The organism is Patescibacteria group bacterium (genome assembly GCA_023380635.1).
Taxonomy (GTDB): domain Bacteria; phylum Patescibacteriota; class Microgenomatia; order JAMCZE01; family JAMCZE01; genus JAMCRP01.
The window spans coordinates 1-57,671 of record JAMCRP010000002.1; the positions used below are offsets into that span (position 1 = coordinate 1).

The 57,671-nt window shown below is 47.6% G+C and carries 44 protein-coding genes, 7 tRNA genes and 3 rRNA genes; 42 read left to right on the forward strand and 12 right to left on the reverse strand.

Features of this window, described 5'->3' with window-relative positions; genetic code table 11:
* Positions 1 to 370 precede the first annotated feature (370 nt).
* Both M1403_03215 and M1403_03220 read left to right on the forward strand, forming a co-directional pair.
* Positions 371 to 1,866 (forward strand): 16S ribosomal RNA (locus tag M1403_03215).
* A 92-nt stretch (positions 1,867 to 1,958) separates the two neighbouring features.
* The gene (locus M1403_03220) at positions 1,959 to 2,486 is read left to right on the forward strand and encodes a hypothetical protein (protein ID MCL4398011.1); all 528 of its coding nucleotides are present in this window, start codon (positions 1,959 to 1,961) and stop codon (positions 2,484 to 2,486) included.
* A gap of 414 nt (positions 2,487 to 2,900) precedes the next feature.
* On the opposite strand, the gene M1403_03225 is transcribed toward M1403_03220, so the two are convergent.
* Positions 2,901 to 2,976: transfer RNA gene (locus tag M1403_03225), tRNA-Cys, on the reverse strand.
* Positions 2,977 to 2,989: 13 nt separating this feature from the next.
* Positions 2,990 to 3,061: transfer RNA gene (locus tag M1403_03230), tRNA-Ile, on the reverse strand.
* 216 nt (positions 3,062 to 3,277) lie between these two features.
* Between M1403_03230 and M1403_03235 the strand changes: the two genes are divergently transcribed.
* From M1403_03235 to mltG, 5 genes are all read left to right on the forward strand, one after another.
* Positions 3,278 to 3,511, forward strand: coding sequence for a hypothetical protein (locus tag M1403_03235; protein MCL4398012.1), 234 nt, complete (start codon positions 3,278 to 3,280; stop codon positions 3,509 to 3,511).
* A gap of 260 nt (positions 3,512 to 3,771) precedes the next feature.
* A tRNA-Ala gene (locus M1403_03240) sits at positions 3,772 to 3,844 on the forward strand.
* 176 nt (positions 3,845 to 4,020) lie between these two features.
* A 23S ribosomal RNA gene (locus M1403_03245) occupies positions 4,021 to 7,619 on the forward strand.
* A 66-nt stretch (positions 7,620 to 7,685) separates the two neighbouring features.
* Positions 7,686 to 7,802: ribosomal RNA gene (gene rrf / locus M1403_03250) — 5S ribosomal RNA — on the forward strand.
* A gap of 72 nt (positions 7,803 to 7,874) precedes the next feature.
* A complete protein-coding gene (gene mltG / locus M1403_03255) occupies positions 7,875 to 8,798 on the forward strand; it encodes an endolytic transglycosylase MltG (protein ID MCL4398013.1) in 924 nt (307 codons plus the stop codon).
* Positions 8,799 to 8,801: 3 nt separating this feature from the next.
* On the opposite strand, the gene M1403_03260 is transcribed toward mltG, so the two are convergent.
* On the reverse strand, positions 8,802 to 9,047 hold the full coding sequence (locus tag M1403_03260) for a hypothetical protein (protein MCL4398014.1): 246 nt from the start codon (positions 9,045 to 9,047) through the stop codon (positions 8,802 to 8,804).
* A gap of 57 nt (positions 9,048 to 9,104) precedes the next feature.
* On the opposite strand from M1403_03260, the gene M1403_03265 reads away from it, so the two are divergent.
* The 4 genes from M1403_03265 to radA all read left to right on the forward strand — a co-directional run bounded on the left by M1403_03265 (position 9,105) and on the right by radA (position 13,705).
* Positions 9,105 to 10,025, forward strand: a complete 921-nt coding sequence (locus M1403_03265) for a glycosyltransferase family 2 protein (GenBank protein MCL4398015.1) — start codon at positions 9,105 to 9,107, stop codon at positions 10,023 to 10,025.
* Positions 10,022 to 10,900: a glycosyltransferase family 2 protein gene (locus M1403_03270; protein ID MCL4398016.1), complete on the forward strand. Its 879-nt coding sequence runs from the start codon at positions 10,022 to 10,024 to the stop codon at positions 10,898 to 10,900. The genes M1403_03265 and M1403_03270 overlap by 4 nt, the downstream gene beginning before the upstream one ends.
* A 155-nt stretch (positions 10,901 to 11,055) precedes the next feature.
* The gene (locus M1403_03275; GenBank protein ID MCL4398017.1) at positions 11,056 to 12,105 is read left to right on the forward strand and encodes a S1 RNA-binding domain-containing protein; all 1,050 of its coding nucleotides are present in this window, start codon (positions 11,056 to 11,058) and stop codon (positions 12,103 to 12,105) included.
* 310 nt (positions 12,106 to 12,415) lie between these two features.
* Positions 12,416 to 13,705 (forward strand): DNA repair protein RadA, encoded by a 1,290-nt coding sequence (radA, locus tag M1403_03280; protein MCL4398018.1) that lies wholly within the window; start codon positions 12,416 to 12,418, stop codon positions 13,703 to 13,705.
* Here the strand turns inward: radA and M1403_03285 are convergent.
* A complete protein-coding gene (locus tag M1403_03285) occupies positions 13,659 to 14,462 on the reverse strand; it encodes a hypothetical protein (protein ID MCL4398019.1) in 804 nt (267 codons plus the stop codon). The two genes, radA and M1403_03285, sit on opposite strands and share 47 nt — an antisense overlap.
* Positions 14,463 to 14,672: 210 nt before the next feature.
* Here M1403_03285 and M1403_03290 point away from each other — a divergent pair, with 210 nt between their 5' ends.
* The 4 genes from M1403_03290 (at position 14,673) to M1403_03305 (ending at position 19,694) form a co-directional block, all read left to right on the forward strand.
* Complete coding sequence (locus M1403_03290; protein ID MCL4398020.1) at positions 14,673 to 14,828, forward strand: hypothetical protein; 156 nt, start codon at positions 14,673 to 14,675, stop codon at positions 14,826 to 14,828.
* A gap of 436 nt (positions 14,829 to 15,264) precedes the next feature.
* On the forward strand, positions 15,265 to 15,954 hold the full coding sequence (locus M1403_03295; GenBank protein MCL4398021.1) for a DUF11 domain-containing protein: 690 nt from the start codon (positions 15,265 to 15,267) through the stop codon (positions 15,952 to 15,954).
* On the forward strand, positions 15,955 to 16,995 hold the full coding sequence (locus M1403_03300) for a hypothetical protein (protein MCL4398022.1): 1,041 nt from the start codon (positions 15,955 to 15,957) through the stop codon (positions 16,993 to 16,995).
* Between the two features lie 53 nt (positions 16,996 to 17,048).
* The gene (locus M1403_03305; GenBank protein MCL4398023.1) at positions 17,049 to 19,694 is read left to right on the forward strand and encodes a hypothetical protein; all 2,646 of its coding nucleotides are present in this window, start codon (positions 17,049 to 17,051) and stop codon (positions 19,692 to 19,694) included.
* On the opposite strand, the gene M1403_03310 is transcribed toward M1403_03305, so the two are convergent.
* Positions 19,648 to 19,863: a hypothetical protein gene (locus M1403_03310; GenBank protein MCL4398024.1), complete on the reverse strand. Its 216-nt coding sequence runs from the start codon at positions 19,861 to 19,863 to the stop codon at positions 19,648 to 19,650. The two genes, M1403_03305 and M1403_03310, sit on opposite strands and share 47 nt — an antisense overlap.
* Before the next feature lie 322 nt (positions 19,864 to 20,185).
* Here M1403_03310 and rho point away from each other — a divergent pair, with 322 nt between their 5' ends.
* The 3 genes from rho to M1403_03325 are packed head-to-tail and all read left to right on the forward strand — an operon-like array spanning position 20,186 to position 23,012.
* Positions 20,186 to 21,430, forward strand: a complete 1,245-nt coding sequence (rho, locus tag M1403_03315; protein MCL4398025.1) for a transcription termination factor Rho — start codon at positions 20,186 to 20,188, stop codon at positions 21,428 to 21,430.
* Between the two features lie 52 nt (positions 21,431 to 21,482).
* Positions 21,483 to 22,598 carry a peptidoglycan DD-metalloendopeptidase family protein gene (locus M1403_03320; GenBank protein MCL4398026.1) on the forward strand — a complete coding sequence of 372 codons (1,116 nt, stop codon included), beginning with the start codon at positions 21,483 to 21,485 and terminating at the stop codon, positions 22,596 to 22,598.
* Between the two features lie 42 nt (positions 22,599 to 22,640).
* The gene (locus tag M1403_03325) at positions 22,641 to 23,012 is read left to right on the forward strand and encodes a four helix bundle protein (GenBank protein MCL4398027.1); all 372 of its coding nucleotides are present in this window, start codon (positions 22,641 to 22,643) and stop codon (positions 23,010 to 23,012) included.
* 49 nt (positions 23,013 to 23,061) lie between these two features.
* Here M1403_03325 and M1403_03330 read toward each other — a convergent pair.
* Positions 23,062 to 23,132 (reverse strand) — tRNA-Ala (locus tag M1403_03330).
* 124 nt (positions 23,133 to 23,256) lie between these two features.
* Here M1403_03330 and M1403_03335 point away from each other — a divergent pair.
* The 11 genes from M1403_03335 (at position 23,257) to M1403_03385 (ending at position 37,371) form a co-directional block, all read left to right on the forward strand.
* Positions 23,257 to 23,745, forward strand: a complete 489-nt coding sequence (locus M1403_03335; GenBank protein MCL4398028.1) for a hypothetical protein — start codon at positions 23,257 to 23,259, stop codon at positions 23,743 to 23,745.
* A 497-nt stretch (positions 23,746 to 24,242) separates the two neighbouring features.
* Positions 24,243 to 24,313, forward strand: a tRNA-Ala gene (locus tag M1403_03340).
* Between the two features lie 298 nt (positions 24,314 to 24,611).
* Positions 24,612 to 29,450: a tail fiber domain-containing protein gene (locus M1403_03345; protein MCL4398029.1), complete on the forward strand. Its 4,839-nt coding sequence runs from the start codon at positions 24,612 to 24,614 to the stop codon at positions 29,448 to 29,450.
* A 113-nt stretch (positions 29,451 to 29,563) separates the two neighbouring features.
* Positions 29,564 to 30,328 carry a hypothetical protein gene (locus tag M1403_03350; protein ID MCL4398030.1) on the forward strand — a complete coding sequence of 255 codons (765 nt, stop codon included), beginning with the start codon at positions 29,564 to 29,566 and terminating at the stop codon, positions 30,326 to 30,328.
* A gap of 34 nt (positions 30,329 to 30,362) precedes the next feature.
* Positions 30,363 to 31,031 carry a hypothetical protein gene (locus tag M1403_03355; protein MCL4398031.1) on the forward strand — a complete coding sequence of 223 codons (669 nt, stop codon included), beginning with the start codon at positions 30,363 to 30,365 and terminating at the stop codon, positions 31,029 to 31,031.
* Between the two features lie 97 nt (positions 31,032 to 31,128).
* Entirely contained in the window at positions 31,129 to 31,509 is a 381-nt protein-coding gene (locus M1403_03360; GenBank protein MCL4398032.1) for a F0F1 ATP synthase subunit delta, read from the forward strand.
* Positions 31,510 to 31,557: 48 nt separating this feature from the next.
* Positions 31,558 to 33,102 (forward strand): F0F1 ATP synthase subunit alpha, encoded by a 1,545-nt coding sequence (locus M1403_03365; protein MCL4398033.1) that lies wholly within the window; start codon positions 31,558 to 31,560, stop codon positions 33,100 to 33,102.
* A 64-nt stretch (positions 33,103 to 33,166) separates the two neighbouring features.
* Positions 33,167 to 34,003 (forward strand): F0F1 ATP synthase subunit gamma, encoded by an 837-nt coding sequence (locus M1403_03370; GenBank protein MCL4398034.1) that lies wholly within the window; start codon positions 33,167 to 33,169, stop codon positions 34,001 to 34,003.
* A gap of 100 nt (positions 34,004 to 34,103) precedes the next feature.
* Positions 34,104 to 35,486, forward strand: coding sequence for a F0F1 ATP synthase subunit beta (locus tag M1403_03375; GenBank protein ID MCL4398035.1), 1,383 nt, complete (start codon positions 34,104 to 34,106; stop codon positions 35,484 to 35,486).
* Positions 35,487 to 35,501: 15 nt separating this feature from the next.
* Positions 35,502 to 35,795, forward strand: coding sequence for a hypothetical protein (locus M1403_03380; protein ID MCL4398036.1), 294 nt, complete (start codon positions 35,502 to 35,504; stop codon positions 35,793 to 35,795).
* A gap of 52 nt (positions 35,796 to 35,847) precedes the next feature.
* Entirely contained in the window at positions 35,848 to 37,371 is a 1,524-nt protein-coding gene (locus M1403_03385; protein ID MCL4398037.1) for a glycogen synthase, read from the forward strand.
* Between the two features lie 20 nt (positions 37,372 to 37,391).
* Here the strand turns inward: M1403_03385 and M1403_03390 are convergent, their stop codons facing one another.
* From M1403_03390 to glgP, 3 genes are read right to left on the reverse strand one after another with little or no spacing between them, the layout of a single operon-like run.
* A complete protein-coding gene (locus M1403_03390) occupies positions 37,392 to 38,408 on the reverse strand; it encodes a polysaccharide pyruvyl transferase family protein (GenBank protein MCL4398038.1) in 1,017 nt (338 codons plus the stop codon).
* A 2-nt stretch (positions 38,409 to 38,410) separates the two neighbouring features.
* Positions 38,411 to 39,559: a hypothetical protein gene (locus tag M1403_03395; protein MCL4398039.1), complete on the reverse strand. Its 1,149-nt coding sequence runs from the start codon at positions 39,557 to 39,559 to the stop codon at positions 38,411 to 38,413.
* Between the two features lie 2 nt (positions 39,560 to 39,561).
* The gene (glgP, locus tag M1403_03400) at positions 39,562 to 40,989 is read right to left on the reverse strand and encodes an alpha-glucan family phosphorylase (GenBank protein MCL4398040.1); all 1,428 of its coding nucleotides are present in this window, start codon (positions 40,987 to 40,989) and stop codon (positions 39,562 to 39,564) included.
* A gap of 148 nt (positions 40,990 to 41,137) precedes the next feature.
* Between glgP and M1403_03405 the strand changes: the two genes are divergently transcribed.
* Together M1403_03405 and M1403_03410 are read left to right on the forward strand one after the other, a co-directional pair.
* On the forward strand, positions 41,138 to 41,593 hold the full coding sequence (locus M1403_03405; GenBank protein ID MCL4398041.1) for a hypothetical protein: 456 nt from the start codon (positions 41,138 to 41,140) through the stop codon (positions 41,591 to 41,593).
* Complete coding sequence (locus M1403_03410) at positions 41,590 to 43,623, forward strand: tetratricopeptide repeat protein (protein MCL4398042.1); 2,034 nt, start codon at positions 41,590 to 41,592, stop codon at positions 43,621 to 43,623. The genes M1403_03405 and M1403_03410 overlap by 4 nt, the downstream gene beginning before the upstream one ends.
* A gap of 70 nt (positions 43,624 to 43,693) precedes the next feature.
* On the opposite strand, the gene M1403_03415 is transcribed toward M1403_03410, so the two are convergent.
* Positions 43,694 to 44,023 (reverse strand): zinc-ribbon domain containing protein, encoded by a 330-nt coding sequence (locus tag M1403_03415; protein MCL4398043.1) that lies wholly within the window; start codon positions 44,021 to 44,023, stop codon positions 43,694 to 43,696.
* A gap of 128 nt (positions 44,024 to 44,151) precedes the next feature.
* Between M1403_03415 and leuS the strand changes: the two genes are divergently transcribed.
* The 7 genes from leuS (at position 44,152) to M1403_03450 (ending at position 52,756) form a co-directional block, all read left to right on the forward strand.
* Complete coding sequence (gene leuS / locus M1403_03420) at positions 44,152 to 46,776, forward strand: leucine--tRNA ligase (GenBank protein ID MCL4398044.1); 2,625 nt, start codon at positions 44,152 to 44,154, stop codon at positions 46,774 to 46,776.
* Positions 46,777 to 47,180: 404 nt separating this feature from the next.
* Positions 47,181 to 48,419: a ComEC/Rec2 family competence protein gene (locus tag M1403_03425; protein MCL4398045.1), complete on the forward strand. Its 1,239-nt coding sequence runs from the start codon at positions 47,181 to 47,183 to the stop codon at positions 48,417 to 48,419.
* On the forward strand, positions 48,416 to 50,107 hold the full coding sequence (gene argS, locus M1403_03430; protein ID MCL4398046.1) for an arginine--tRNA ligase: 1,692 nt from the start codon (positions 48,416 to 48,418) through the stop codon (positions 50,105 to 50,107). Before M1403_03425 ends, argS begins: the two co-directional genes overlap by 4 nt.
* Positions 50,108 to 50,132: 25 nt before the next feature.
* On the forward strand, positions 50,133 to 50,459 hold the full coding sequence (locus M1403_03435) for a hypothetical protein (GenBank protein MCL4398047.1): 327 nt from the start codon (positions 50,133 to 50,135) through the stop codon (positions 50,457 to 50,459).
* 38 nt (positions 50,460 to 50,497) lie between these two features.
* Positions 50,498 to 50,803 carry a hypothetical protein gene (locus tag M1403_03440; GenBank protein MCL4398048.1) on the forward strand — a complete coding sequence of 102 codons (306 nt, stop codon included), beginning with the start codon at positions 50,498 to 50,500 and terminating at the stop codon, positions 50,801 to 50,803.
* Positions 50,804 to 50,872: 69 nt separating this feature from the next.
* A complete protein-coding gene (locus M1403_03445) occupies positions 50,873 to 52,132 on the forward strand; it encodes an insulinase family protein (protein ID MCL4398049.1) in 1,260 nt (419 codons plus the stop codon).
* Positions 52,133 to 52,174: 42 nt separating this feature from the next.
* Positions 52,175 to 52,756 carry a nucleoside-diphosphate kinase gene (locus M1403_03450; protein ID MCL4398050.1) on the forward strand — a complete coding sequence of 194 codons (582 nt, stop codon included), beginning with the start codon at positions 52,175 to 52,177 and terminating at the stop codon, positions 52,754 to 52,756.
* A gap of 6 nt (positions 52,757 to 52,762) precedes the next feature.
* Here the strand turns inward: M1403_03450 and M1403_03455 are convergent.
* Positions 52,763 to 52,834, reverse strand: a tRNA-Pro gene (locus tag M1403_03455).
* A 77-nt stretch (positions 52,835 to 52,911) separates the two neighbouring features.
* On the opposite strand from M1403_03455, the gene M1403_03460 reads away from it, so the two are divergent.
* The 3 genes from M1403_03460 (at position 52,912) to M1403_03470 (ending at position 54,326) form a co-directional block, all read left to right on the forward strand.
* Positions 52,912 to 53,484 (forward strand): four helix bundle suffix domain-containing protein, encoded by a 573-nt coding sequence (locus M1403_03460; protein ID MCL4398051.1) that lies wholly within the window; start codon positions 52,912 to 52,914, stop codon positions 53,482 to 53,484.
* 88 nt (positions 53,485 to 53,572) lie between these two features.
* Positions 53,573 to 53,648 (forward strand) — tRNA-Arg (locus M1403_03465).
* Positions 53,649 to 54,326, forward strand: coding sequence for a sortase (locus M1403_03470; protein ID MCL4398052.1), 678 nt, complete (start codon positions 53,649 to 53,651; stop codon positions 54,324 to 54,326).
* Positions 54,327 to 54,427: 101 nt separating this feature from the next.
* On the opposite strand, the gene M1403_03475 is transcribed toward M1403_03470, so the two are convergent.
* Positions 54,428 to 55,642 carry a PEGA domain-containing protein gene (locus M1403_03475; protein ID MCL4398053.1) on the reverse strand — a complete coding sequence of 405 codons (1,215 nt, stop codon included), beginning with the start codon at positions 55,640 to 55,642 and terminating at the stop codon, positions 54,428 to 54,430.
* A gap of 162 nt (positions 55,643 to 55,804) precedes the next feature.
* On the opposite strand from M1403_03475, the gene M1403_03480 reads away from it, so the two are divergent.
* Complete coding sequence (locus M1403_03480) at positions 55,805 to 56,938, forward strand: rod shape-determining protein (protein MCL4398054.1); 1,134 nt, start codon at positions 55,805 to 55,807, stop codon at positions 56,936 to 56,938.
* Positions 56,939 to 57,671: the final 733 nt, after the last annotated feature.

Genomic DNA, 57,671 nt, shown 5'->3' on the forward strand with positions numbered 1-57,671 from the left:
GAAGAATTAGATGACATTGTCTGGGAAATTAACCACAAACCTCGCAAAACCCATGGTTATTTAACCGCTCAGGAAATGTTAGAATTGGAGCAAGCAACGGGTGTTGCGATTCCATTTAGAATGTAGGCTCAAACCGGATTTTGGTAATTCATGATTGACTTATGCCCCAAATAGATTATAATTATTTCCAGACATGAGAAAAACCTAGTCCGAGTTTAAATAAGGGACTTTAATCCCGCCTCGGCGGGATTTTTTGTACCTTTAAAAGGTGCCTTTTTTCTCAGAGCCTAGGCGCACTTTGAAAAGTTAATACTTTTCTACACAATAACTATTTTTCAAATTTGGTAACTGAAAAGTGGTAGGAATCAATTTTTTTGAGAATTTGATCCTGGTTCAGGATGAACGCTGGCGGCGTGCCTTAAGCATGCAAATCGAGCGGGATACTTGAGGATCGCAAGATCTTCGGGTGTCTAGCGGTGGACGGGTCAGTAACACGTGGGAACATACCCTCTTGTATAGGATACCCCGGCGAAAGCCGGGCTAATACTGTATAGCCTCGCAAGAGTAAAGCAATTAACTTTGCGCGAGAGGAGTGGCCTGCGGCCTATCAGCTTGTTGGTGGGGTAACGGCCTACCAAGGCGACGACGGGTAGGGGGACTGAGAGGTCGGCCCCCGACAATGGGACTGAGACACGGCCCTTACGTCTACGGACGGCAGCAACTGGGAATCGTCGGCAATGGGCGAAAGCCTGACCGCGCGACGCCGCGTGGAGGATGAAGGCCCTCGGGTCGTAAACTCCTTTTAACAGGGACGAACACAATGACGGTACCTGTAGAATAAGCCGCTACTAACTACGTGCCAGAAGTCTCGGTAATACGTAGGCGGCAAGCGTTATCCGGATTCATTGGGCGTAAAGCGACGTGTAGGCGGATTATCGCATCTTGTTTAAAAGGCCGGGGCTTAACTTCGGTTCTGGGCAAGAGATGGATGATCTTTGAAGATTTTCGGGGCAACTGGAACTTCAGGTGGAGCAGTGAAATGCGTTGATATCTGAAGGAACACCAATGGCGAAGGCAGGTTGCTAGGAAATTCTTGACGCTGAGACTCGACAGCTAGGGGAGAGAAGCAGATTAGAGACCTGCGTATTCCTAGCCGTAAACGCATGGGTGCTAGATACTAGGAGTTTACTCTTAGTGTCGCAAGCTAACGCGTTAAGCACCCCGCCTGGGGAGTACGAACGCAAGTTTAAAACTCAAAGGAATTGACGGGGACCCGCACAAGCAGTGGAGCGTGTGGTTCAATTCGATTCAAAGCGAAACACCTCACCAGGGCTTGACATGTATCTGCAAGCGCACGGAAACGTGTGATCTACGAGAGTGATACAAAGCTGCTGCATGGCCGTCTTCAGCTCGTTCCGTGAGGAGTACCCTTTAGTGGGTTAACGAGCGCAACCCTCACTCTTTGTTAAATTATCAAAGAGAACTGCCCCGCCATAAGCGGGGAGGAAGGCGAGGATGACGTCAGGTCAGCACGGTGCTTATGTCCTGGGCTACACACACCCTACAATGGCGAAAAACAACGGGCTGCAAACCGGTAACGGCAAGCAAATCTCTGAAATTTCGCCTCAGTTCAGATTGGGGTCTGCAACCTGACCCCATGAAGTCGGAATTGCTAGTAATGGCCAATCAGCAGGTGGCCGTGAATACGTTCTCGGGTCTTGTACACACCGCCCGTCAAGGCAGCAAAGTCGGCAGTGGCTGATGATCCGCCAGTAAAGGCGGGTTGACGCCAAGGTCGGCGATGAAGCTTAAGTCGTATCTGTAATGCGACTCTCAGAAGTAATTTTGAGAACAAATTTGGCTATATCGGTGAAACCTAAATTCTGATATTCTTAAGTCAGTAACAAGGTAATACCGAGGGAACCCCCGATCAAATCGGGGGACACCGTAGAGACTACATGCCAACGCCGCAAATTACGAAAGCTTATCTGCTTGGACTGTTGCATGACGCAACTGAAAGAAAGACTACTTTCAGAATCGCCACTAAGAGCAACAATTTTGCTAAGGTTCTAGTAAATGGCATTCATTTACTGGGCTTTGGGGCTTGGTCTTATCGAGAAGGGAAGAACCGCGATCTTTGGATCGTGGAGTTCTCCAAAAAATTTCTTAAAGACACAAGCATTCTTTCTAAAAAGGACAAAATTAATTATCTTAGGGGTTATTTTGATGCTGAAGGTGGGATTGCTAAAAATTCTAATGTTCGTTACTACTTATATTTTTGCCAAAAAGACAAGGCAGATTTGGAAAGGGTAAAGGAATATTTAGAAGAATTAGGTATCAATTGCGGTAAATTGCATAATCCAAGTAAGAAGATCGATCCGGATTATTGGCGATTCTTCATAGGAGTTAAATCTTACGAAAAGTTTGCCGAAGTAATCGGATCTTTACATCCAGATAAGAAAAAATATTTGCGGATGAAGATATAGTCCATGCCCCATGAAAATCGGGGATAAACATGAACAAGGTATCCTTAGCCGAAGCTGAGGATGGATCACCTCCTTTCTAAGAGGTAACGGGTGCAGGCAAACCGAAAGGACTGTCTGTACAAATCAACTCCCAAGTTTTCTAGAGTTTCTTGGCTAAAAAACAACTCTTTAAAAGATCGGAAGCCGCTTTTCAGAGACCAACACGAAAATTTGAAATTTGAACTTTGAAATTGTGCCTTCGGCAGAATTCTGCGCAAAGCGCACAATTTGAAATGAGCGTTTGAATAATTTTAAATTGTCTAAATTCAAATTCAATTCAAATTTAAAATTGTAAATTCCAAATTGAAAGTCCACCTGTAAAAGGGTGGCTTTTTTGTGGTCGAAGTGATGTTTTGATGAGAGGAGAAGATGAGATGGAGGTCTGGGCGGGAATCGCACCCGCGAATAGCGGTTTTGCAGACCGCCGTGTTAGCTACTTCACCACCAGACCGGTTTAGAGAGGGTGCGCACTGATGGAGTCGGACCATCCACTTCTGTCTTATCAGGACAGCGTTCTACCGATGAACTAAATGCGCCAGTGTCTAGGATTTTAGCATAATTTCCTTTCCAAACCCACAACTTGTCTTCTTACCTTCTCCTTACCTCTCTTTGCTGGAATAAATAGCAGCAGCTTATATAAATGATTTATGGAACGGACGCCGGGGGCATTTTTGGTCGGTCTGGGAGTGATTTTTGCCGCTCTGGCGGCAGCTTACATATTTTTCAGCGCCCTGGTCGGCCCTAAATAAATTATGGCGATAAAAAATATTGAGCATTGGCCGGGTTGTTCCCATGAACAAATGATTGCGGCCTTTGATAAAGACAGCGAACAACAATTGAAAAATGTTGCGGCTGTTATGGTGGATCTCGACGAAGCAAAAATAGAGGATATTTCCAGAAGAGTCTCTGCCGCAGCAGGCGGCTATAGCCGAGTATTGGCCCGGCGCCTTGGTCTGACTCCGAGAGTCAGCGAGTTTGATGATTAATAGCTGAGCCTCTTAAAGGCGGAATACCAAGATAGTATAGAGGGTGGTTGACAACCTCATTTTAGCCTTGTATAATCTTCTTAATTCACAGTTCGGGTGGATTAATTTCTTTGATGCGAAGCTATTCTACATATTCCGTTTATGCCCTGATAAGGGGCCGTCGGCGTCTGTAGACTTTGTATCAAAAGAACTTTTGAGCCCCGAACGAGGGGCTTTTTTAGTACATTGAGATCGCTAGGATATACAAACTCTACTCTCGGGGGCCGCTAGCACATCTGGTAGTGCGCCTCGTTTGCAACGAGGAGGTGAGGAGTTCGAGTCTCCTGCGGTCCACACGCGAAATTTGAAATTTGAATTTTGAAATTTGAAAAATTCAATTCAAATTGTAAATTTTAAATTTCAAATTGCAGCTCTTTGCTCTTTGAAAAGTGAATAGAAGGCCCACAAGCATGCAAGTGCTTGTGGTAAAAATCTTTACAACATTTCAATAGTAAAATTTGCTATTGAAAATTATCTACTCATAATGCCAGTGGTGGATGCCTTGGCAGAAAGAACCGATGAAGGACGCTTTCACAGAAGCGATATCGACGGCTTGCTCTTCAAAGCTTACCCGTCGGTTTCCGAATGGAGCAATCCAGCCTATTGAAAGATAGGTTATTGCTATCTAAATACGCCGCAAGGCGGAATAGGGTTGCAAGGGAGACCCCCTGAACTGAAACATCTAAGTAAGGGGAGGAAAAGACAATAATAATGATTCCGGTAGTAGCGGCGAGCGAACTCGGAACAGGCTAAATTTTGTAGCAATACAAGAAGTTGCGGGGCGCTGTTGGGAGTATGGAGGTTAGAAGAATGCTCTGGAAAGGGCAACCAAAGAGAGTGAAAGTCTCGTATTTTAAAACCGAAATACCTCTTGCGATTCCCCAAGTATTACGGGGCACGACACCCTGTGAGAATCCGTCACGTCCAGCGTGATAAGCCTAAATATTCTTTCTGACCGATAGCGAACTAGTACCGTGAGGGAAAGGTGAAAAGCACCCCGGAAGGGGAGTGAAATAGTTACTGAAACCATTGGCTAACAAACAACTAGAGCTTGTCTTTCGGACAAGAATTTTCAAATTCAAAGATACAAGATACAAATTAATAATCAAATTAAAAATTTGAAAGATTATTTGTTTCTTGCTTCTTGTTTCTTGGAATTTCTCGTCCGGAGGACGAGTGATAGTGTGCCTATTGAAGAATGAACCGGTGAGTTGCTCGATAACCGTTTTGTCTAAGCCACTCTGTGGCGAAGCGCAGTGAAAGCAAGGTTTAAATGACCAACTTTTACGGTTGTCGGCAGACCCGAAGCCCGGTGAGCTAACCTTGAGCAGGGTGAGCGGTGCCGAAAGGCACCAGGAGGCCCGAACTCGTCTGGGTTACAAGCCAGTGAGATGACTTGAGGTTAGGGGTTATATGCCTACCGAACCGGGGGATAGCTGGTTCTCCCCGAAATATATATAGGTATAGCGTTTCATCGTAATGTTACCTGGAGGTAAAGCACTGGATGCCCCACTTTGCGCAAGCAGAGCGGGGTAACCAAACTCTGAATGCCAGGTAAACTGATGGAGCAGTCAGAAAGCGACGGCTAAGCGCCGTTTTCTAAAGGGAAACAGCCCAGACTCAAAGCTAAGGTCCCTAAATTGGATCTAAGTTAAAGGAGGTTAAGTTTTTAAAACACCCAGGAGGTTGGCTCAGAAGCAGCCATCCTTTAAAGAAAGCGTAACAGCTCACTGGAATAAAGACTTAGCGCCGAAAATGATCGGGAATTAAGATCCATACCGAAGCTTGAGATTCCATAGCAATATGGAGTGGTAGGGGAGCGTTCTCTGCTAGAGCGAAGGTGAACCGTAAGGTTTGCTGGACGAAAGAGAAGTGAGAATGCCGGTATGAGTAGCGTTTAATCCGGTGAGAACCCGGATCACCGAAAGTCCAAGGTTTTCCACACAACGTCAATCGGTGTGGAGTTAGTCGGCCCTAAGCGTGACCCGCATTGGGATAACGCGATGGATAACAGGTCATTATTCCTGTACAGGGAGTGTATCGTTATCAGCCAAGGAAGGACAAAGTGGAGATATCCTGGCCCGCCCAACGAACACGGTGGGTCCAAGCGTCGAAATAGTGATGAGCGGTAAACCCCTCAACATGTTTAATCGAGGCGCGAATGCTATCCCGCAAGAAATCAAGGAGAGCAGGAAAGTCTTCGTTTTCGAGAAAATTTTCGTGGCGAGATACATTTTTTACCGTACCAATAACCAACACAGGTGGACAGGTCGAGCAGACCAAGGTGATCGGAAGAACTATGCTTAAGGAACTCGGCAAAGCAGCTCGGTGTAACTTAGGGAGATACCGTGCCTTCCGCAAGGGGGGCCGCAGCGAGTGATTGCTAAGCGACTGTTTAACTAAAACACAGCTCTCTGCAAAGCCGAAAGGCAACGTATAGGGGGTGACACCTGCCCAGTGCTAGTAGATTAAAGTTCTTGGTGAAGGCCGCAAGGTCTAAGCCTGGGGCATAAGTCCTAGTGAACGGCAGCAGTAACTATAACTGTTCTATGGTAGACCCAAGTGGGTCCGCTGCCATAGTAAAACTTGACTATATGCTGGGAACTCCTGTAATCTGATACTACTATGGTACATGGTACACATAGTAACAAAGTAATCAGTAGGGACAATCAGCAGGAAAGACTCGATCCGTGGTGGATTGTGGGATTCGTTGATGGTGAAGGTTGTTTCTCTGTAAGCACTTTTAAAAATCGCACTACTAAAAGCGGATTGCAAACTCTTTATGAGTTTGTGATCACTCAAGGGGAGCGGAGTTTGGAAGCTTTAGAGAGAGTAAAAGATTACTTCCAGTGTGGAGGTGTCTACATTAATCACCGTTACGACAATCACAACTACAATCTTTACCGATATTGTGTCCGAAGACAGGATGATCTTCGAGAGAAAATCATTCCGTTTTTCAGAAAATATCGACTACAAACAGCAAAACGAGCGCAATTCGACAAATTTTGTAATCGTTTTGAGAATCGAGAATCCTCAGAGACTATACGTCAAGGCACAAGCGTGTAAACCGCTTGTACAAGATATAGTCCAAACTTCAAATTAACTTGAAGAATTTGAGCGAAGTTCCTTGTCGGGTAAGTTCCGACCCGCACGAAAGGTAGAACGACTTAGCGACTGTCTTAAGCATAGATCCGGCGAAATTGAAATGGCTGTGAAGATGCGGCCTAGTCATACTTGGACAAAAAGACCCCGTGGAGCTTTACTGCAACTTGGCATTGTTGAGCTTATTTTCATTGTCTAGCAATAGGTGGGAGCGCAAGCGTCAATGTAAGACCACTCTTGAAGATGAGGGAGACTAATCACTTTCCCATTAAAAAGTTGGGAGTGAGACAGTGTCTGGCGGGCAGTTTAACTGGGGAGGTTGACTCCTAAATTGTAACGGAGTCGTACAAAGGTACTCTAGCTTCGGATGGAAATCGAAGTGATAGCGCAAACGCAAAAGAGTGCTTGACTGCGAGACTTACAGGTCGAGCAGAAACGAAAGTTGGTGTTAGTGATCTGGTCTGTGCTTACTGGTAAGCACGGAGCTTAACGGATAAAAGCTACCCCGGGGATAACAGGCTGATCGCATCCAAGCGTCCACAGCGACGATGCGGTTTGGCACCTCGATGTCGGCTCATCCTATCCTGGGGCTGAAGTAGGTCCCAAGGGTCCGGCTGTTCGCCGGTTAAAAGGGTACGCGAGCTGGGTTCAGAGCGTCGTAAGACAGCTCGGCCTCTATCCAGTATGACCGTTGGAATTTTGAGAGGAGTTCTCCACAGTACGAGAGGACCTGGAGGAACGAATCCCTGGTGTGCCAGTTGTCCCGTCAGGGGCACCGCTGGGTAGCTACATTCGGATCGGATAAGCGCTGAAAGCATCTAAGTGCCAAGCCGACCTCAAGATTAGAATTCCATTCCGGCGCAAGCCGGAGAGAGATCCGTGGAAGACTACCACGTATATAGGCTTCGAGTGTAAGACGGGTAACCGTTTCAGCTTAGAAGTACTAATGATCGATTGTAGATTTTTACGCTGTAAAGAAAAACCTTCTATTCGCTTTTCAGAGAGCAATTAATTAGCTCGAGATTAGAAATTTCTCGGTCTCTGGAGCGGTCTGGAACCACTCCTTCCCATTCCGAACAGGGATGTGAAACGGGCCAGCGCTGACAATACTTGAGGGGCAACTCTCTGGGAAGATAAGTCGAGGCCGGGGAATTTTTAGCCTCGAGTTTTTTTATTGGTAATACTGCCATGACATTCGAAGAACTTGTGTTATCATTATCCAGTGAAACTACGCTGGATTTTTTTGTGCCTAGTTTTGATCACTGCCCCTGTTTTAGTCTGGTTTCGATTTATAGCTCCGGTAGGCTCTGATACAAATTTACAAATAATTTCCTTCCAAAATGACACCCCGAAACTGCTGGCAGCCAGCAGACTTCGCGAGCAGGGATATGTGCGTAGCAGTACCGCTTTAGAACTAATTTTAGACAAAAACATTGCCGCAGGCGGGTATAATCTTTCCAAATCCATGAATGTTTTTGAAATAGCGAAGGCACTGCGAAATCCTGAATACCTGTGGGTGACAGTGGCGCCAGGCATGCGTAAAGAGCAAATTGCCGAGAAGATGAAGGATAAGTTTAATTGGACACAGGCGGACCTGGATGGGTTTTTAAGCTTTCCGGAGGGAGAATATTTCCCGGATACCTATTTAATCAGTAAAACCGACGGGGGAAAGGCGGCAGGTCAGAAAATGTTTGACCACTTTAACGAAAAATTTGCCCCACTGGCGCCGGAGTTTTTAGCGCAAAATATTAAAAATGACACGGCCATTAAAATCGCGTCGCTGATACAAAGAGAAGCGGGCGGGAAGGATGACATGCCCTTAATTGCGGGAATTATTTGGAACCGGTTACTCAAAGGCATGTTGCTACAGATAGACGCCTCCAACCAGTACGCGAAAGGTTCCAGCGGTAATTGGTGGCCGCCGGTGTATGGCAGCGATTTGAAGGACGACAACCCCTACAATCTTTATATCTATAAAGGCTTGCCGCCGACAGCCATTTCAAATCCCGGACTGCCGGCCATCGAGGCCGTCTTAAACCCCACAGAAACCGACTGCCTTTTTTACTTGCACGACAAAGCCAAACAAATCCACTGCAGCGTGACTTACGAAGAACATCTGGAGAATATTAAGAAGTATCTGAATTAAAAATTATTTCTTTTCTTTTTGATAAGCATCCTCAACGAGAGCTCGGACAAATCCATCGTTGGCTTCGGGAAGAAGCTGTTTAGTGTCAACTAAAATTTCTGATCGAGGTCGGCCCGCATCTTTCCACATATGAATGATGTCGGCAGCAGCCAAGATCACTGCCTCATCAATCCGACTGGTAAGAGAGAGACGGATATCTCCCTGCTGTTTTCTCACGGCCAGATTAAACATTATTTCTTTTGGATTCATGCGATGTATTTTAATTGTTTCAAAGCCCAGAAACAAGTGTTGTGTTAAGATTAATTTATGGATGTTTCGGTAGTTATTGTCTCTTTTAATATTAAAGACACGCTCAAACGCTGCCTGGATGCAGTCTTCCAATACACAACCGATCTGGACTACGAAGTTATTGTTGTCGACAACGCCAGCACTGACGGGGCGATTGGGATGCTTAAAGACTACGAGAAAAAGCACAAAAATCTAAAAGTCATCTACTCCCGGGAAAATCTGGGGTTCTCCAAGGGCAATAATTTGGGGATAAAACAGTCGACGGGCAAATATATCCTCCTTTTGAACAACGATGCCGTTCTTTTGGAAAACTCGGCTAAAAAGATGTTTGGTTGGATGGAAACGCATCGTAATATTGGCGCCGCTTCCTGCCTGCTTGTAGATAGTGAACAGAGAATTTCTCCAATCATGTCGGCGGGTTTTTTCCCGGGGTTACGGGGTCTTTTTGCCTGGGCATTCTTTCTAGATGATCTTCCGGGAGTAGTCAGGCTCTTTAAACCCTATCATATTCATACTAACGGCACGGCATCAATAGATGTTTCTTCTGTGAATACGGATTTAGACTGGATTTCCGGGTCTTTTTTCTTTGTCCGCCGTGAAGTAATAGAAAAAGTTGGCGTTTTAGACGAAATGATTTTCATGTACGGCGAGGATTTGGACTGGTGTTACCGGATCAAGAAAGCCGGGTGGAAAATCGGCTATAACGGGGAAACCAAAGTGATTCATATCGGTCAGGCCAGCCAGGACAAAATACCCCGGGGCTATATCCTGGGTGAATTTTCCGGCCTGAAATTCTTTTACGCCAAGCATTTTTCCGGCTGGCGGCAGGTGGTTTTGGGCACGATTTTGGACGTGGCCGCTTTTAACCGGGTCGTTTTTTGGCTGGTGCGTTTGAAGCCGCAAACGGCGAAAATTTACGCGGAGGCGCTCCTAAAATGATTAGTATTGTTATTCCCAATTACAATTCCGGAGAGCTGCTCAAGAAAAACTTGCCAAAGTTGGTTGAGATTTTAAAGAAAACAGAACTCGATTTTGAAATCATCGTTTCCGATGATTGTTCGACAGACGAATCTCTAAACATTTTAAGAAACTTCAGCCATTTAAGTAACTTAAGAATCTTAAGTTCAGAAACCAATATCGGTTTTGGAGGTAATGTCGATCGGGGGATTAGGGCGGCTAAAGGGGAAATTGTTTTTATTCTTAATGCCATCGACGCCCTGCCGGAAAAGCCCGATTATTTCCAATTAATGTTGGCGCACTTTGAGGATCCGAAGATATTTTCAGTGGCGGCGGCTAAAAAAGATGAGATGATCCATGGTTGCGGTGAGGTTTATTTCCGGAAGGGTTTTTATTTGCACCGGCACAAGGAAAATAGCCAGTTTACCGATTGGGCCGATGGTGGGGCGCAGGCAATCAGGAAGGAATATTACTTAAAAATCGGCGGCTTTGATCCCATTTATAACTTTTATTGGGAAGATGTCGATCTGGGATTTCGGGCTCGGCAAGCGGGCTACAAAATTATTTACGAACCGAAAGCCGTCCTGATTCACCGTAAAGAAGAGGGGCCAATTGCCAGGCGCTACAGCGAAAAGGAAAGATATGTCATGAATTTGCGCAACCAGTTCATTTTCACCTGGAAAAACGCCGATTGGAAACATCTGCTGCTATACGACTTGTGGGAACCGTATTATCTACTTATAGCGATTAAGAACCGCAACTGGCTCTGGTTTAAAGCCTACGCCCAGGCTTTTTGGCGTTGGCCAGAGATTGTCCGGAAGCGCTGGGAACAGAAAAAGCTGACTATTGCGAAATAGGAATAAATCGGGTATCATCAATTTAATCCATAGAAAGGAAGTGTTTATGATTGACCAGCTCAAAAAGCTCATCGAAAGCCTCAAAAAAGCCCTCGGCCTCTAAAGACGAGCGTAAAGCGTCTAGCGTTAAGCGTCAAGAAAAAGAGCCCACCACTATGGAGGAGCTCTTGGCCTTGGAGCAATTTGCCCCTAAAGGCTACAAACGCGGCGATGTCGTGGAAGGGCGCGTTTCCTCAATCTCCGGTAAAGAAGTTTTAATTGACTTTGGCGGCAAGATGGAAGGTGTCGTCGGAGAAAAAGAGTGGGATATCGTCAAAGACTTCGTTTCTAAATTAAAGCCTGGTGATAAAATAACCGCCGTTGTCATTTCCGCAGAAAACGACCGCGGCCAGATGATCGTTTCCATCCGCCAGGCCGGTTCCAAGTTCCGTTGGCAGCGGGCTAACGAACTACTTAAATCTAGCGAACCGGTTAATGTTAAAGGAGTCGAGACCAACAAGGGCGGCTTAATTGTCGAATTTGAAGGCATCCGGGGCTTTGTTCCGGGTTCCCAATTAACTCCGGAACACCAGAGCGAAATCGCCAAAATGATTAATCGGAACCTTAGCGTAAAAGTGATCGAAGTCGACCAAAGCCAAAACCGCTTAATTTTTAGCGAAAAAGCAGTGGCCGGAGCAGCAGATTTAGCCAAGAAGCTTGAAGAAGTTAAATCTAAAGTAAAAATCGGCGAGAAATATCAAGGCAAGGTTTCGGCTGTCATGTCCTACGGAATATTCGTTAATCTTGATAACGGCACCGACGGCCTGGTTCATATCAGCGAAATTTCCTGGACTAAAGTCGAAAACTTGGCCGATTTGTTTAAAGTCGGAGACGCAGTCGAAGTCATGGTGCTGGGTATTTCCGAAACCGACGCCAAATTAAATCTGTCAATCAAACAGCTTTTGCCTGATCCCTGGCTGAAATTATCCAAGAAATACACGGCGGACCAGGAAATCAAAGGCAAAGTTACCCGGGTCAGTAATTACGGCGTTTTTGTTCAGTTGGAAGAAGGCGTAGAAGGCTTAATCCACATTTCCAAAGTTCCGGCTGACGCTGCTTACGAAGCAGGTGACAAGGTTGCCTGCACGATTGAAAGTATCGATTCCGTGGCGCACAGGATCTCCTTAATTCCGGTTTTGACAGCGAAACCCATTGGCTACAAATAAGCCATGTCTGAAGAAGAAACAATCCAATGCAGGACGTTTGCCCACGGGTTTTCCTTTTCGGAGAAGGATTACGCAGCGCTAAAGATTCAGCTGGCTCGTAATCCAGAGATCGGGGAAAGATTTAGAATTATCGCTTCGGTTCGAATCGACAGTGTCGATGGCGAGAAAAGAGCTCGGGTTAGGCCCCGTGAGGTAGAGATCGGAGACCTGCATGAACTACTGGAACAATTTGGCGTCCAGATTCTCATGGTAAGGAGAAAAAGAAAATAAATAAACCCCCAAAAAGTAATAGAGTATAATTGCCCTATAAATGGCTAAAGTTTCTTCGGATTTTGTCTGTCAGCAATGCGGCTATGTGTCCCCGCAATACTTGGGCAAATGTCCCAACTGTGGAGAGTGGAATACCTTCGTCGAGACTGTGGTTTCGACAAAAATTCCAAAATCCAAATTCCAAATTCCAAGCCAAAAACCAATAAAGTTATCTGATGTTAAGGCAGCGCAGACGACGAGAATAAATACGGGGATCTCCGAATTAGACATGGTGTTGGGCGGCGGGATTGTGCCGGGGATGGCGGTTCTTCTTTCCGGCGAACCGGGGATTGGGAAATCAACTTTACTCCTCGAATTAGCCTCAAAGACCAAGGGTGCAGTTCTCTATGTCGCCGGAGAAGAAAGCGCGTCACAAATTAAAATCCGGGCCTCGAGACTCGGTATAAAGGCAGATAATCTGTTAATTTTAGAGACAACGGATGTGGATGCTGCCTGTGCAGTTATTGACCAGCGCGTCGGTTTGGTGATTGTGGATTCAGTGCAAACCTTAAGTACGACTGACCTTTCGGGCACTGCCGGTTCGGTGGGTCAGGTGCGCGAGTCCGCCGCCAGATTAATCGCCACGACAAAGCCCTTAAATATTCCGCTGTTTTTGGTGGGTCATGTGACCAAAGAGGGAACCATTGCCGGACCGAAGGTTTTGGAGCACGCCGTCGATACGATTCTCAACTTAGAGGGAGAAAAGTATACACAATTAAGGCTTTTGCGTACTACCAAAAATAGATTCGGCCCTACAGACGAGGTAGGGATATTTCAAATGACCGATAGCGGTATGGAACCGACAAAAGATTTCCACGGATTGGTAGTGGATGAACACCGATCAAGCGAACCAGGCAGTTGTCTGACGATAACCATGGAAGGCACCCGGCCGATGCTGGCCGAGATCCAGGCTTTGGTAACCAGCACTCCTTTGCCCATGCCGCGGCGGGTTGCCTCCGGCATCAACTATAACCGTCTGCAAACGATCATTGCGATCCTGCAGAAGCGCCTCTCCGTACCATTATATAAAGAGGATGTCTATGTTTCCGTGGCCGGAGGCTTAAAAATAGAGGAGCCGGCAATTGATCTGGCTGTCGCCCTGGCGATTATGTCTTCCTACAAAAACAAGGCGATTACGGCCAATACCGTTGCCATCGGGGAGTTGGATCTTCTGGGTAATGTCCGCCGGGTTAATTCGCTGGAGCGAAGAATTAAAGAAGCCAAGAAACTAGGTTTTAATAAGATTATCTCTGCCGAGACCTTGGCTTCTCTGGCCGCATGGGCAAAATAGAAACTTCAGCTTCGTAAGCAAAAGTGGGCTCGGCGAATGGCTCCTGATATTTCTCACGATAGTCGGCAATCACTTTAATCAGTTCAATTTCTTCCGGGCTGGGCGGACCGAGGCGGTCACAAAGAGTTAGGATAATCGTTTCCAGATCAACCGGGCCGGACCGGTAGAGCCGCGGTTCCCAACCGGCGGAAAAATGGTCGATAAGCGTCATCAGGCGAACAACAAAACGGGAATAACCATCGAGGCTGGCCCAAACCTTCTCGCTGCCGCCATAACTAAGATTCTTGTTTGGTGAGAAATGATGAAGGTAGGCCATTAATCTGATAATTTCGGCATCTTCGGGGGGCATGGCCAGGTCATGGCTGCTTAAAGCTTCAAAACCGACCCGCGGATGCTCTTTTTTAACTTGTTCTTCTCCGGCCGTGAGTGGCCCCGGTTTTTCCACGACAGCTAAGATCCTTTCCTCACCCTTGCCGGTGTCATGGGCCCAGGCACCAATGGTTAAGAGGCCCAGGGTGCGGTCGTCAAGAAATTCCTGACAACGCTGGAGAACGCCTTCATGAGAAATAAAAGCGCTAATGCCTTGAATATGCCGCCGGCTTTGGGGGGAATTTTTCCATTGATTCTCAAGAAGTTTCAAAGCCCGGACATTGCCGTTAAGCCGCTGGACGAGTTGGTCGGGAAGCCTGGTGTTGTTGAATAATTGCTCCCGGGCGCTGGTGTTCTCCTCATTTCTCACGCCTTCCAGCGTAAACATGAAATGTAAGAAATCAACATAAGAAGGGTTAAGTTTTTACTAGAAATTTGATCCACTATTTGTCCACATTTAGAAATTAGTAATTAGTAATCAGAAATTTGCTGTTGTGAGGCTCTCCCCTTATTTATATAACTATAGGTATATCCTAGAGTAGCGGAGCAAAATACTATCGGACTTGACAGAAGCGATAGCAGTGCTATATTAAGAACAATGTCCAGTAAAGCGAACATCCTCAAAAAGTTTCGCCGGTTTTTGCGCCGGGTGGAAGCCAGGCGGGAAACTCCTCTGCGTTCTTCGTTGTCGGTTCAAGTCGGTAAGCTTCTTAAAGAGCGCGGCGCGGAGATTATCACCATGACGACGCTATGAGAATTAGCAAAGAGACAGACCAACAAAAAAGCATCACTTCCGCAGCCTGAGATCTCGAAAAGTGATGCTTCTTAGCAAAGATTCTTGGCCCTTAGGCAGTAAAGGCCGAGAACCTATGGCAACAAACTAACACGGGTGCGTGAAAGTTGTCAAGTTTTTTTTCACGCACGGTTTATAGATTTTGGATTGTTAAACGGGAGAAAAAATAGGAGAAAATTTTGGTTGGTAAAGTGGAGGTTCGGGACTAGGGCAGGGTTCCGAATCTCCACCTTGCCAATCAGGGTCCTAAGTATTTTCACTATCTCCGTTCTTATCTTACCCTAGAGTTTCCCCATTCTTAAACTCCGGCAGGCAATTTATAAAAGCAATGTAAGAACATGGCAAAACGGCCTTAGAGTTATTGACAAAGGCTAGTCTTCTTCATAAAATCCGGCTAATGAAGAAGATAATTATTTTATATCTTCTTGTCTTCCTGGTAGCGTTAATTTCCCGCCCGATTTTCGCCAGCGTTTCCTGTACGACGCAATATGGCGGGGGACAAACCTGTGTTTCTACCGGCGAACTATTAGTTAATAAAAAAGTTTTCGATCCGGTTTCCCAGACTTTTGTCGATAATTTGGGCCGGACCGATCATGTTTTTGCCATCGGGGAGGAAGTGACTTTTTCCATTGAAGTGAAAAATGTCGGCGACGCACCGGTTAATGACATCACAGTGACCGATACTTTACCTAACTTCTTGACCTGGACCGGCGGCGATCCGCTGGTCTCAACGATCAGTAGCCTGGGAGCCGGGGAAAGCGTGACGAAAACGATCCGGACTAAAGTTGTCAGTACTTTCGGCTCCGGCGTGGTTTGCGCCAATAATTTGGCTTCGGTTGAGGCAACCATTACTTCTACCAGCACCGCGACGGCTCCGGTTTCCGATCCGCAAACCGACACGGCGCAACTTTGTGTCAATTTGCCGACAGCGGCTCCGACGGTCGTCACGCCAACACCAACTCCACCGGTAACTCCGCCCACCGGACCTTCCGATTGGCTACTGCTACTTTCTTCTCCTGCCTGGCTCGGTGGAATCGGGTTTTATCTAAAAAAGCTTGGTTCTAAAAAGGGGGGTGAGAATAAATAAATGACAAATGCTGAAAGAAAAATTAGAAACGCTATAAGTGTGGCTTTAGTTGCCGGCGGATCTTTAACCGGTTGTAGTCTTTTTCAGCCGCCACAGACGCCGGATTTGTCTGCTCAGCGACAGCAAGAGCAACAATTCGCTAATCAGTTGAACCAGATGCAAAATCAGATTAACACACTGACAGCACCGACGGGAACGCCTACAAGCACACCGACGCCCGATTGGCGAGGAACAATTGCGGCACTAAGCACTTTATCGTCACAAAACGAAGAATCTAAATGCCAAACGGTGCCTCTGTCAGCAACATCGCGGCCCAGACTTATGTCCACACCGGCGGTTCCGGGAGCGCCCTTAAGCGGCGGGCCAGTTTCGTGCGAGTGGGTTTTTAACGAAGCCGCACCGCGCCAAGTAGTTTTTGAAGGATTTCCGTCGCACGCTATTCAAGTGCTAACCACTGATACCGCGCAACAAAAGAATTTCTTTAAAGCGGCACCTTGGAATCTAAGCGCAGACCTTAATTTGGGTTTTGCCGAACCGGGGGGGCTAAGCAATCCGAGTAAAATTAAGACTGTTGACAGCACCCCTTACTTAATTCCAACAGAACTGCAGGGATGGACAAAATTGTTCCTCCAGGAAGGAACTCTGACTTGGGTCGATAATGAAGTTGGGATAACCAGAAAAGTAGCCTTAACGGAAGAACAAAATCGGACGTTTGGTGTGTACATTCGGGAAAAATACGATACGAATGGCAATACACCACCTACGATCGAGCTTGATTGTAATGTGGCTAAGCATGGTCAAGTCCAGCATGTTGACCGACCAAACAGCGCCTTCGTTTCCGAGGGGCAGCTGGGGCAGGAAAGCATGTCAGTCTTTACCGGAAAGAATTTTGACGGGTCGGACTACACGATTCCCAACGACAACACTGCCAGGGGCAAGTTTACGGTTGTGATTATCGACATGAACACGGGGGCTTACACCGTGGCGTCCCAAATGGGAATGGGACAACCCTTTATTTTGGAATCGCAGAACTGGAAGTAGACCATAAACATTAACAATGAAGTGGGCCGCTCTTGGGGCGGCCTGCTTGGTGTATGAAGAAATATGCCTTAATTTTGGCGGCCATGAGCCTTGCTTTGGCTTGGTTGAATTTCACACCGGGAACAATGCTTTCCGGGTGGGATACGCTGCAGCCGGAACTGAATTTACCCCTCTATATAGGCCGGATTTTTTGGGGTGTCTGGCAGCAGCACCAGGGATTGGGGGCAGTAGCTTCTCAGGCGCATGCCGTCGAACTGGCCAGACTCTGGTATTTGCTGCCGGCCACGATAATTCTGCCGGAAAATCTGGTGCGCTGGGGCTTTTTTGGTTTGATGCTGGTTTTGGGGCCGCTAGGGACATACTTTTTTTTAAATAAAATAGTCCGCAAAGAAGCGGCTTTTGCCGGCGGGCTATTCTATCTTTTAAACCTGGGAACCATGCAGCATTTCTATCTGCCGCTGGAAATGTTTGCCACCGGTTTTGCTTTTTTGCCTTGGCTTTTTTGGGCAGCCCTGAATTACCTAGAAAGGGGCAGGAGCCGGGATTTATTAATTCTTATCTTAATATTTCTTCTTTCCGCTCCGATGGCTCATACGCCGACTCTTTGGTTTGTGAATTTCGGGGCTTTGGTATTATTTGCCGTCGTCTTGGCTGTGGCTAAAGTCACGCCGTGGCGTAAGGTCGGCCAAATATTTATAATCGGTTTAGTCGCCAACGCGTTTTGGCTGTTGCCCAGCCTGTATTTCATTTTTAACCACGCCGGGGATGTGGCTGTTTCGCATATCAGTCAACAATTTACTCCCCGGGCGGTAGCCACCAATCGGGAATTTGCCGATTTCGCCGATGTGGCGTTAATTAGGGGATATCTTTTCGATTGGGGACATTTTGATTTCGTTTCCCGACAGTTTGTCGATTTGTTTCCGGTTTGGAAGGCTCACCTTTCTCAATGGTTTGTATCCGCTATCGGTTATGGAGCTTTTGTGATGGCGATAGCCGGGGTAATCATAACAATCTGGCGCCGGGAAAAAAAAGCCCTGGCTTTTTTACCGGTTTTGGTTTTGGCATTAGGAGGTTTAATCTTCGGTCCCTCTCTTAATTTGGGTTCAATTTTTGATGAAGCCCTTCGGTTTCCTTTCACCAAATTTTCTCTGCTCTTAATGCTGGCCCTGGCTTTCTATTTTGGACTGGCTATTGAATTTTTATTAAAAAGGGCGGGACAGCGGCAGGTCATAATTTTAATTACTGTCTTATTGATGATCTATCTATGGCCGGCTTTTAACGGCAATTTGATTTGCGGTTGCGAGCGAGTGCAAATCCCGGCTGAGTACCAGCAGGTTTTTAACTATTTTGCCTCCCGGGACCCAAGTGGCCGGATTGCCCCGTTTCCGGTCGATACCATGTACGGCTGGGGTTATTATTCCTGGGGTTATGAAGGAGCAGGTTTTCGTTGGTTTGGTCTGCCACAAGCCTTGCTTGACCGGGAGTTTGACCGGTGGATGAGCCCGAACGAGAACTATTACTGGGAAATTTCCCAGGCAGTCTACAGTAAAAATCTGCCCTTATTTGAATCTGTTCTAAATAAATACCGGATTAACTGGCTGCTGGTTGATGGAAATATTATTAACCCTTCTTCACCAAAAGCTCTCTATACCGATGAACTGGAACAGATGATGGCAAAATCGGGAATAATCAGCAAGGTGAGAGAGTTTGGAAAAATTTCGGTGTACCAAGTCCAGTTAAAAACGCCGACGAAGAGTTTTATCTCCCTGGCACAAAATTTACCCAATATCGAACCCGCGTACAAGTGGGGAAACCTGGACCAGGCATATTTTGATAATGGAGATTACATGACGATAGATGATAGAAAATCGAAGATGGTGGTGGAAGATGGAGGATCGAAAGCAGAAAGCCTTGTCTATCCATATAGAACTCTCTTTTCCGGCAAAAGTCAGGCGGATCTGGAATTTGATCCCGCAAAAATACCCCTCGGAGAATTAATAAAGCCTGAGGACTATCATAATCTCTCACACCGGGACGGGTATCTCATTAAAATCACTGCTAAAAATCTTTCCGGCATGCCGTTTCTGTTCTGGGTGGAAGATCTTAACAGCCGGAGAGCAGATCTGGAAACCTACCTGCCTGCCGGCAGGCAGGTCTACCAGTCGTATTTCGTTTTGCCGCCGATGGAATTTGACGGATTGGGCTACACCTTTCACTTGGATAACCAAACTTTTGGGGGCGAGACGGCACAAAACGAGCTGGAAGGAATGGAAGTATACAGAATAAACTATTGGGATCTGGTGCAGGAGCGTCAAGAAAAGGATCTTAACGCTAAACGCTATACGCTAAACACTTCGTCATTTGCAGTGGAGCATCCGAATCCTGCATGGTACCGGATCGACCTTCCGGTCTCCAGTAACTGGCAACCAGAAACTATTATTCTGGCGCAGAGTTTTGAACCGGGGTGGATTGGGTTTTCCGTGGGGAATATGGGGGAATTGGGTGGGTTGGGGAAACATATTCTGGTTAACAACTGGGCGAATGGATGGCAGCTTTCCGGTAATGAACGGATCATCTACCTCTTTTTCTGGCCGCAGGCACTCGAATTTGTTGGGCTGGGTGTACTGGGGGTGTTTTTAGCGGGGATAGTGTTTAGCGGGTTAAGAACTGGTAGCCGCCGACCAGCAGCCCACCAGTAATTAAGACTGAGCCGCCCCAAAATAAAAGGTTTTTGGTATTGCCTTCCGGCATAGCCAAGGCTATGCCCACAGCGACTAAACCGGATACAATAGCCACGGGGGATACTTCCGTCAGCCGCTTGGGGCGGGAAAGAGTTTCCCGGGGCAGGTGCCATTGTTCCATAGACATCCTATTATTATAGGCCTTTTGACCGTCGTGTCAAATTGCCGGCTTGACAATATAGATCATTAGCCTGATAATGGGGAACATAAGCTCAGACTTGTGAGCTTGGGGTGCCCCAGAACGATTTTCTTCAATTTGAAATTCGAAATTTGAAATTTGAATTGAATGTTTCAATTTTTCAAATTTAAATTTTCAAATTGATTTAAAATTAAAAATTTTAAATTTCAAATTTGCGCTTGTGCCCCTGCGAAACAACAATTTCCGTCAGAATAATTTTAGTTCTGCCCGTAAGCCCGCCTTTAGAAGTCTGGGCTATAATTCTATGAATGTGAGTGATTTAGTGGGTAGCCCCCTCGATTCCACTCGGGGCAATATGCCGGCTCCGGTGCAAAGCGCTGCTCCGACGACTGACAACTCCTTGCCCCCAATGGGTGCGGGCCCGCGGGATCTAAACGACGCCAATATTCCGACGATGGAATTAAAGGGTGTCCTGGATATTACGCCTGAAGGCCACGGCTACCTGCGGCCGAAGTTTATTCCCTCAGAACGCGATGTTTACATTTCTGCTTCCCAGATTCGTCGGTTTGCCCTGCGGCCCGGTGATTGGGTGGAAGGCATCGGCCGGCCGCCCAAGGAAACGGAGCGCTACTACGGCCTGCTTCGCGTGGACAAAGTGAACGGGGAAGAGGCGGAAAAGATGATGAACCGGCCCTGGTTTGATGATCTGACGCCCATTTACCCGGATTTACAATTAAAACTGGAAACCGGATCGGAACCCCTAAGTACCAGGATCATCGATTTGGTCGCGCCGATTGGCCGGGGACAAAGAGGACTCGTCGTTTCGCCGCCAAAAGCAGGTAAAACCTGGCTTCTTAAAGAAATTGCCAACGGCATTACGACTAATTTTCCGGACTATCATTTGATGGTAGCGCTAGTTGGCGAGCGGCCGGAAGAAGTCACCGACATTGCCCGAGGCACAAAAGGAGAGGTTATCGCTTCTAATTTTGATCAAACACCCAGAGAACAAGTAAGGGTGGCCGAAATAACCCTGGACCGGGCGCGCCGACTCGTGGAAATGGGTAAAAATGTGGTTATTCTTTTAGATTCCATCACGCGGCTGGCCCGCGCTTACAACCTGGCAATTCCGTCATCGGGACGGACCTTGTCCGGCGGTTTTGACCCGGCGGCCCTTTTCCCGCCCAAACAATTCCTGGGAGCGGCCCGCTGTGTCGAAGATGGCGGCTCCCTGACCATAATCGGCACCGCTTTAATTGACACCGACTCCCGGATGGACGATCTGATCTATGAAGAATTCAAAGGGACGGGCAACATGGAGTTGCATTTGGATCGGAAATTAGCGGAAAAGCGGGTTTTTCCGGCCATTGATGTGGCCCGGTCCGGAACCCGTAATTTTGAGCGTCTGGTGACACCGGAAAGATTAAAGCAACTGGACACTTTAATTAAAATGCTTCATCTTCTTAATGACGACGAGCGGACGCCCATGCTCATCGATAAACTTTCCCATACGAAGGACAATGAGGAATTCCTCGAGTCCCTAAAGCAGGGAGGCTAGCTCCAAATTTCAAATTGTAAATTTCAAATTAATCTGCTATTCTCTTTCCCGCATGGTCTTTAGGGAACTTGGCTGCGACCTGACGGAGTATTGTCACTCTGTCAGCTGGTACCTGAACCGCAAAGCAACTTACGCGGGAGTGGTTTTTGAAACCGGGAAAAGTCTGGTTGTCACCGTGCTTAAAGCCCGGCGGGGCACTTACCAAAAACCATTTCTCCACGCGGGAATGGTGATTATTACCGCAACCGCCGTCATTTCTGCGCCTTTAATTGTTAACGAATATCCGACAGCCGCGGCCGGCCGGGTGCTTTCCGCGGCGACTTCGCCCTCGGCAGTTCTTAATACCGCAGCTGATATTACCAATGTCGATACTGTCACTCAGGAATCGGAAAAACCCCGGCGGGATGTGGTGGAATACACGGTCCAGTCCGGCGACACCCTGTCCACTGTGGCCAAAAAATTCAGTAACGACAAACTGGGGATTACGGTCGATGTCGCCTCTATTTTAACTTTGAATAATATGATGGAAAGTAAAGTCTTAAAGCCGGGTGATGTGATTAAGATTCCGCCGGTTTCCGGGGTGATTGTCACGGTCAAGAAAGGGGATACGATCCAGTCGCTGGCCAAAAAGTATGGTTTGCCCAGCCCGCAGCCGATTGTTGACTGGCCTTATAATTCTTTTGCCAACGACGAAACTTTTGCTTTGACCGCCGGCCAAACGCTGGTGATTCCGGGCGGAGTGGCGCCGGAAGTGGCGGCCCCGGTAGCGCCGAGAATTATTAATGCGCCGTCGCTGTTCTCCGGCGGCACCGGCCAGTTTGTCTGGCCGACCAACGGGATTATTACCCAATATTTCTCCTGGTATCATCCGGCGGACGACATTGCCAACAATATCGGGACACCCATTCTGGCGGCCGATTCCGGGCGGGTAGTGACCGTGCTTTACCAAAACCATGATTACGGTTTCCATGTGATTATTGATCACGGCAACGGCTACCGGACCCTTTACGGCCATATGTCCCGCATTGATGTAACGGTTGGTCAAAATGTTTCCCGGGGACAACAGATTGGGCTGATGGGCTCAACGGGCCGGTCCACCGGACCGCATCTCCACTTCGAGATCTATCAGGGTGGGACAAGAGTAAACCCACTGGGGCTTCTGAAGTAAGTTACAATAGTTACATTAGTTACGATAGGTAAGAAAGAATAAGTGGACAAGATCCAGAGAAATGCCCGACTCTTGGAACGTCTCATTAAGTTTTCTCAAAAGGTTATCTCCTTGTGCAGAAAGTTGCCTCGAACATCGGTTAATCAACGTTTGGTACCTCAAGTAGCGGCTAGTTCTGATTCCATGCCAGCCAACTACGCCGAGGCCTGTGCAGCGGAAAGTAACGCCGACTTTGTTCATAAAATCAGGATCGTTATGAAAGAAGCCAACGAAACCCGAGTTCATTTGCGACTGTTATATGTGGCCAATCCTGACTTCCAGAGGGAAATCGTCGAGCTCGGGAAAGAATCAACGGAGTACATTAAGATCTTCTTTACAATCGAGAAAAAGTGCCGCCAGAAAAAGCCCTCTTAATTTTCTGAATCCCTAATGAACTGTTGTTACTATCGTAACTTACTCCTAGTGGACCCGCGGGGAATTGAACCCCGAACTCGTCAATGCGAATGACGCGGTATACCGTTTACCTACGGGCCCGAGGAATACATTATATCAAGTTATCGCCGAATCCGTTGTAACTATTGTAACTATTGTTACTGTTGTTACTGTTCTTTTACTTCTTCCTTGTTGGTTTCTGGTTTGAAATAATTACACTCTCTCTATGCCAGCCACTCCTGTTTATGGCCGCCGGGTTCTGACCCCGCAAACGATTTTTACCTATCTGGTTTTGGCGGTAGTGGCTTACGCCCTGGCGGTCTATATTTTTGCTAAAAATTCCGGGCGGCTGGCTTTACCGGGAGTAGGTCTTTCCCTTTCACAACCAGTCACAATATCTCTTAATGCACAAAATAATTCCGGGGAAACCGGAACGGCAACTTTGATGCCTGTCAACGACGGCACCCAAACCCAGGTAACCATTAATTTGCAAAATGCCCCAAGCACTCCTCAGCCGGCTCACATTCATATCGGTGTCTGTCCCAATCCGGGAGCAGTGAAGTACCCGCTTAGCGATGTCGTTTCCGGACAATCGACCACGGTGATTAACGCGACGCTGGAAGATTTTAAAAATATGGAACCGCTGGCAATTAATGTCCACCAGTCGCCAAACGATATTCAGACTTATGTCGCCTGCGGAGATATCAAGTTTTAACTAAATTTTGTTTTCTTCAGAAAGAATTTTGGCGGCTTAACAGCCGCCGCCTGTTGGCTCTTTCTTTGCTGGTGCGAAAGAAAGGGCCGCAAAGAAAGCACCCCCGAAAGAGCTTCGGACAAAACCACGCTTCAATTTCTCGGAAAAATTTTTCCGTTCAGGTACGGATGAGTGCCTCTCACTCCAAAATTTTTCCTCAATTTCCCCGGGTTTTGTCTCCTCGCTCTTTAAGGGGCCCCCATGGCGAAGTGAGTGTGCAAAATTCTCTGAGTTTTGCCGAGGAGACGGCCTGATGCTTGCGAATGCAAACAGACATGGCCGAGGTGATCCTCAAAAAACGAAGAGCTAATTTTGCCGCAAACGCAGACCGGGGTGCCCTTCTTTTATGTCCAATTTTCTTGGGCAAGCAAGAAAATGGACCCCCGGTTCCCGGAGGGAACGAATTTTAATTAAAGAAATAATTTAGAGAATTTGGTAAAATAAAAAGAGAAATTTTTGGGCCCGTAGGCTACCGGTAGACTGGTTCCATGGCATGGAACAGAAAGGGGTTCAATTCCCCTCGGGTCCACAACAAAATTTTTCCTCCTTCTTCGGTAACTTTTTTCCTGCAATTTATCGCTAAAAAGCGGCCTTACTCTTGACATTTTTTCACGGAGGGGTATAAATATATATAGTCGTAAAATGTCGTAATAAGTCGTGATAAAGCTTAGCCTGAGAAGCTAAATCCCATTCCGAACGATAAATTAATTTCCACTGAAGAATTAATTAATCAGGCTAAAGCCAGGGGTTTTCTTTTTGGTGCCGGCAAACCGGTTTTTCTGCTTCATTACTACACTCAATTGGGTCTGATTCCTAATGCCGTCCGGATGCGGCTTGAAGGAGTCAAGGGACACACTGTCGGTTGCTATCCAGAAACAGTGGTGGAAACACTTTTAAAAATTCAAGAACTGCGCCAAGGCGGGTTGGTGATGGAGCAGATTAAGTCCAAAATTCTGGCAAACACTTCGGAAACGGATAATAACTTAATTTCCCTCGAAGAGCTAATCAACCGGGCCAGGGTGGCCGGTTTTATTTTTGGAGCCGGCAAACCCAGTTTCCTGCTGCACTATTACACTCAGTTGGGAATCTTACCTAAAGCGGTCAGACTCCGTCTAAACGGTATCAAAGGACATACAGTAGGCTGCTATCCGGCGGAAGCAGTAGAGACCCTGCTAAAAATCCAGAAACTGCGCCGGGAAGGAGTGGCGGTCAAGGATATCGCCCAAACGCTGGGCAACGAAGGGATTAAGCCGGCAGCCCGGCGGGAGGAAGCCGAAACTTTGGAAATTCTCCGGGTCGCGGCCCAAGCCCCGGTCCGCTATCAAGCCGAAACCGAAGCCGGCAGGCTGGCCGGATATTTCCAACCCCCACCGCCAGAGAGACAAGAAACAAGATACAAGATACAAGAAACAAAGAAAACACAAGATGCAAAAGAAACAAAAGAGAAGAGAAGCTGGAAAAGCTTTGCTTACACTCTTCCGGCAGTTTTAGCTACTATCCTTCTGCTGTTAACTACCGGCCTGAATATATATATTACTTCCTATCAGAAGAAAGTGGCTTCTGACCGGAATTTGCAGGCGGTCTTGGCCGAAAGCAGCAGCCAAAACTTTTTAGACATCCGGGCGGATACCGATGTTTCCGGAAGACTGACCGTGTGGGGGAAAGATGTCTTAACAGAAGCGACTTTAGCTTCTTCTTCCCCCTACCTTAGCAACTTAAACCAAAGCCTCAGCACGACGGCCACTCCTACTTTTGCCAACCTTACCTTAACCGCCGGCAAGATTGTCCTGGAAGACAAAACGCAAACTTTAAAAAACAAGACCATTGATGGCGGGAGTAATACCCTGACAAATATCTCAAACTCCTCACTTTCTAACTCCAAAGTCACCGTGACGGCCGGCACCAACCTGACCGGGGGCGGGGATGTCGTCTTAGGTGACAGCACCACGATTGGTTTGAAGGATAACATTAACATTGCTTCTTTGTCGGCTACTTCAGTTTTTGTTAACGGTGACGCCACGGTGGCCGGGAATTTGCTGCCGGGAACAAATAGTGCCAACGATTTAGGCAGCAGTGATCATTACTGGCACAGTCTCTATGTTAATAATATCTACGGCCCGCCGGTGGGGTCTTTTTGGTTCTGGCAAAGGGCTGCCGGGGCAGTGGCTCCGACGAACATCACTGATGATCTGCTTTTGGGCAGTACAGCCACAGCCACGGCCCAAATTGCTCTGAACGCGACCAACGGGAACATCACGACCAAGGGGACGATAAATGGGCTGGGAATAACCTCGGCCACTATTGACACGGGGACGTGGCAGGCAACGGCTATCGGAACCCAATATGGCGGGACCGGCCAAAACTGGAGCAGTGTGGCCCAGGGCAACCTGCCCTACTTTAGCGCTTCAGGGACCATGGGGACTTTGGCGCCGGACACGGTCAACAAGCTCTTAACGACCGGAGGCGCGGGGGCTAACCCCAGCTGGCAAAGTTTAGTCAATTTGCTTTCAGCCGGAACCGACATTTCTTTTGGAGGCAGCGAAGTGGTCACGGTTAACGACACTGCCACTTTAAACACCGTCACCGGCCGGGGGGCAACCACCGCTAACGCCATTACCCTAACCGGAGCGGGAACGGCTTTAACCGTGTCTAATAACGCCACGGTTTCTGGGACTTTAGGGGTTGGGGGAGAAGCCAGTATCAGTGGTAAACTAATTTTAGGGTCAAACACCGCCCAGATTAACGCGACCAGTAATAATGATTTGCAGCTGGGCTTTCAAAACACCGGCACCGTCCGGTTTCTAAATACCAGTAACTACCTTGACGCCAGCGGCAATTTTTACCTTTCCGGCAACCTCATTGCCAGCGGGACAACCGTCGGTTTCTGGCAGCGCACTGCCGGTTCCCTGGCTCCGATTAATATTACTGACGACTTGAATTTAGGCGCGACCGGTACCAGTTCGGCTCTGGTCCATTTTGGCGGCACTTCCGGCCAAGGGAACTTTATCAACACCGGCGCCGGGGTGGGCATCGGGACTACCGACACCACCGAAATGCTTAATGTCAACGGGAGGCTTTTGTTAAGTCAGGTGAGTGCTCCCGGAGTGTTAACCGACAAACTCTACAATTTAGGCGGCGCTTTAACCTGGGCGGGCAACGCTGTTTGTACCGCGGCCGGCAACTGCGCCGGGACAGCCAGTGCCTTAGGCGGGTCAGGGGGAGCGGGGTATATTTCCAAATGGTCTGGTACTTACAGTCTAACCACAAGTCCGCTTTATGTGGATGGTTCCGGCCAAGTGGGGATCGGGACGACCAGTCCGGCAGCCCAGTTTGCCGTCGGGGCCAATTCCGGCTTAACCATTAACGGGACCGGGGACATTGTCGCCCGGACTTTTAACGGCAATACCATCGCCACAGGGTCAGCGACTTTTACCATTCCGGCCAGCGGGACGGCAGCTTTAGGCACCGGGACTGCTAATCAGGTAGCCTACTGGTCAGGCACCAACACTTTAACTTCCGAAGCCCAGTTAGCTCCTTCCCGGGGAGGCACGGGGGCTGACTGGAGTTTGGTAGCCCAGGGATCGCTGCCATATTTCTCGGGAACCGGCACTCTTAGCACTTTGGGAGCGGGGACTGCTAACCAGGTCTTAACTACCGGTGGGGGCGGGGCAGACCCGGGTTGGACCAACATAGCTTCTTTAGTGACTCAAACCGGAAACATCTCTATCACCGGAACTCAGACTTTAAGCGTGAACACCGTCATGAACCCGACTTTTAGCACTTCGGTCACGACACCGCTAATTTACGGGGGAACCGGAGCTGGTTCTACCTTAACTTTAGCCGGGACTTCCAACGGCTCGCCGGTTAACGCTTATGTTTTGCTTAACCCGGCCGGTCAGGGCAATGTGGGCATCGGGACGACTAACCCTGTAACAACACTCCATGTATACAATGCCGGCGGAAATGACAACGGCGATGTTCAAATTTCAGGTACCACGAACCCGTCTATCGCTCTCGTAGACACCGGTGTGCAGGGATATGGCCTTTACATAGACACGAGTGACAGTAATAAGCTTAAGTTAACTAATGCGAATGCCGGCGTGTCCGCTGGCACACCACTTATGACGATCACCAGCGCTGGCAATGTTGGCATCGGAACGACGGGACCAAGTAAATTACTTGATGTATATAAATCTCAAAGCAGTGTCACCGACGAGTCGCAAGCGGCAGCGGCTTTCGGTGTCACTACGACGGGAGGTATCTATGGATATATCACTCCTAATCAGACTGGAAAAACAGTCACATTCGCTGGAGTTCGAGGCGGTCAGGCTAACGACGTATCGCTGCTCTTTAACCCAGCTGGCGGCAACGTCGGCATCGGGACGACGGGACCTTTGGGCAAGTTAGATGTCGGCAACCAAATGTATGTTCAGTCAAACGGAACCATCGAGAGTCCAGGCAGCAAGAACACGACTAACGGAATGATTGAAACATACTATAATGCTGGTGACAGATATGGTTTAGGTCAACTTTCCAATGGAGTAACAGCTTTGTACACATCCGATGCTTACAGCCCCAGCTCAATACAGTTTGGAAGAATAGACAGCAGCAACAATTTCATCTCTCTGATGGATATTACCCATGGTGGCAATGTCGGCATCGGGACGACGAGTCCGGGCTATCTTTTAACCGTTAACTCCAGCACCCCAGGCTGCAACGGGTGTACCGCCTGGACAAACTACTCTGATATCCGCCTAAAGGAAAACATTGCTTCCGTCTCCGGGGGAATTTTAGACAAAATTTTGCAACTAAACCCGGTGACTTTTAACTACAACGACACCTACTATACCCAAACGGGTTATTCCCGCCCTGATGGCCAAACACCAACTTACACTGGCTTTATTGCCCAGCAGTTGCAAACGATTTTTCCGGAAATGGTTTCCACCTCCAGTAATGGTTATCTTGACACCAACCTTTCCAACTTGCAGATCTATCTGGTTAAAGGTATGCAGGAACAACAGGGAGAAATTGCTTCCCAGTCGGCCGATATTGCCACCATGTCAGCCACACTTTCGGCCTGGAATGATTTGCTAGGCACCCCATCCGCCTCTCTGGCCGACTCGGTGGCCCACCTGGACGGCTTATCAGCCGATATTTCTACTCTCATGGCGGATAACCTGCAGATTAAGTCCGATATCGAGCTTCTGAAAGAGCAAATGGCCACAGTTTCCGCTAATTTGGCCCAGGTGCAAAGTCAAACCGCTTCCAATTCCGCTTCTCTGGCTTCCTTAAGTCCCTTAAGTAACTTAAGCATCTTAAGTGATCTGGAAGTCTCGACGGTTTCGGCTTCCTTTGCCAACTTTTCTGATACCTTAAAAGTGGTCGGCAAAACGGACCTGGCTGATACTAACATCGGGGGCAGCTTGACCGTGGGGTTGCTGCACTTTGACGATTTGAAAGCGGAAATCTCTTCCTTAACCGGCACCGTCACCGTTAACAGTAATTTGCAGGTGGCCGGAGATGCCGAGGTTATGGGCAGCGCGACCGTTTCCGGCCAGCTGGCAGTGCGCGGAGGTATTGTCGTTAAAGATGCCGTTTCCGGAGAAAATTATTGTCTCCGGGTGGAAAACGGGGTGATGACCAACACTAAGGGAGACTGCAAATGATTCGACAATGCCTTAGCCCTGTCGGGTTTATAACCAGGAAAGCGCTTTAAGATCTGGTCCTTAGAGCCGAACATTTTCTTTAAAGAAGAGGCTACATGTGTTAATCTGAAATTATGCCAAAAGTTTTGGCCCTGGTTTTGTTGGTAGTCATGCTTTTCGCAGCTACCGGGCCGGCATTGGCGGCCTCGTTCGAAGCCGATATTGCTTCCTCATATCCGATTGCTGATAGCCAGGCAGTCTCCGGCGACATTTTGATTGCCACAAACCAGGGAATTTCCCGGGCTTCTACCGAATATGACCAGAGACTGTTTGGCGTTTTGACGGATAAAGCGATCATGGTTTTCCGCTCGGCCGATCCCAATAACAAGCCTGTTTCCCGTTCCGGAATTGCCGTGGTGAATGTGACTAACGCCAATGGTCCGATTTCTAAGGGCGACTACATCACCTCCTCCGCGACTCCCGGCAAAGGAGAAAAAGCAACCATCTCCGGTTATGTGGTGGGCCAGGCGCTGGAAGACATGACCGGTTCCAGCGGCCAGATATCGGTGGCTGTCAGAGTTGAATACGCCGAAATCAGTAATGCCCGGACGCTCTCCAGACTGGTCGACTATGTGACCGCCGATGTTTTTCGCAATGTCAAAGATCAGGGTCAGTTATCAATGGTGTTGCGCTACATTATTGCCGGCTTAATTATGCTGACTTCGATTGCTATTTCCTTTGTCACTTTTTCCCGTTCCGTCCCTAAAGCCATTGAAGCGATTGGTCGTAATCCCTTGGCCAGGACAAGTATCATGATCTCTTTAAGCATGTCCATAGGACTGGTAATCGCGACAATTGGATTAGGTTTAGCGGCAAGTATTGTAATCCTGAGGATTTAACTTTAATCTAAACTAGATATTAGAAACTTTCATAGTGACCGAGCAGCTTTTTATCATCTTTTTATTAATAGTAGGCATCAGCCAATTGGTCCTGGCCATCTATCTTTTGGGTCTTGGCAGCAAGGTCAGGTCCCTTTTAACACTGGCAAAGTCCAATTCCTTGCCCGGCCGGGGAGAGCGGGCGATGAAGATTCTGGGCGGGGCATATTCCCAGGCCAAGAATATCCTTTCCCAGGCAGAATTAACAGGAATTAAAATGCACGCCGAAACCTCGCTGGAAAACAAGAAAATAGCCGACCAATTTGCCCGTGAGATGGCGGTCTCCAGTTCAAGAATTGAACAAATTATGTTTGCGGCCACGGATAAAGCCAATTCCCAGTTTGTCTCATTTTTGGATGACCTTAAAAACCATTCCCAGAAGGAAGAAGAGCTGGTTGTGGCCGACAGCCGCCAGCGGGTAGGGGCTTTTCTCGATAATTTTGAAAAAGAAATGGCCGAGGCGGTTAAAGCGGACATGGATAAAACTCAAAAAGCTCTGGCCGACTACAAAACAGCCCGGATGGCAGCTTTGGACGAAAGTTTTATCGCGGCCGCGCAGCGGGCTCTGGAAATAATCCTTTCAAAACGAATCAATCTGGCCGACCAGGCGGAACTAGTAAACGAAGCCCTGGAACAAGCTAAAAAAGAGAAACTCATCACCTAATTTTCAATTTGGAATTCGAAATTTGAACTGAATTTTTCAAATTTAAATTTGAATTGTTTGAAACATTTATTTCAAATTGTAAATTTCAAAGTTCAAATTGTCTTTAGTTTCTCAAATCTTAACTACTTGTCTCACTAAATCCGCTGCTCTGCGGGAACTAAGTAGCGTGGAGGATCAGGTCCGGGCGCGCAAGGTCAGCCGGGAGGACTTTGATAAGGCCAGAGAAGAAATTAAAACCATCGAGCCGCTTTATCTTTATCTGCCGGCGCAGGTCCCGGAAGAAAATTTGCAGTCGATAGTTGGCAAGCTGCGCCGCGATTACGGTGATAGGTTTTTAATCGAGATTAAAATCGATCCGGCGCTTCTGGGTGGCTGCGCCCTGTCGTATAAGGGAATCTATAAAGACTATTCGTTAAAAGCTAAGCTGGAGAAAAATAGAGAAGCACTGAAGAAAGAGTTTGACAAATTTTTAATTTGAAATTTGAAATTTGAATTCAAATTGTAAATTGTAAATTTAAAATTGTTTATGGAAATTGGTTATGTTAAAGCCATCAGGGGTCCAATAGTTTATCTTGATGGCCTGCCTGGCGCCAAGCTGGGGGATATTGTCGAATCGGACGGGGGAGCTTCGGGCTTTGTTTCAGGATTGAACTCAGACAGTGTCGAAATCCTGATTATCCGCAATGATGATGTCAAACCGGGGACCGCCTTTAAACCTACAGGTAGAAATTTAGCGGTGCCGGTGGGGGATTTTTTGCTGGGGCGGGGTATTAACCCTTTAGGCGAGCCGATTGACGACAAGGGAGCAATCTCGAAAAATCAAGAGGTTTTGCAGCCATTGGATCAGATTGCTCCGGGGGTGGCCGGCCGGGAGTTTATTCAGGAACAGTTTGTAACTGGCGTTAGCCTGGTAGATACTATTGTTCCCATCGGCCGCGGTCAGAGGGAACTGATTTTGGGAGATGCTCGATCCGGAAAGACGGGTTTTTTAATTGATGTTGTCATTAATCAGAAACATCAGGATACTATCTGTGTTTACGCTTGCATTGGTAAACCAGCCACTGATGTCTACGATTTGATGGCAGCGGTTAAGCGGGAGAAGGCTCTGGATAAAACCATTTTTGTCGTTTCTTTTTCCGCCGATGCCGCGCCGCTTATCTACTTGACGCCAAAAGCGGCATTTGCTGTGGCCGGTTACTTCCAAAAGCAAGGGAAAAATGTTCTGGTGATTTTGGACGATTTGGGAGCGCACGCCAAGATTTATCGGGAAATTTCTCTTTTAGCCGAGCGCACCCCCGGGCGAGAAGCTTATCCCGGGGATATCTTTTATGAGCATGCTCATCTTTTAGAAAGGGCAGGTAAATTTAATAAACAAACCGGTGGAGGGTCAATTACCGCTTTACCCGTCGTTGAACTGGGATTAACCGATTTTGTCGGCTTTATTCCCACCAATATTATGTCCATGACCGACGGCCACCTGCTGTTTTCCGCCAATCTTTATAATCAGGGCCAACGGCCGGCCGTTGACTTGCTTTTGTCCGTCTCTCGGGTTGGTCAACAGACTCAAAAACATGTTCAAACTGACTTGGCGTTTAAGATTAAACAAATGGTTAACGAAGCCGACCGATTGGCCTCATTATCTTCTTTTAGTACCGAACTTCCTCCCGAAACCAGGTTGCTCTTGATTCGGAGAGAGATGATTATGGAAATTTTACGCCAACCGCCGTCAGTCAACATCAGCCCGGCCAAACAAATCGTATTGCTGGCCTTGCCGTTTTGTCATTTTATTGAGATTAAAGACGAAAAGTTCCTAGTGGCCTTCAAAAAAACCGTTCTGGATGCCCTGGATACCGAGCCGAGACTCAAAGAATTCGTCAGCAAAGCTTTGGACTTACCCTCCGCGAATGAGCTGATTAAAGGACTGGAAGAACTAGGTCCGGTTATTATGGGCATCATCGGTAAAGTTAAACCCGAAGGTCCGGCCACAGCCGCGCCGGCAATTGAAGCTGCGTATCCGGGGGTAAAGTACCCGAATTCAGCAGACAAACAGGTAGGCACAGACAGACACTGACAGGTACAGTGGACCTTAAGACTTTTCTGTCAGCGTCTGGCATGTCTGTTAAGGTCTATTTTAAATGATTGCTCTTATTGACCCAATTCACGAGAATATTAAAACCGGTGAAACTATCCGGATAATGGCGGAGGCTTACTCGGAGCTGTCGGTTTCCCGACTTAACCGGATCCGAGTAAAAATTGAGCGCAACCGCCTTTTTGCCCTGGATCTAGCTCAGGCCTTTCACGAGGTTCGAGCAGCGGCCAGCATCTTTAATTTCAAGAATAAACCGGTTCGCAAACCTAAACTAAATGTTCTCCTGTTTTCCAATCATGGTTATTTTTTAAGTTTAGAAACACAAATGGTTCGCTTTTTCCGGGAGCAAGGGGATGACGGAGATATTCTAGTGATAGGCCGCAGCGGGGCGGAAATTTTCGCCGGCCAGGGCTACACCAAACATTTTGATATCCTGATTTTTCCGACTGATTTGCCCCGCAGTCTGGAGCTAGCCAAGGCTTCAGAACGACTGAAAGGCTATGATCGGGTTTCGGTCTTTTATCCCCAGTTTAAAACAGTAGCTACACAGATTCCCGTGTCATTTGACATTACCGGCGATTTAGGCCGGATTGAGAAAACCAATCATTCACCAGCTCCGGCTATTTTGGAACCGGAAGCGCCGAAAATGCTGGAGTTTTTTGAGGGCCAGATTGTCCGGTTGCTTTTGGAACAAGCTTTTTTGGAAGCGGAACTGGCTCGCACGGCTGCTAGGCTTTTAATGATGGATTCCACCCAAAATCGGGCCAGAGATTATATTAGAGCACAAGAGAAAGTCTTACGAACTCATATGAAAGAGAAGCAGGAAGGAAAGATTCTAGAACTGAGCTTGGGTTTTCTGGCGAGAAAGCGCAGGCAATTTTAAATTTCCAATTTTGTTAAAATTATTCGTTTTGTTCAGAATCTTGGCAAAGTCTAAGTTTAGAATTTAAAGTTGGAATGTAGTGTTTTGTTATACTGACTGTATGCCCAAAGATACCGAAGGTTATAAAGTTAAAGGCAAAGTCGTTCAGGTTAAGGGCCAAGTGGCGGTAGTGGAAATTATTTCCGACGCCCGACCCGCCTTGTATGAGCTTTTAGTGGCAACCGACGATCCAGAAATTAAGTTCGAGGTTTACTACCAATCAGAAGATGTTACCATGTGCGTTATTCTCTCAGAAGGTAACAAAATCGTGCGAGGAATGGAAGTGACCGGTACTGGGGAAGAGCTGCAAATCGGTTTAAGCATGGGACTTTTAGGGCGGGTTATTAATCTTTTTGGGCAGCCGCAGGACGGCGGAGAACCAATTAAATTTGAGAAAAGTAAATCCATTTATCAAAAGAAACCCAATCTTAACGCCATCGCCGGTGGTTACGAGCTTCTGGAAACGGGAATTAAAGCAATTGATTTTTTAACGCCCTTCCTGCGCGGCGGCAAGACCGGCTTTATCGGCGGCGCTGGGGTGGGCAAAACTATTCTTCTGACCGAACTCATGCATAATGTCACCGTGCGGCGTAAGGGGATTGCGGTTTTTGCCGGAGTCGGAGAGCGCATTCGGGAAGGCCAGGAACTGTTTATGCGGCTTCAGGAAGCTAAAGTTATGGACCGTACCGTCATCATTTTGGGGCAAATGAACGAGAATGCGGCCATTCGTTACCGCGCGGCTCTGGCGGCCACAACTATGGCCGAATATTTCCGTGACCAGAAAAATGAAGTCATGTTTTTTATTGATAATATGTTCCGGTTTGTCCAAGCGGGTAACGAGGTGGCGACTCTGCTTGGTACTCTGCCTTCAGAACAGGCTTACCAGGCAACCCTTCAAAGCGATGTGTCCTATCTTGAAGACCGGTTGGTCTCTACGGCCGATGGAGCGATTACCTCTGTTCAGACAATTTATGTGCCATCTGATGATGTTTCCGACCCGGGAGTCAATGCGGTAATTTCGTTTTTAGATACGGCCATAGTTTTATCCCGCAGTGCTGCTCAGACGGGTATTTATCCGCCGATTGACATGCAGGCTTCCACTTCCACTGCGATCTCGCGTAATTTAATTTCCGAACGACACAAGGATATGTTGCGGGCTTTCCGCCAGCTTTTGGAAAAATACGAAAAGCTCGGTAGGATTGTGGCTATTATCGGAGAAGGAGAGCTTTCGGCAGCGGACCGGTTAATGTATACCCGGACCAAAAAGATTATTAATTATTTGACCCAGCCATTTTTTTCCACCGAAATCCATACCGGCCGCAAAGGCATCTATGTTGATCGGGAAACGACGATTAACGATATTGCCGACATCATGTCCGGCTCGGTTGATACTATCCCGGCGCAAAAACTCATGTATATCGGGACACTCAAAGATCTGAAATAAGTTAAAAATTAGAATATGGCTACTAATCTTAGTTTGCACATCTTCTCTCCTTTGGAGGATATTTTTACCGGTGATATCGCCTCGCTTTCGAGCAAGAACTCTTCTGGGCCGTTTGATATTCTGCCTCAGCATGCTAACTTTGTCACTTTAATCAATAAGGACCCGATCACTGCGCGGTTGCCGGATGGCAGCAAAAAGGTTTTTGAGTTTCCCCAGGCAGTTCTGCGTTGCCATGAGGGCAAAATTGAGGTTTTTACAGACTTTTCCCAGGCAGAAATGCTGCTGCCGGAGGGGAAGTTTTTGATTTAGCTCGTAATCTCCCTTGCTTTCGTAGTTGGTGTCCCGATATAATTAAAGCCAGATGTCGGGAAAAAATCTCAAGGTGCTTTTTGTGTCGGCGGAGGCGGCCCCGTTTTCCACTGTTGGCGGTTTAGGCCAAGTTGCTTACTTTTTGCCCCGGGCTTTAATGAAGCTGGGAGTGGATGTTCGTATCTTTATTCCCAAATACGGCACCATTAATGAGGAAAAATTTCCTACAAAAAAGGTCATTGATGCCCTTAAAGTGCCCACCGGCGAGAAGGAAGGGGACAAGCCAAGAGAGCTGATTTGTAATGTCAAAGCTTATGCAGAGACCAGAAAAAACGAACCAACGGTTTATTTTTTGGAGAACATGGAATATTTTGAAAAACGAGCCAATGTTTATGGTTATTCCGATGACAACATCCGTTTTGGGCTTTTGAGCCGCGGCGCTCTGGAGTTTATTAAACACGAATTTTTTGTTCCGGATATCATCCATGCTAATGATTGGCACACGGCCTACACTCTTAATTTTCTGCGTCAGGACTATAAAGACGACCCCGTTTTAAAAAAAATTGCCGGGCTTATGTCGGTTCATAATCTGTTTCAAGGACAGGGATTCGATTTTGCCCACGCTTCGGAGATGGATTTTGATGACGGCAAGTCCCGGTTGGCGCCATTTTTCTCCGACCAGTTTTTCAAACAGAATTCTTTGAAACGGGGTATCATTTACGCCGATGTGGTCAACACCGTTTCCGAGACCTACGCCCGTGACATTATGAAAGAAGAGTACGGCTGGGGTCTGGACAAGCTTTTTAAAGAGCTTCGCGGCAAGCTGTTTGGCGTTTTAAATGGCATTGATTATACCGATTTTAACCCCGCCACTGACAAATTAATTAAGAAGAATTATTCTGCCGGCAATTTTAAAGCCCGGGTTGAGGATAAAGCAGACCTGCAAAAAGAGTTTAACTTAAAAGATGATCCCAACGCTATGGTTTTGGCAATTTCCGGAAGGCTGGATGAGCAAAAAGGGATTGACCTGGTCATGGAAACAATGCAGTTCATTCTGGACGAATTTCCGGTGCAGTTCATTGTCCTGGGATCGCCGGCCAAAGACGAGTACCGCAAGTTTTTTGAGGAACTGGAGAAAAAATATCCGGGCCGGGTAGGGACCCATTTGCAACCTAACTTCGCTTTACCGCGTAAAATTTTTGCCGGGGCAGATGTCATTTTAATGCCGTCAAAATACGAACCGGGCGGGATTGTGGCTCTGGAAGCGATGCGTTACGGCTGTGTGCCGGTGGTGCGGGCAACTGGGGGACTAAACGATAGCGTAAGCGACGGGGTTAACGGCTTTAAATTTAATTCCTATGCCGGCATGGCTTTTCTCTCTAGTGTGGCCCGGGCTTTGGAAATTTACAAAAATAAGGTGCTCTGGCAAAAAATGGTTAAAAAGGCCATGGAAGCGGATTTTTCTTGGGCTAAAGCGGCGGAAAAATATCTGGATCTCTACAGCCGGACCCTGGAATTTCGCAAAGAAGCCCTGTCTCCCAACCCTCCTCAAGCCTTCAAACAAGTGACATCATAGCAATCTTAAAATCTGTGGTTTTAAGCCGTCAAATCCTTTATTTTGGCGAGAAATGTCTGCTGTGATTTTTGGATTTCTTCCTTTTTGACCCTAAATTTTTTTCGATAGAATTGCTTTTGGTCGAGAACTTCCGTAACTTTTTGAACTAAAGTTCCCGGTTGCAAATCTTGCGGCAAAAGACAAAGCTCCGGGCAGTCGAGGAACCGGGCAAAGCTAAGATTACGCTGGTCATAGGCAATATTAATTTCCGGGGTTCCGGCTCCAAAGGCCATAACAACGCTATGAAGCATCATTCCGATAACGAGATCCAACTGACCGTAGAAATGCTTCTGGCCGGCCGGAGACAAATCAATAATTTCCAGGTCCGGTACCTGCAATTCTTGGACAATATTTCTCTCCGAAGGGTGTTGGAGAAGATAATAGATCTGTGCGCCGTGGTTTTTACGCAGCTGTTCCATGGTCTCCCGGTACGAGGTCATAATTTGGTCCTTAAACTTGCCGAATCCCAACCAGCCGGAATAATTTAAGTTAAAGCCGATTTTAAGTTTAGAGCCATTTATAATCCTTTCCGGTTTTTCTTCCAGTAGGCAAGCCGGGTCGCCGATAAGAGCCACATCATTAATGCCAATTTTTTCCAGGAATTCCCGGGTATAAATATCTCTGACCGATTTCAGGGCCGCCCGTTGGTTTAAACAGGCGATAGAGGTAATTTCTGTTTTGTTCAGGGGGTTTCCGCCAAATTCCTGAATGTAACCAACGCCATAAGTAACAATCGGCGGTTTAATGCGGTTAATCAAATCCAGATTAAATGGCAAGAAATAGTGATAATAAATCCCGCCGCCGCCAATAACCGCCAGGTTACTGTTGTTAATTGCCTCTAAGGTGCCAGGAGTTGGTTGGCTTAATTCACTTAGGGAAATATCGGTAAATTCAACCGATCCCCGGAAGCGTTTTTCTAAAAGCTGTTGGACCGCCTGAACGATAGCCACATCGCCTTTATTGAGTTGATCGCTGACATGGAGGTGGGCAATTTTCATTATTAAAGTCGGGGTAACTTATCTAAAAATTTAGCGCGCGCCTGATTGTACGCCGCGTACTTTTTCTCGACTTCGCCTGACCAGTGGTAAGACCACATTTCCATTAAAAATTCGTGATAAAGCTTTTCGGCGGGAATTTTCAGCGCCGTGTCAATGTATAAACTGCGCACACAGCGGATCAATTCCCGGGCGCCGAGTTCCACCAGATCGGGGTGCCACCAGGGCCAATTGGACAGCCAATAATAGTGACAGGAGGAGATGCCTTGCTGGTAATGGCCCTCCGCCGGCGGATTGGAATCAGGAGATTTCTGGAGAAGCTGATAGGCTAGTTTGGCCAGCTGGTCATACTTGTTTTGCAAAGGGTTATCGGGACTAAGCCACAGGGGATAGGGATTATTGTTTTTTAAATCAGCAGCGGAAGTTTGCCAGGTAGAAGCTCGCACTGTGTCAAGCGTCAAGCGGGAAGCGTTACCAGAGTCGGGAATTTCGCTCGCCTTAATAAACTTAATTTTTTTCGTTTCCAGAAGTTCGCGTAATAAATTTATCCGTTCCGTGTAGTGGTGGCCGAAAACTTCCGCGTCCGAGACGGCCAAAATGGTCTGGTCCGGAGCGGTTTTAGCTTCAAAGAATTTCAGAAAAATATCGCCGGTAAGTTCGTTCGGATAGGATCGCAGGAGTTCCGAGACCGCCCGGGAAGAAACATTTTTGGGAAGAGGAGGAATTTTGTCCGGGTTGAAATCGGAATTTACGGAAGATTCGTCGATAATCATGTTTTCCTGATAAATTTCCGGCTTAACTCCCAGCTCCGGCAAATAAATTAGATTTCCGGGCTCGTAGCCAAAAACTTCCTTTATTCTGGCGCGGTTAGCTTCCAAAAGTTGCGGGATTTCCGTAGCTGCCAAAAGCGGCAGGAGAGGGTGATGGATTGGACTGTTGGTGAGCTCCACTTGACCGCGGTCCAATAATAATTTGATTTTAGCGGTAAAGTCAGGGGACGGAAAAACGGCAATGTTTAGAGTAAAACGGGCCTCCGGGTGGGCCAGAAGCAAGTCGGCCAAGGGCAGATAGCAGGAGCGCAGAACCTGCTCCGTAATCGTCTGAGATTGGGTTGGCGGCTGGTAGAAATGCAGCAGTAGCGCTAAAGCGCGCATAATTAGAGATTATATAATTTTGTTTTATAGTCTTCCAGCATCCTGGATGTGAGGTACTTTGTGGCGATTAAGTTCATAATCAGGCGCATATGGGCCAGCCAGGACTTTGGCAGGTTATTCGGCCGATCGTAAAACAGGGGAGCGATTTTGTCAGCCAGGAGTTCATAAATTTCTCCCAGAATCCAACCGCCGCCATGGCTCCAATCTTCTTCGGCAATCCAGCCGTCGGCCGTCGTCAATAAAAGCGCGCCGTTAAGCCCGGCTTTCATGGTTGAAGTGCCACAGGCTTCTTTGCCAACCAAAGGGGTATTGAGCCAGACATCAGCACCGGCGACCAAAATTTTGGCGACATCCAGGCCATAGTGGGGCAAAAAGGCAAATCGGCCGGAAAAATCCGGATTCTTGGCAACGGCTTCCAGGCGTTCGGCAATGCTATATTGTCCCGGGTCCTTGGGATAGGGTTGGCCGCCGACGACAAACTGGATAGGTCGTCCGGGATTCTTTATAAGCTGCTTTAATTTATCGTAATTACTTAATAATAATTCCGGCTGTTTATATTCCGCCAGTCGCCGGGCCCAAACAACGGTTAAAACTTTAGGGTCGAGTTTCGATCCGGTTTTTTGATTAATAAAATCGACCAAAGCGGAGCGGTTTTCTTCATGCTTCTGCCATAGTGTAGGGTCTGTCCCGCTGTCACTCTTCAGATTTTGTGCTTGCCAGCGATCGGGATTGATACCGTTTGTGAGGGGTATGAGCGGGCTGTTTTTATGGACTTCTTTTTCCACTTCGCAGTGTTTAACGCTCACTCCGTTAGAACGGACGGCATATTTAATCATGAATTTATTGGTGGAGAAAAATTCGGGATGGTTTTCATCTGATCCTTCGGCATAAATTTCTTCAAAATTAGCTTCCGGCCAGACTTCATGTAACACTGCGCGAAAGTCTTCAAGAGGAATATGTAACCCGGACTGCGTTAAAACGGTGTGTTTAGTAGCAACAACCGGCGTGGTGTCGCCGGCTTTTTTTAAAGCCAGAATAGTTAACCCGGTGTGACCTTCGTTAAGGTGATAGAGGGCCGGCTGGGTACCCAAATCCTTAAGCAATTTAACCCCCTCAAAGGCTAAAAATAACTCCTGACGCAGCTGAGTGAGGAATTCGGGGCCATAGGGGGAGCGGCCCAGGATGCCGCTGTTTAGGAGATACAATTTCGCGCTGCCGTACTCCTTATAATAGTATTCCGGCTTCTTTTCCAAACCCAGCTGTTCTACGCCGTCATAAGCCAGCCCCAGGGCCACTAACGGAAAACCTTGTTTGCCGCATTCCAGAAGATAGTCCGCGGCCAAAACGCCCAGGCCTCCGGCAAACGGCATGGCGTCAGAGAGAGCATATTCCATGCTGAAAAAAGCCACCGGATGCTCGACAGAGACCATAATAATTCAGTATACCAATTTTGATCCCTTGACAACATTAATAGAATTACCGTACTCTGGATGTGTTACTTTCTTTCTGAAAGAAAATCCAGTCTAAATGCTGTCAGATCAACTTATACCGATAAATACGATCGCAAAAGCGGGGAGAGTGAACAAAACTCGCCTAGCGTATCTGACTAAGCTGCGATTACTGCCGCAAACAATTCGCCGCAAGGTTAATGGCAAAATCACTGGCTGCTATCCAGAGAATGTCTTAGATACGCTCGAAAGAATAGCACAGCTCAAAAACCAGGGGTTAACATATTCGCAGGTAAGATACGAACTGAATAATAAGGAAAATAGAACACAAAATATTGAACACATGAACACGCCAGTTCGTTTCCAGTTTTCTCCGGCTCTTGCTTATTTGATTATTGGCCTTCTTCTTGGTTATATTTTGGCCACGGTGAATAGTATTAATAGCCGGGTAACCACAACTGTGGCTGACATTCCTGAAAGCAGCCAACTTACAGTTAAAGCTCCGACCCAGAATGACCCGATTTATCTCCTTGCAATCCCGGATAAAAATCTGTACAAATTAGGTAAAGTAGATTTGAAACTATGAAATTTACCTTGCCGATTACTTTGCCGAAAATCAAAATTCCCCGTGGTCAGGCTGCTTTTCATTTGGTAGCCGCACTATTAATTCTTTTCCCTCTGGTTTTTGCCCCCTTTTTAAATAATATGTTTGATCTGCCTAAGGAGGCCGTGCTTTTCCTGGGGATGGGGCTGGCCGCGGTTCTGGTTCTGGTCGCTGCTATTCGGGAAGAAAAATTAACGCTTATCCGCAGTCCATTTAATGTTGCGGTCATAATCCTTCCGATTTTGGCAATCATCTCCGCCTGGCTGTCACCAAATTTTACTAATAGTGTTATTACTGACCCACTGCTTTTTTCTGGGGCTGCTCTGACCTTCTTTTTAACCGCTCATTTTGCCAATAAGGAAAAGACCAATAGTCTGATCAAAATTCTGCTTTTGCCTGGCGCTATCCTGGCTCTTTTGGTATTAATTCAGGTCGCGATAGTACTTTTAACTATGGTCATTAAAAGTCCCGTCTATATCTTCAATCTTTTTTCCTTGGGTTTCAATCCGACAGGCTCGCTTTTGTCCGCGGTCCTGCTCCTGGCGGCGCTATTACCGCTGGCTATCGGGCTCAATTTTTCTCAAAGAACTACCGCTGTCCGGACAATGACGGCGTTGATTGCGCTGGGTTTTCTGAGTTGCATTTTCGCTTTAACAAAGAATCCGCCGGTATTGCTCCCCAATGACGCCGGCTGGAAAATTGCTACCGGGACAATGGGAACCTCGACAAAAGCCGCTCTTTTAGGCTTTGGGCCGGGTAACTTTATTGACGCTTTCACCAGTTTCCGCCCGGTTGAGCTTAACAGTACGCCCTTATGGAATTTGCGCTTTACGGCGGGATCGAATTTCTACTTCTATCTTTTGTCTGTCTTGGGAATTGCCGGGCTGGCAGTCATACTTTGGTTGACGGTTAAAATATTAATCATCACCAAAAATCATTTGTTGACCACTGATTCTCCTGTTGAGAAGGGGATCCTAGCCAGTCTGCTAATCAGCTTAATTCTTTTTGCCTTCTTTCCGGCACCGGCCGTATTAATCGTCAATTTTTTTGCCGTTTTGGGGCTGTTGGCAGCCAAAATCGGTCAAAAACAAGAGTTAACTCTGGCAGCCGGCCCGGCCAAATTTGCTCCGGCGGCAGTGGCCATAATTGTGGTTATCTTTACCGGTTGGCACTTGAGCCGGTTTGTTTTGGCGGATTACTACTTTGCTCAGAGTCTGGCGGCGGCGGCGAAGAATCAAGGGACTCAGACATATAACGACCAGATTAAGGCCATAAATTTAAACCCGGCCAACGATATTTATCATTTGTCTTATTCCCAAACTAATCTAGCCTTGGCGGACAGCTTGGCGGGACAGCCAAATTTAACGGATCAGCAAAAGCAGGCTGTCGTTCAGTTGGTCCAGCAGTCGATCCGGGAGGGGAGAGCGGCGGTTACCCTGGCGCCTAACCGGGCAGCTAACTGGGAAAACCTGGCAGCTATTTACCAGGGGATAATTAATTTTGCTCAGGGAGCGGACCAGTGGAGTTTAACCAGTCTGAACCAGGCTATTGCCCTAGACCCAACTAATCCGCGCATCCGGTTAGATCTGGGGGGACTCTATTTTGCCGGCAAAGACTACGCGACGGCAGCTCAGGTTTTCAATCAGGCTATCAGTTTGAAATCGGATTTAGCCAATGCTCACTACAACCTGGCTGAGTCTCTTAAAAGTTTAAACCTGAAAGACCAGGCGCTTAAAGAACTGCAACTAACCGCCGGGCTGGTTTGTTCCGCCGGTCAGAAATCGGGGGCCAATACTGATTGCGACAAGGTTAACCAGGAAATTTCTGATCTTAATGCTGATCTGGCCAAAAATACGGCGACGCCGTCAGCCACCACCACACAGGGAGCTGCGCTGAATCCTGCGGCTCAACCTAAGCTAGCGACCCAATCGGCTCAGGATAAAAATCTCCAGAATACCAAAATTACGCCCCCGGTGAAAATTGCTACCCCGTCAGGCAATATCCAGCCATAGTAAACAGCAATTCAGGTTCCACAAAAAAGAGACCTGTGTTTCAAGGTCTCCTTTTTTACGAAGGCCCGTTTTATTGGGCTTTCATCTGCTTAAAGCAATTGTTGCAGTAAATCGGTTTAACGGGTTCGCCGTTTTCGTTCAGTCTTGGCTGAAACGGAACCTGGCAATCCTGTCCGCAGTTGCTGCATTTTGCGGCGTACATCTGGCGCGGGCCAGCGTTGTAACCACCGCGGAAATTGCCGCCGCCCATCTGGGCTTTCTTGGCGGCGCGGCAGGCCGGGCAACGCACAGGGGCGTTAGCAAAGCCTTTTTCGGCGTAAAACTTCTGTTCAGAAGCTGTCCACACGAAAGAATTGCCGCAGTCGCGACAGGTTAGGGTTTGATCTTGGAAATTATCCATTTAGAGTTTCACCACCTTCCGTTGTTGATTCCAGTGGTCTCAATCGCGCCTCCACTGGAATTCCAGGAATAGGTCGAAAACGAGGACTGGTAGGTTAATTATGGCATAGAATATAATAGAATGCAAACATGACTAAATACGACCCGGCAAAAATTGAAGGGAAATGGCGGGAAGAGTGGGAAAAGACAGGTTTGTATCAGGCAATTGATTTTGATAAAAAGCCCAAATACTACGCTTTAACCGAATTTCCGTATCCTTCCGGCGAGGGCTTGCACATGGGCCATGTCTTTAGTTATGGCACCCCGGATATCTTTGCCCGCAAGAAGCGGATGGAAAGGTTTAATGTTCTTTTTCCGATCGGTTGGGATGCCTTTGGATTACCGACGGAAAACTACGCTGTCAAAACCGGGATTCAGCCGGTAGTCGTCACCAAAAATAACACTGATCGCTTCCGAGAGCAGATGAAATCGCTGGGTCTGTCCTTTGATTGGAGCCGGGAAATTAACACTACCGACCCCAACTATTATAAATGGACCCAGTGGATTTTTACTCAGCTGTTTAAAAACGGTCTGGCCTACAAAAGCGAGACGCCGGTGGGGTGGTGCCCGTCATGCAAGATTATTCTGGCCAACGAGGAAATCGTTAACGGCAAGTGCGAGCGCTGCGGAACTGTTGCTCAGCAGCGAAAGCAGAGTCAATGGGTCCTGCGCATCACCTCCTACGCGGACAGGCTGGACAAGGAACTGGATCTGGTGGATTACCCGGACATGGTCAAAGCTTCCCAGCGCAACTGGATCGGGAGAAAAGAAGGTGCCAAGATAAGCTTTAAGATACAAGATACAAGAAACAAGACACACGAGATAATGATCTTCACCACGCGGCCGGACACCATCTATGGCGCGACTTTTATTGTCTTGGCCCCCGAGCATCCTTTGGCCATTGAGCTCGCGAAAACCGATCAGAAGATCGCAGACTATATCAAAACGGTTAATCGGGAAGAAGTTAGTCTGGTAAAAACAGGGGTAGAAACAGAACTAAAAGCCGTTAATCCGGCCAGCGATAAAGAAATTCCCGTTTGGGTTTCGGACTATGTTTTGGCCGAAGCGGGCACCGGAGCGATCATGGGAGTGCCGGCTCATGACGAGCGGGACTACGAGTTTGCCGGGAAATTTAATTTACCGATAATCAGGGTTGTAACTGGTCCGGATGGAAGTAACGCTCCAATTAACCAAGTGTCTGAGGTTTTCACGGGAACCGGGGAGATGATTAATTCAGATGATTATAACGGGCTGGAATCTCCTGTCGCTTTTGAGAAAATTGTGGAAGACTTAAAAAAGCGCGGTCTGGCGACATTTTCAACCACTTATCATTTGCGTGACTGGATTTTTTCCCGGCAGCATTACTGGGGAGAACCTATCCCCATGGTTTATTGCGAGAAATGCGCCAAGGGAGGAATTTCCTGGTGGGACACAAAGGAAGGTAAGGCCTTTAAGCCTCTGTTTAACCCTCTCGAGCCGGAGCATTTTGATAGCAGGGGGGTGCTGGTTAATTTGGCCGGCTGGTTCCCGGTCCCGGAGTCCAAACTGCCGGTGACGCTTCCGGAAGTGGAATACTATCAGCCCACGGATACCGGCGAATCTCCTCTGGCAAAGATCAAGAATTGGGTTGAAGTAGCTTGCCCTGAGTGTGGAGGACCTGCACGAAGGGAGACGGACACCATGCCCAACTGGGCCGGTTCCAGCTGGTATTATTTGCGCTTTTCCGACCCGACTGCTAAGACGGAATTGGCTGATCCGAAGAAGCTGAATTATTGGCAGCCGGTCGATGTTTATTTTGGTGGAGCAGAGCACAATACCTTACACTTGCTGTATTCCCGGTTCTGGCACAAATTTCTTAATGACCTAGGGAGAGTTCCGGGAAAAGAACCCTACAAAGCTCGCCGCCAGCATGGGCTTATCCTGGCCGAGGATGGAACGAAGATGAGTAAATCCAAAGGAAATGTGATCAATCCCGATCAAATGGTTTCAAAGTATGGCGCAGATGCGGTGCGCACCTTTCTGTCTTTTGTCGGACCCTACGACCAAACCTTGCCCTGGAGCACGGCCGGGGTCGAAGGTGTCCGGCGCTTCCTGAATAGGGTCTGGACCATCTATCAAAACGACCAAAAGATTGCTAATTCGAGCTCACCGGAACTTATTGCCAAACTTAACTGGGCGATTAAGCGGACAGGCGAGGGGATTGATAACCTGAAGCAGAATACGGGAGTAGCGGCCTTGATGGAGTTTCTTAATCTTTGGGAAAAGACAGGAGCTTTAAGCCGAGAGGACGCCGGGAAATTCCTGCGGCTCCTGGCTCCTTTCGCTCCGTTTTTGGCGGAAGAGCTCTGGCAAAGATATGTTGCGGGTCCTGTCCCGCTTTATCCCTCCCGCCAGTGCTCGCCCGAAGAGCTGCGCGCTGTCGGGAGCCCTTCCAAGCGTGCCACCCGCATAAAGAAAATAAAATCTATACATCTCGAGCCTTGGCCTGAGGTCGAAGAAGGCGGCCTAGAGGAAAAAGAAGCGACGATCGCCATCTCAATTAACGGCAAAACCCGGGCAACTTTGCAAATTAGCGCTCCACAGGCTCAAGCGTTAGATGAAGCACGGGTTGTCGCCATGGCCAAATCGGTCGAAAAGATCGCAGAATACCTAAAAGGTAAGAGCATTAAGAGGACCGTGTATGTCCCCGGCAAAATTTTAAACTTCGTCGTCTAAAGTCGGAGTTACCTCGGAGTAATTACTATCACCAAAAGCGTCTGAGCAGGAATAATCACATTTAGCGACGCCAGGCAGGAATAGAGATCCGCGAAAAGAGGTCCCGAGAAGCCTGAGCAAAACCAATCAAAATGCATCAATAGTTAGCTTCACGGATGGTTTCACAAAATAGAGCGGAGTAGGCAGGGAATTTTTCACGGATAGCGGGATAGAACATGGGGCATAGTACTATTATGGTGCGCCGAATGGTGCGAAAACCCAAGCAATTAACGCAAAGTAATCGAGCGTATTTCCGCAAGATTACTGATGGCGAAAACAGGGCGAATAACCCTATCCAACCAGAACAATACCGATCAACGAAAGATTTTTAGGTCGGAGAGATAAAAGTGTGCTACATTAGTCTTATGACCCGTTTTTATTTCCTGCTTTTGGGTCTTCTCCTTTTGCGGCTGGGTCTGTTCTTTACAGTTACGAGGTCACAGCAGACTTTACCGGTAGGAACCAAAGTCAGGCTTATAGGAATGCTGGAAGCCGAGCCGAAGGTGTCGGGGAGCCAGGCTAAGTATAGTCTCGGTGGTTACACAATCTTGACAGCGAAGGAGCCGGAAGTGCATTTCGGCGACCAGGTTGAACTTATCGGCAAAGTTGGCAACCAGGGCAGACTTTATTATCCGGAGGTCAAAATAGTTACTCCCGGCGCGACCGGTTTTTGGTGGAAGATAGCCGCTCAGATCCGTTCAAAAGTCATCAGAATATATCAACAAACCATGCCAAAAGCGGAAGCAGACCTGTTATCCGGCATTGTCCTGGGCAGTCAGTCACTGGACCGCAGCTTTAAGGCCAAACTGGCTCTGGTCGGGTTAACCCATGTGGTTGCTGCCTCAGGAATGAATGTCAGCTTCTTTTCGGTTGCCGTTTCCGGCCTGCTAAGCGGGATTTGTCCGGGAAAGAAGCTTAAGTTTCTACTTTCAGAGGTCTTTATTCTTTTTTATACCACAATGACCGGGTTTGAACCGCCGATAGTGCGCGCGGCGCTTATGGCCGCCTTTTCTCATGTTCAGATTTTGACCGGGCGGAGTTCGAGCTCATTTGCCGGTTTGGGCGTAGCCGCCTTTCTAATGTTATGGGCCAGCCCGGATCTGGTTGTCAATCCGAGTTTTTTGCTCTCATTTTCCGCCATGACGGGCCAGATTTGCCTTAGCAGCCTCAGGCTCAACCTGCCAAAAATTGCCGCTTCAATTACATCTGTAATTCTCCAGAGTTTAGCGGCCCTGGTGGCTACTTTCCCTATAGTTTTAATCTTTTTTGCCAATTTTTCACTGATCGCTCTTTTCACAAACGCCGTGGTGCTTTGGACAATTGAGCCGCTAATGGTCCTCGGAACTGCCATTGCCACGCTCGGAATTTTTTTCATGCCGATTTCACAAGCGTTAGGCGTGCCTGCCCAGGGTCTGCTGGATTTTTTCCTTTGGGTCGTCAACACTTTCGGTCAGTCAGACCTGACCCAGCGGCTGCAGATAAGTTACACCTTCCAAGATAATCTCTCCGCCTTCTTCTTTGCCGCTGGATATTATACTTTACTCGTAGGGGGTATTTGGTTCTGGCGCCAGAGAAGGGTACTCACTATAATAAAAATGAAATGATTACTCTCGACATAAGAAAAAAGATCCTTCAAGCTGCTAAGCAAGCATTTCCCCAAACAGAGATTAATGAGGAAGATATTAATCTCGAACATCCGGGACTGGATGAACATGGGGACTACAGCACCAATATTGCCCTGAGGCTGGGTAAGCAAGTCGGCATGAAACCGGTGGAAGTGGCAAAAAGAATTGTCCAGACCTTGTCAGACGCTGACAGGCTCTGGCAGAAAGTGGAGATTGCCGGGCCGGGATTTATTAACTTCACTCTATCTACCGCTACTCTTGTCGATCAAATGGAACAAGCGCTAAAGGGCGGCGAGCGCTACGGGAGTTCAGAGCATGGGCAGGGGCTAACCATGGTAATAGACTATTCCGCTCCTAACATTGCCAAGCGGTTTGGGATCGGCCATCTGCGCTCTACAATCATTGGCCATGCCCTCTATAACCTCTACCAATTCCAGGGCTACAAAACCATCGGCGACAACCATCTGGGCGACTGGGGGACACAGTTTGGCAAGATTTTATACATGATTGAAACGGAGAAGCCGAAAGAGCTAACAGTGGATAAACTAGAAGAACTGTATGTTAAGTTCCATCAACTAGCGGAAGCTGATCCGAAGCTGGAAGAAAAAGGGCGCGAGTGGTTTAAAAAGTTGGAAGATGGAGAGCCGAAGGCCAGAGAGTTATGGAAAAAATGCGTCGAAGTTTCCATGGCGGAATTTAACCGGATTTATGCTCTGCTCGGCGTCAAAATTGACTATGCCTACGGCGAAAGCTTTTACGAAAAAGAGATGCCGGGAGTCATTGCTGACGCCAAGGCTAAAGGATTGGCCAAACAAAGCGACGGGGCTACTATAATCGAAATTCCCGGACTGAAGGCGCCGTTGCTTCTGGTGAAAAGCGACGGAACCACTACCTACGCTACCAGAGACCTGGCGACCCTAAAATTCCGCAAAGAGACCTGGAACCCGGACCTAGTGATTTATGAAGTTGGGGCCGAGCAGGCGCTCCATTTTCAGCAGGTCTTTGTCGCGGCAAAAATGTTGGGCTACCTTAAACCCGGTGAAGAGCTGAGGCACACCAAACACGGCTTGTACCGGTTGCCTTCCGGAAAATTTAGTACCCGCAAAGGCAACACTCCCAAGCTCGAAGAAATTTTAGACGAAGCGATCGACCGGGCGAAAAAACTGGGCAGCCAGGATCAAAAAACGGCCGAAGCCGTCGGTATCGGAGCAATAAAGTATTTTGACCTGATGCATAGTGTCCAAAGTGATATTATTTTTGATTGGGAAAAAATGTTTAATCTGCAAGGCGACTCGGGGCCATACCTTCAATACTCCTACGCACGGGCAAGAAGCGTGCTGCGCAAAGCCGGACTACAGACTACGGACTACCGACTACAGAAAAATAATAAAACTGTAGACAGTAGTCAGTGGTCAGTAGTCAATGAAGAGCTGGCTGTTTTGCGCTACCTTTATCGTTTTCCCGAGGTGGTGGAGGCGGCGGCGCGAAGCTACAGTCCGAACCTGGTGGCCGGGTATCTGTTTGAACTGGCCAAGCGCTACAATAATTTTTACAACAGCCAACCAATAATTGGTAATGACTTCAGGCTAGCCTTGACCGCGGCCACCGCCATTGTCCTCAAAAACGGCCTGAATTTATTGGGGATCGAGGTGCTTGACAAAATGTAAATATAAGCCCTAATATTTAAGGCGTATGAATGAACCAAAGGCTGATTCCAACTTGAAACCCGGTGAACATCCCTTGCCTGACCTTAAAGCGGAATATCTGAGGATGACCAGAAAACAGACCGGGAGTGAGCCTTGGACGGAGGATGATGCCAAGTATCTTAATAATTTGAGAGCGGCGATGGAAACACCAACGGCCACTAGTCTTACCCCCCAAGAGCAGAGTGCGCTGAACCGACAAGGGGGAGCTTCCTTGGACAAGAATGTGGTCTGGAGTAAGGAAGATTTAGCGGCTGCGGGCCGGGCACACGATAAGCTAAACCAAGAGAAAAAAATAAGCCTCAAAGCTTCTTAGTCTTGACATACGAGCCTATAGTCTGCTAAGATACTGGTATGAATTCTTTCAAAAATCACGAACTAATTCGTCTCTATCCTGACGCAATTTCAGTCCGGAAGGTTTCCGGTTTAAAAATGTTTTTTCGGGAACACCGGGAAGCAATTGGAAATACGGCGTTGGCAGGTTGCTTAATCTTAGGCTTCCTGGCCGGAGAAGGAATGTTGCATGTGAGTGTCGAAAACAACGCCCTTTTAACCGGTTTTCCGGAACTTAAGACACTGGCGCCGATTGTTCTTGGCTTAATGGCAGGAGCATTTACCGGCGGATCGATCCGTCAGGCTATTATTAAAAAAGATTCTTAAAAGTAATAACTGCGTAACAACTTCGTTATCAGGATTGTAATTCTCATAAATGGCCGTTAAAATGGCGGCATGTACTCCAAAACGGTACTTCCGACGGGACTTCGCTTAGTCTCTATTCCCATGCCCGCGGTCAAAACGGCCACGGCTTTAATTATGGTCGAAGCCGGGAGCCGCTACGAAACGGCCCGAATCAACGGCATTTCCCATTTTCTGGAACACATGATTTTTAAGGGGACGAAAAACCGGCCCAACTCTTTGGCTATTAGCTCTCTGATTGACGGCATCGGCGGTTCGTTTAATGCTTTCACTTCCAAGGAATACACCGGTTTTTATGTGAAGGCGGAAAGCGCCCATCTGCCGCTGGTTCTTGATGTCCTGTCAGATATGCTCCTGAACTCTTTATATAATCCTGAAGAACTGAACCGGGAACGGGGTGTCATTATTGAAGAAATAAACATGTACGAAGACCAGCCCCAGGCTCGGGTCGGGGAATATTTTGAGGAGTTGCTTTATGACAACCATCCGCTGGCCCGCCAGGTGGTCGGAACCAAGGAAGTTATCGAAAAAGTGAGCCGGCAAGACATGGTGGATTATGTCAAAAAGATGTACCACAGCAAGGCGATTGTTGTGGGACTGGCAGGAGATATTGCTTCAAGTTCCAAACTGGCAGAGAAGTACTTTGACAATGTCCCGAAAGGAAATGAGAACGAATACCTGGCCGTGGAAGAAAACCAGACGAAGCCGGGCAGTCTAGTACATTACAAAAAAACTGACCAGGCGCATATGTGCGTGGGAGTGCGCGCATACGACATGAACCACCCGGACCGGTATGTGGTCGAAGTGCTGGCGACAATTTTAGGCGGAAACATGAGCAGCCGAATGTTTATTGAAGTCCGGGAAAAACGAGGTTTGGCCTATTATGTCCACACGGATAACGAAGAATTTCATGATGCCGGGTACCTTATGACCCAGGCGGGAATCAGATTAAACAATGTCGACGAGGCGGTAAAAGTGATACTGGAGCAATATGGGAAGATCAGGGACATTAAAGTTAAAGAAGAAGAATTAAAAAGGGCGAAAGACTACGCGAAAGGCAAAATGGCTCTGGCTTTGGAGGATTCCTTCCGGGTGGCCAGCTTCTATACTTCCCAGGAACTCCTGCGCAAGGAAATTGAAACGCCGGAAGAGGTTTTAAAAAAGATCGAAGCGGTGACGGCAGAAGACATTCAAAGGGTCGCAAAAGATATCTTTGTGAATCAAAAACTGAACCTGGCTATAATTGGACCTTTTGAAGACTCCAAACGCTTCGATTTGCTCTTGAAACTCTAACTTAAGTATCTTAAGATACTTAAGTTACTTAAGATTCGTAAGATGGAACGGACTGTAGTTCTTGTCAAACCTGATGGCGTCAAGCGTGGCCTCGTGGGGGAAATTGTGGGCCGCTTCGAGAAAGTCGGCCTCAAAATCGTGGCGATGAAAATGGTGTGGGTGGATGAGGAATTAGCTGGTAAACATTATCCCACCAGCCGGGCCGATTGGGTTAAAAAGGTCGGTGACAGGACTTTGGGTTCCTATAAAGAATACGGCCAGGACGCCAACGAGTTGTTGGGGACTATGGATCCGGTAGAAGTGGGGAAATTGGTTTGTAAGTGGTTGGTGGGATTTTTGACCGGCGGCCCGGTCGTGGCCATGGTTTTGGAAGGCCCGCACGCAGTGGAAATAGTTCGCAAAATGGTTGGACATACGTATCCGCTTAAAGCAAATCCTGGGACAATCCGCGGGGATTTAATGATCGACAGTCCGGCGGTTTCCAACACTAAAAAACGTGCCATCCAAAATCTGGTTCATGCATCCGGAAGCCCGGAAGAAGCGAAGTTTGAAATGGAACTGTGGTTCCATAAAAACGAGATTCACGACTACAAACGCGTTGATGAAGAATTAATGTTTGGCTAACTTTTGTCGGGGTGCCGAGAATTGGACTCGGTGCCTCTCGGTCCCGAACCGAGCGTTCTACCGATGAACTACACCCCGTGAGGACTAATTTTAGCACAAAACTTGCTTAAGAGTCTTAAGTGCCTTAAGATACTTAAGGAGCTTAGGTTCGATTTATGGTCTCCAAACTGCCGCCACACAAGTATCTTCTTTCTTACCGTTACACAGAATTGACTCATGACGGGACAGTGCAGTTCACGGCAAGGTTTTTAAGCGATATTATCCATCGGCGGACGCGCGAACAGATGGACCAGGCAGCCCGTTCCGGTAAACAAAATATTGTTGAGGGTTTTGGGCGCGACCTGACTTCGAAAAAAAGCGAGATTACCTTGCTTGATGTTGCCCGGATGTCACTTGAGGAGCTGACAACTGATTATGAAGATTTTCTAAGACAGAGAAACTTGGCCATTTGGCCAAAAAATGACCCGCGGATAATGAGATTTCGGGAGCTTGGTTTTCGTCTAAGCAACGAGATAAATTTGGATAAATCAGGCACTTTTAAAGAGAAACTGGCTTTACCTGCTGATTCTGAAGTAGCTGCTAATTTAATGCTAACCTTGTGCCACCAAGCTTCTTATTTGCTTTTTCGTCAGATCAAGGCGGTGGAAAACCGGCTGATTCAGGAAGGGGGTTATTCGGAAAACCTGTATCGCCGGCGCGAAGAATTTCGTAGAAATAACCTTAAGTGATAAAATGAGCGTAGCGAATTTTACTAACCGAACGAAAGTGAGGTGTTTAAAATTCACTTAAGGAACTTAAGGCACTTAAGTTGGATTTGCCCCCATAGCTCAAATGGAAAGAGCAATCCCGTCCTAAGGGAAAGATCTCCGTTCAATTCGGAGTGGGGGTACCAATGAAAGCAGAAGTCTTCAAGGTTTTTGTCCTTCGCTGGATCGGAAATTTTCTGGTCCTCTCGGCAGTGGCGGCGGTGGTGCTCACTTTTGCTCCGGCGGTTCAGGCGGAAATTACTTACCGCGTCAACGTCGCCAGGAATGTTCATTATGTGGTGGCCGGAGATCTACCCCCGGCAAAGTTTGAAACGACCTCTACAAACCTTCTGGCAAAGTCAGAGACAATTTTAGAAATTAATCCGCTGTCAACAGAGTTTGGAATTGTGATTCCCAAAATCGGGGCCAATGCCAAGGTCATCCCGAATGTCGATCCGGGAAACGAAACTGAATACTTGGCCGCCCTAAAAGAGGGTGTGGCCCACGCTGCCGGCACTGTCTTTCCTGGCCAGGTCGGCAACTCTTATCTTTTTGCCCATTCGGTCGGCAATTTCTGGGAAGTGTCCCGCTGGAACGCAGTGTTTTATTTATTAAAGGAACTGGAGCCGGGTGACGAAGTGGATTTGTTTTACAAAAATGTCCGTTATGTGTATGTTGTGTATGACAAAAAGGTGGTTGAGCCCGATGATACGCAATATCTTACGACCCAGGCTAACTTTCCGATGCTAACTCTTCAAACCTGCTGGCCGCCGGGGACAACTCTCAAAAGACTCCTGGTTTTTGGGAGACTGAAGAATATTTAAGTTACGATAGTAACAATAGTTACGTTAGAGAAGAAGTTACGAAAGAAATTGTCTTAAAACTTATTGTCACTAATGTAACTGTTGTAACTTTGAGTTTGCCTTTATCGCAGATTAACAGTATAAAGATTCTGCGCCTGGGAATCTGTAGAGCCTAAATTCGTGAGGATAACCACCTTGCTCCAATTGGGCCAGACAAAGACGCTGGCCGGGCTAAAAGTGCCGTTAAACAGAACAGCTTTGTTGGTGCCGTCGTATTCCATAACCGAAATCTGATTATTGTCGACTTCTAAAAGATGACGGCTGGAAGGAAACCAGCTAATCGGAGGGATTCCGGCAGGAACGGGGATTAAATAATTTCTATCTTCTTTCAGATCATATACATATGTGTTTCCCGGCTGGAGATTGCGGGTTTCGGGCGTCGGATCTGTCCCGGGTAAGTAAGTTAGCAGGTAAGCGGGCAAGTGAGCGGAAGCAGTGGCGGTGTACAAAATTTTAGTTTCGTCGGGGCTGAATTCCAAGGTGGCGGCACTGGTGGCCAATGTTGCCCGCAAGTTTTCCGGGAGCTTGGCCAGTTGGGCGGCATAACGCGCGGCAGTCAGAGCTTTCCAGCTGTCAAACAGGCTGGTTAACTGATTACTGGTTTCAGGAGTGGGATTGTCGTTTAACCTATCCGTATCCAGCAAGTAGGCAGCTGACGGAGTGGCCAAACTGCCGTAATAAGCCAAAACCTGCTTGCTGTCTGCCGACCAGGCAAAATTGGCGTCAGAGAGCGAAAGAGCCGGGGAGTTTATGAAAACCTGGCGGAAATCACCGCCGCCGGGAATAGGGGCCGGCAGAGTGCGGCTGGTGTCCATGACCCAAACACCATTACCGTCTCCGCCGTTAAGCCGGGCTGAAGCCGAAGCCACGCCGTAAACGATTTTAGTTTGGTCCGGCGAGACGACCGGATTAAGACTTCCGGTAAAAGTCAGCGGGCGCAAATCAGCCAGAGCCGGAAAGAGAAAGGCGTTGGTTTTAAACACTTCTTCTTTTTTAATTTCGACCTGTTTTTCCCAGGGACTGAAGCCGTCTTTTTGGATGCGGACCAGGTATTTACCGGGAGCGAGATTAATGGTGTTATTGGTGGCGGTTTCCAGTTTCCCGTTGATTAGGACTTCCGCGCCGTCGGGATCGGAAGTGGCCACGAGAATTCCAGTGGGAAGCAGGGTGCGGTTGGCAAAATCCGGCCGGTACCCGCGGGCCAGAGCCACGGCAACTGCCAACCCGGCTAAAATAAAGAAAAAGGCCGTCAGAACAGCCAGTGTCGCCTTATTCATGGTATCCTGATTTTATCACAGTTGCTATAATGTTCCTAATCGACCCTCTCAATTTGAAATTTACAATTTACAATTTGAAATAAATATCAAATTTGAATTTTTTGAATTTGAAGAATTGAAATTTCATTGAAAATTTCAAAGTTCAAATTTCAAATTTTGTGTATGTTTGGTAAGCGCCTTGGTATCGATCTCGGCACCGCTAACTCTCTGGTTTATGTCGTGGACCAGGGAGTTGTGGTTAATGAGCCGACGGTGGTGGCCGTGGCCGTTGACGACGGCAAAGTGCTGGCGGTTGGCAACGAAGCCAAGCAGATGATGGGCCGAACCCCAGGAAATATCCGGGCGTCCCGGCCGATGCGCGACGGCGTCATTGCCGATTATATTGTTACCGAGGCAATGCTGCGCTATTTTCTCGATCGGGTCTGCGGTTCGACGCGCTTTTTTAAGCCGGAAGTCATGATTTGCGTTCCGGCGGGGGTTACCCAGGTGGAGCGGCGGGCGGTGCTCGACGCGACTTTAAGCGCCGGGGCCAAGGTGGCTTATTTAATTGACGAACCGCTGGCAGCGGCCATCGGCGCCAAAATTCCTATTGCCAACCCGAACGGGAACATGATCGTCGATATTGGCGGGGGCAGCACGGAAGCGGCGGTAATTTCCCTGGGTGGGGTGGTGGTTCACAAAAGTGCTCGGGTGGCCGGAAACAAAATTGACGAGGCGATTGCCAACTTCATTAAAAAAAAATATAACCTCTTAATCGGGGACACGACAGCGGAGGATATCAAGATTCAGATCGGGACAGCTGTGCCGCTTGGGAAGTCTCAGTCATCAGTTCTCGGTGGTCGGTTTTCGGAATCTGGTTCGTCAGTTAACCAGTTTTCAGTCCACAAAACTGAAAACAGAAAGACTGAAAAACCGGAAACTGAAGACAGACAACTGAAAACCGATAGCCGGACCATGGAAGTCCGGGGCCGGGACGCCGCGAGCGGCCTTCCAAGGATCATTGAATTCACTTCTGATGAGGTAGTTGAGGCCGTCACACCAATACTTTCGCAAATTGTCACTGCTGTGAAGGGAGTGCTAGAGGAAACGCCCCCGGAATTGGCTTCAGACATAATCGATAGGGGAATCGTGCTCAGCGGAGGTACTTCACTCCTTCGAAATTTGGATAAACTGATGACCCATACTATTGGTGTTCCGGTTCATACAGCCGATGACCCTCTGTTTTGTGTGGTTAAGGGGTGCGGCATCGCCATGGAGAACATCGATTTATACAAACGGAGCATTAGCAAGAGGTAACCCATAAGAATCTTCAGTCGCATTAGAAATTCTAGTTCTATAAACGGCATATTCACGCACGACAAAATGTACTCATTTTTGAAAATTTCGAATTTCAAATTTCAAATTGCGACTGGCCGATAGCCGCGTGGTGGGGGAATGCGGGAAAATTTACCGGAAACTAGATCAAAATGTAGCAAGGGCAAAATTGAAAAAAACGCTTTTTGACCAGAAACCGGTAATAATTCCCAAAAATCTTCTAAACCCTATAATCTTTTGAAAAATTAAACGCTCTTTTTTGGCTTTTGAAACACCCGGTGGCAGATCTTCCGGCCGGTTTTGTTTCCTGTCTTTGGCAAAAATCGGAAAACAAAATGAAACAGTGGCAGGGAAGTGTCACAAACATTTAAGAACTGGCGAGAGTCAAGGCCGGTAAAGTAACCTTCAAAGACAAAATGTCGAAATCCCTACATTGCCGTCGGTAATGACGGCTTTTCGAAATTAATTTCTCTCTTGCCGAGCCGAAGTTTCGAACGACGGCCGGCGGGCCACGGTTTTAGACTTCCAATAATTTGGAACCAAGCTTTAAAGCAAGGGGAAGACCTTATAGGACTATCGGTCTATTGTACAGGCGAAATAGAATTGTCTGTTTGGTGGCTAAAAAACTGCCGGAAAAGGGTTCCAGGTTAAAAGCGGTGACCAAAAAACAACTGAGATAGCCTTAAGATACTCTGATGCACTACCATATATTAAT

Coding starts and splice junctions, on each gene's coding strand:
- M1403_03310 (MCL4398024.1), bottom strand. CDS start 19,863: ATGTCTATGGAACAATGGCACCTGCCCCGGGAAACTCTTTCCCGCCCC.
- M1403_03305 (MCL4398023.1), top strand. CDS start 17,049: ATGAAGAAATATGCCTTAATTTTGGCGGCCATGAGCCTTGCTTTGGCT.
- M1403_03285 (MCL4398019.1), bottom strand. CDS start 14,462: ATGTTTACGCTGGAAGGCGTGAGAAATGAGGAGAACACCAGCGCCCGG.
- M1403_03265 (MCL4398015.1), top strand. CDS start 9,105: ATGGATGTTTCGGTAGTTATTGTCTCTTTTAATATTAAAGACACGCTC.
- M1403_03345 (MCL4398029.1), top strand. CDS start 24,612: ATGCGGCTTGAAGGAGTCAAGGGACACACTGTCGGTTGCTATCCAGAA.
- M1403_03320 (MCL4398026.1), top strand. CDS start 21,483: ATGGTCTTTAGGGAACTTGGCTGCGACCTGACGGAGTATTGTCACTCT.
- M1403_03270 (MCL4398016.1), top strand. CDS start 10,022: ATGATTAGTATTGTTATTCCCAATTACAATTCCGGAGAGCTGCTCAAG.
- M1403_03235 (MCL4398012.1), top strand. CDS start 3,278: ATGGCGATAAAAAATATTGAGCATTGGCCGGGTTGTTCCCATGAACAA.
- M1403_03470 (MCL4398052.1), top strand. CDS start 53,649: ATGAAAGCAGAAGTCTTCAAGGTTTTTGTCCTTCGCTGGATCGGAAAT.
- radA (MCL4398018.1), top strand. CDS start 12,416: ATGGCTAAAGTTTCTTCGGATTTTGTCTGTCAGCAATGCGGCTATGTG.
- M1403_03440 (MCL4398048.1), top strand. CDS start 50,498: ATGAATTCTTTCAAAAATCACGAACTAATTCGTCTCTATCCTGACGCA.
- glgP (MCL4398040.1), bottom strand. CDS start 40,989: ATGGTCTCTGTCGAGCATCCGGTGGCTTTTTTCAGCATGGAATATGCT.
- M1403_03370 (MCL4398034.1), top strand. CDS start 33,167: ATGATTGCTCTTATTGACCCAATTCACGAGAATATTAAAACCGGTGAA.
- M1403_03475 (MCL4398053.1), bottom strand. CDS start 55,642: ATGAATAAGGCGACACTGGCTGTTCTGACGGCCTTTTTCTTTATTTTA.
- M1403_03295 (MCL4398021.1), top strand. CDS start 15,265: ATGAAGAAGATAATTATTTTATATCTTCTTGTCTTCCTGGTAGCGTTA.
- M1403_03385 (MCL4398037.1), top strand. CDS start 35,848: ATGTCGGGAAAAAATCTCAAGGTGCTTTTTGTGTCGGCGGAGGCGGCC.
- M1403_03365 (MCL4398033.1), top strand. CDS start 31,558: ATGGAAATTGGTTATGTTAAAGCCATCAGGGGTCCAATAGTTTATCTT.
- M1403_03450 (MCL4398050.1), top strand. CDS start 52,175: ATGGAACGGACTGTAGTTCTTGTCAAACCTGATGGCGTCAAGCGTGGC.
- M1403_03260 (MCL4398014.1), bottom strand. CDS start 9,047: ATGAATCCAAAAGAAATAATGTTTAATCTGGCCGTGAGAAAACAGCAG.
- M1403_03435 (MCL4398047.1), top strand. CDS start 50,133: ATGAATGAACCAAAGGCTGATTCCAACTTGAAACCCGGTGAACATCCC.
- M1403_03220 (MCL4398011.1), top strand. CDS start 1,959: ATGCCAACGCCGCAAATTACGAAAGCTTATCTGCTTGGACTGTTGCAT.
- M1403_03480 (MCL4398054.1), top strand. CDS start 55,805: ATGTTTGGTAAGCGCCTTGGTATCGATCTCGGCACCGCTAACTCTCTG.
- M1403_03395 (MCL4398039.1), bottom strand. CDS start 39,559: ATGCGCGCTTTAGCGCTACTGCTGCATTTCTACCAGCCGCCAACCCAA.
- M1403_03290 (MCL4398020.1), top strand. CDS start 14,673: ATGTCCAGTAAAGCGAACATCCTCAAAAAGTTTCGCCGGTTTTTGCGC.
- M1403_03350 (MCL4398030.1), top strand. CDS start 29,564: ATGCCAAAAGTTTTGGCCCTGGTTTTGTTGGTAGTCATGCTTTTCGCA.
- M1403_03380 (MCL4398036.1), top strand. CDS start 35,502: ATGGCTACTAATCTTAGTTTGCACATCTTCTCTCCTTTGGAGGATATT.
- M1403_03335 (MCL4398028.1), top strand. CDS start 23,257: ATGCCAGCCACTCCTGTTTATGGCCGCCGGGTTCTGACCCCGCAAACG.
- M1403_03425 (MCL4398045.1), top strand. CDS start 47,181: ATGACCCGTTTTTATTTCCTGCTTTTGGGTCTTCTCCTTTTGCGGCTG.
- M1403_03460 (MCL4398051.1), top strand. CDS start 52,912: ATGGTCTCCAAACTGCCGCCACACAAGTATCTTCTTTCTTACCGTTAC.
- M1403_03275 (MCL4398017.1), top strand. CDS start 11,056: ATGGAGGAGCTCTTGGCCTTGGAGCAATTTGCCCCTAAAGGCTACAAA.
- M1403_03390 (MCL4398038.1), bottom strand. CDS start 38,408: ATGAAAATTGCCCACCTCCATGTCAGCGATCAACTCAATAAAGGCGAT.
- M1403_03375 (MCL4398035.1), top strand. CDS start 34,104: ATGCCCAAAGATACCGAAGGTTATAAAGTTAAAGGCAAAGTCGTTCAG.
- argS (MCL4398046.1), top strand. CDS start 48,416: ATGATTACTCTCGACATAAGAAAAAAGATCCTTCAAGCTGCTAAGCAA.
- M1403_03410 (MCL4398042.1), top strand. CDS start 41,590: ATGAAATTTACCTTGCCGATTACTTTGCCGAAAATCAAAATTCCCCGT.
- M1403_03300 (MCL4398022.1), top strand. CDS start 15,955: ATGACAAATGCTGAAAGAAAAATTAGAAACGCTATAAGTGTGGCTTTA.
- leuS (MCL4398044.1), top strand. CDS start 44,152: ATGACTAAATACGACCCGGCAAAAATTGAAGGGAAATGGCGGGAAGAG.
- M1403_03415 (MCL4398043.1), bottom strand. CDS start 44,023: ATGGATAATTTCCAAGATCAAACCCTAACCTGTCGCGACTGCGGCAAT.
- M1403_03445 (MCL4398049.1), top strand. CDS start 50,873: ATGTACTCCAAAACGGTACTTCCGACGGGACTTCGCTTAGTCTCTATT.